This window comes from Priestia filamentosa (assembly GCF_900177535.1).
GTDB classification, from domain to species: Bacteria; Bacillota; Bacilli; order Bacillales; family Bacillaceae_H; genus Bacillus_I; species Bacillus_I filamentosa.
On record NZ_FXAJ01000012.1, the window covers coordinates 1 to 57,671 of the forward strand.

Consider the following 57,671-nt stretch of genomic DNA (forward strand, 5'->3'; position numbering starts at 1 on the left):
TCATAATGCTACTGTGCCGCGTCCCGCATCTTGCCCGGAGTAAAGAACCCACCTAACCTCGTCGTATCTATAAGATGCGAAACTTGGTAAGCCCTATGTCATCTGCGTAAGCAGTAGGATGACTGTAAAGTCAAACGATGTGACAGAGGGTAAAGGATACGAGAGAAAGCGAATGCCGTTATCTCGAAAGAGAACAGGAAAGCAGGAAACTGTATAACTGGATGGATACTATCGTCCTTATGGACAAACCCATGATAGACCCGAAAGGGAGCTGACTTCTCGTTGGTCTCTCGTAGGCACATAAGGTTGTGGCTATCTTTTGACAAAAGAAACGTACTGTTATGTATACCTCCATTTGGAGCGTCGGCGTACGTTTTACTTACCATTAGGGTGTGTGATGAAGATACAACAGCAAATGGACCTGCAATGGGAGGCTTGAGCCGTATGAGTTGAAAGGGTGCGTCGTGTCATTCGTTATTAGGATTGTTCGATAATCGAACCAAAGTCCTTGGAAAATACTTTGAGAACAGCTACCTCACCTAAGGTCGAAAAGACTAAGGGGACAAGAGCATAGTAGTAACGCCAAGGATACACGGAAAACTGTTATGGTATTGCTTGGCAAGTTCTGCACAATATGGTTAAGGATAAACTGCTTGAACTCCAATTTCCAGTGATGGAAACTCACATCAGGGATACACAGTTTAAACTTCTCTACCCTAACATACTCATGTAAGCCTTTCGCATGAAGAAATCCAAGGTTAGGAGACACTGAATAATGAATTCAGGTAAGGAAATGAATGGAGAACCTAAGTTGAGCTAAACGTTCTAATAACGGAGAACACGAGATTGCCTACGGGAGGAGACTCCTAGGGTTACGGAATTTTCATAGTACCCAATGTAGAGCTGTAATGGACTCTACACAGACGGACCGTAATGTGTGCCGTTGAATCGACAGTACCACCCAACGGGTGACCAAGTAAGTGGAAGATTAGGGGAAGGAAAATAGGTAGTTACGATAACAAAAACTTGGAGGTATGCGAAATGCAGAACGCCGTAAAAGTTTTAAGTATCATTAGCAAAAAAGGTAAAAATAGAACTCCAATTGAAAGAGTCTATCGACTTTTATTCAAAAAGGAATTCTACCTAATGGCTTATCAAAATCTTTACGCAAATAATGGAGCAATGACAGCAGGTTCCGATGGAGAAACAGTTGATGGGATGTCGCTTAGGAAAATTGATGACATCATTGAGAGTTTGCAATCGGAACGATATCGATGGACGCCCGTTAGAAGAGAATACATCAACAAGAAAAACAGCAATAAAAAACGTCCCTTAGGTATTCCCTCTTGGTCTGATAAGTTATTACAAGAAGTAATTAAGTTGATTTTAGGAGCTTATTATGAGCCACAATTTAGCGATCGGTCGCACGGATTCCGCACGAACCGTGGCTGCCAATCCGCCCTGGAAGAAATCAAATTTAAAGGTGGTTGGAAAAGTGTTAAATGGTTCATCGAAGGAGATATTAAAGGCTGCTTTGACAATATAGACCACGATATTTTAATTAATATCTTGGGTGAAAAGGTCAAAGACAACCGTCTTCTACGGCTTTTAACAAACCTATTGAAAAACGGCTATATGGAAGACTGGAAATACAATCAGACACTAAGTGGTTGCCCTCAAGGTAACGTGCTTAGTCCATTACTAGCAAATATCTATATGGATAGGCTAGACAAATTCGTTGAGAGCAAGCTTATCCCACGGTATACAAAAGGAACTAGACGTAATGCCAGCCCAGAATATAAAAAGTTACAAAAACTAATCAGCAGGCATACATACCGTAAGGAATGGGATGTCGTAGCAAAGTTGAAGAAAGAAGCACATAAAATTCCATCGAAAGATACACACGATGAAAATTTTAGAAGGCTCTACTACATTCGTTATGCTGACGATTGGTTAATGGGGTTTTCAGGGAGTAAAAAAGAAGCTGAAACTATTAAGCAAGAAATCGCAGATTTCTTAACGAATGAACTGAAACTGAATTTAAGTAAAGAAAAGACATTAATTACTCACGGTAAAACACAATACGCTAGATTCCTAGGCTATGATATCCATGTACTACATAGTGATACCAAACTAGATAAGCGAGGACAAAGAAGCATTAACGGAGCTATTGGACTAAGAGTGCCCCAAGAAGTAATGAACCTGAAAGAAAAAGAATATATGAAAAAGGGTAAACCCATTCACAAGCCTGAAAGAACCATCAATTCGGACTATGATATTATCAGTCAATATCAATCAGAGTTTAGGGGTTTTGTTCAATACTATATGATGGCTTATAACGTCCACAGAATGGGCAAAGTAAAAAGAACGATGGAACTCTCCTTGATGAAAACATTCGCTAATAAGTATAAGTCTAAGCTTAACAAGATGTACAAGAAATACAAATCAACTAGGTTTATAAAGGGCAAAGGAAAACAAAAGGCAAAAGAACTTAAGGTCATTCAGATAGTCGTTGAAAGAGAAAAGAAAAAACCACTAATAGCCTACTTTGGTGGATTTGAAATTAAATTTCAAAAGAGTGCAAAGATTGAAGATACACCAACGCAAATTTACAATACAAGAAGTCAGTTGATAGATAGATTATTAAATGACACTTGCGAACTTTGCAGTTCTCACGAAAAAATTCAAATACACCACGTTAAAAAACTAAAAGACCTAAGAAAAACAGGCAGAGAACAAGCCAACTGGGTAAAGAGAATGATAGCTATGAACAGAAAGACATTGGCTGTCTGTGAAAAATGCCATATCAGCATACATTCAGGGACATATGATGGAAAGAAAATTGGCTAACTGTTAACTACTGGGGAGCGAAATGAGTAGGAAACTCTCACGTTTCGTTCCGCGAGAGGGGTTTGGAAAAGCGCCATCCACCGATGGTAGCTCGCTGGGCTCCTACTCGAACCTCACGTACGGTTCTTAGGGGAGTTGGGGGCAGTGATGCCCCCTGCTTACCCGACTTAACTAGAAATACATAGGAGCCTTACCGACAAAACTCAAATATTATACGCTAAGTAATTTTCAACCTGAAAAAGTAGAATTACTTATAAGAAGCCGACTTTTTTAATTTGGATTTTTAAGCTTAAGCGTCACTTTAGGAGTTATTTTGCACATCCAACTTGAGGTAGTGTTAGGAAAATATAGATTTAAAAAGTTAAGAAAATTCTGCTGTTAAAAAGCCTAATTTCTCAGTATTAAAATTGAGAAATTAGGCTTTTTTCGTTACTCCATTAAAGCGCCCTTTTCTTGAATAACTAATATGATTTTAGTAGCCGATATTGTGGAAAAAAAAGACTGTTAAAATCGGTGCACTTATTAAGAATCAGCACCTGATAACTTAATTAAGGTCATATCTCTTTTTTAGTATTTCTTCTGCAATCAATTGATAGGACTGAATTCGGTCTTCCGGAGAGTGTGTTATCGTTACAATCATGATTTCATCTATTTTATATAAAGTTTGTAGCTCGTTCAATTTCTGTTTCACTACATGAGGATTCCCGATTATCATGTTCTGTTTCATCTTATGTAGGGTTGTTTTTTCTATTGGATTTAGCACGTATTGCTTTGCTTCTTGAATAGAAGGGACGCCAAGGTGACCTTCTCCCTTTTCCTTCAACAAGGACCAAATAAGGGGACTTAAGGAAATTTCTTCTGCCTGTTCATTCGTTTCTGCACATATCACTGAAACAGTTAAGATCACCGTAGGGCGGTCCCCCCGTTTTCTTGGTGTAAATGAATCCTTGTATTTTTGAATAATAGATGCTCCATCATTGTCGCTCATAAACTGTCCAAAAGCATAGGATAATCCATTTTCTGCTGCAAATAATGCACTTTTTTTACTGGTACCTAAAATATAAGGTACTGGTGAAATTTCTGGGAGTGGAGAAGCTGTAACTTTTGAGTGCTCGTGATCTTCCGGAAAATCATCATCTAAAAAATGAATAAGATTATTCACTAAATTTGGCATGTTCCACACCTGCTGCAAAAAGTTATCAGATAATGCATTTGTCGCTTCAGCCGACCCACCTGGAGCTCGTCCAATACCCATATCAATTCGATTAGGAAACAATGTAGCTAGCATATTATAAACTTCTGCCACTTTATACGGTTTATAATAAGGCAACAAAACGGCTCCTGAACCAATACGTATTTTATTTGTATTAGCTCCAATATAACTTAACATCACTTCTGGTGCTGAACATGCAAGTCCTGGTAAATCATGGTGTTCGGCGATCCAATAGCGAGAATACCCTAAATTTTCTCCAGCTTGAGCTAATTTCATTGATTCATTTAATGCTTCTTTAGCTGTTTGACCTGAAGAAATTGGTGACTGATCTAAAATACTTAATTTCATCACTCCTACCCTACTTTCTTAATTCTTCACTTCAAGCAAAGTTAATGAATAATCTCCAACTTGCCCTTTTTCGTACAAATTTGTAATTGAAGTAGAATATTGCTTAATGGTTCCTATAAATGATAAGGCTCTTTCAGGTACTTTCACATCAAATGTACCTTGACATAGTAACGTTGCTATATCATGATACGCCTCACTCGTGACTTCAAAACCAACTGAAATCTCAGTGGAATTATTCACTTTTCTTTCTTCAAAACTGTGCACTTTAATTAAAGTATTATTCAATATTATTTCTTTTACCATAGAATCGTCTCCATTGTTTTCTTTTATAACAGGCTCTTTTCTCAAACTTTGTTGCTTATGAAGAGAAAAAAGGTGATTGATCTTGTTTACACTAGTGAAACAGGCTTTTATTAAATTTAATATTAACGAAAAAATAACTATTTCTACGTTCAAATCGGCCTCAGGATTTTAATAACAATCTTTACGAAAGAAGCCTTATAAAAAAGATAGCACTTGGATGATAGGGTAGCAAATATCAGGAGAGGAAATCAACGTTTCCTCATGAAAAATCACAAATATATAAATGGAAAATTTATCAAAATGAATAAAAGGTTTTCGACTTTAACCATAAATCAAAAAGAGTTAATCCAACGAGATTTAAAAGAGAGATATATAAGCAGGATGATATATCCTGGATTAAAACTTCCTGCGAAAAAACGCGATCAACTATTAGACGAAACATATGACATCATTGAGAATAAGGACGTATGGATTTTTTTGGAAAACAGAAACGATATTATTACAGCAAGATTTCTTCTTTTATTCGTAGTCATCGAAAACAGCATGAGAGCCTCAGCCGATAACCTCAATTTTTTATTTTTCCTATAGCCTTGAACCTTTTTTGAAATCATAAATATACCCATACCAAAGACCGCGCAGTATGCATTAGTGTATAAGGCGGTCTTAAGTATATTTATGATATATAACTATTCGCTTTTTCACGACTTTATTGAATATATATAATGTAATATAGCTAGAAGAAATTTAGAAGAATTTAGAAAAGAGATGAATTATGGATACAAGGAAACTCTTTTATGATATTTACAAAAATAACGTAACAGTAGAACAATATTATTTATCTTGTCCCTTTTGCATGCTAGAGAAGGATTATGAATCTTCATCCCTTTACATCTTAGCTTCGCTTCAAAAACCATATAATATATTTGAAGTTGAAGAGTACTTTAGACGAACGGTAGAAGAATTAAAAATAATTGTCCCCCCTGAACAAGAATGTATAGATTATATGGCCTATACACAATTTCAAAACATTGTAAAAGATGAAGATATGGAATCGATGGAGAATTATGGGTTGTATAATATGATGTAAAAACATCAAACATATAATCTTTTAATGAATTAACCTTTTTTATAAAAATCAAGCCCTCATCTGCTGAAAAAGAATCTGTTTTAAAATGAAAAGAAAAAGCTCAAACTTGTTGGCATTCAACAGGTTTGAGCTTTTATTACTATTTTATGTTAACTAGCACTTAGACACCTTATACAATATAAAAACAAAAAAGAATATAGAATGGGGATGGTCCATGGAAGCAAATTACTCCATACCTATCTCATCTTACTAGGAGATATAATTTAACTTAAATGTTTATATTTTATTTAAAAGGAAATATGTACATTAAAGGAGTTATAGATAATAAAAATAGGAGGTACTCAAATGACGGGATTACAAAAAGGAGCTCTTGTCTTGAGCATTATCGGTGCCATTAACTGGGGATTAGTAGGGTTATTCCAATTTGATTTAGTAGCTACACTTTTTGGTGGGAGTGACGCAATCTTAGCTCGAATTGTTTATGTTTTAGTCGCCATTGCTGGTTTAATAAATATCGGTTTGCTCTTCAAGTCAAACGAAAGGGTTACAAAGAGTTCACAACAACCAAACACTTCTTATTAGACACTTAATAAATAGACCTAATAATTAATTTTTAGGTCTATTTTTATTTTAGAATGATAATTGCTTCTATCCCAGTCTGCAAAAATATAACTATGTGAAAAGAAAGAGCATAAACTAGTTGGCAATCAACAGGTTTGTGCTTTTTTACTACCTTAAACATGATTTATATAAACTAAATTTGCATAATTTATCTTTTGATTCATGGACACTTCCCATTCAATACAAAATTTGAGTCCTACAATGAGTCTTATATCAACTGAATTTGTATCTATCAATCTTAAAACATAGTTTTGCTTTACAACTTCTTTTAAACACCGTTCTATACAATATTTGGTTTCTGAATTTGAAAGTAAAAACTGAACATTAATTACTATACAAAATAAAAAAAGCGTGAAGCCAAGCCTCACGCTTTTTCATTATTTATGAGACTCTTTTTGCAATGGCGATTTCTCAATCGAACGTGTAAAACGATAGACATCAAGTTCTTGTCCTATTTCAGTAGGCAGATACCCGAACGTCGTAAAACTGTCTACTGATTCAGGCTCAAGCGATAGAGATAATAAATTGTTTTGAGGCTGTGACGTTAAAAAGACGTAGCTTTCCTTTGGAAACGAAACTGTTTTTTGGTTTAGGCTTGTTTGTACTTTTATATTTGGTCTGTTTTCATATGCTTCATTTTCAATACGACTGCTGACGTTATAAGCCTCTACTGAAAGAGCTGTTTCTTTGGATAACTTGAATCCTTTTACTCCTTGCCCTTTCAGTTTTGCAGCTAGACCCTCATAACCTGGTTTTAAAATATAAGCAGTCGGACGTTCCCGGACAAGGGACGGCGTAGCTTCTTTTGCACTGTAATATGTCACAGGAATATTTTTGACAGAAGCACTTTCAACATCCACCATTTCAAGAGTGGAGTTTGGTATTTTCTTATTTTCACTATTCACCACAATTAGATCGTGGTCATTGGCATTCTTTCCTTTTCGAACAAGGGCTGCTTTTTCTTTGGCGACAATCGATTTGATTTGTTTGGCGTGCAAAGCTGTTTGTTTAATCAGCTTTTCCTGCGTCGCAACTTGCGCCCCTACTCGTCGACCAAAATCTTCACGGCCAATGCCAATTCCACGGCTTTCTACTAAAAATGAAAACGATGGATACAATCCTAATGAATTTCGGCCGATCCTCGATTCAACCGAGCCTTCCTCAATCTCAAGCTGTCCTTGCTTGTTGACTTGGGACGTATAGTATACCTCGCCCGAGTATCCTTGCTTTTTAATATCATGAAGTGTACTGTTCACAAATAACTCATCAGATACTTCTCTAATGCTTTTCGGAATATTTAAGTTTCGGCCGGATTGAAGTAAAATATCATGATACTTCCAGACGCCTTCTTTCCCGATATTTTTAAAACTGCTGCTGTAAGGAGTATATTCATGGGCGTCAATGACGACTTCTGGTGAAAAACGATTAAATTCATTTCGCAAGCTTTGTACTTCTGGACTTTCAAGTTTTATGTAGTCGCGGTTTCCATCTAAATTATTCGCAAGCTGACGTTTGAACGCATATGATCCGTCTGGATTAATGCGCGGGACAACAACGATGTTAACCTTACTCAGTACATCTTTTCCAAGGTCTTCCGTTAAACGAGTTGCTACAGCTAACACAGATTCGCCACTTGCCGGTTCATTTCCGTGAATTTGACTTTGAAGCCAAACGGTTGGCTTTTTTGATGCTTTTCCATCCGCAAACTTTTTATCTTTTGAAAAATAGAGCACTGGAATTTCTCTTTCTTCTTGTGACTTACCAATAGTTTTAAGTTTTACATATGGACTTTTTTTAGCGAGCTTTTGTACATAAGCCATCATTTCTTCTTGCGTCGTAAATGCTTCTTGGCCTTTCGTAAATGCAGGTGTCGCTTCTGCTGGCACTACTTCTGGATAAAGTCCTATAATTTTTTCGGGCTGACTGTAGATCTTTCTGTAGTAAGGCGTATCAGCTTGTACCGCAAATGGCGATAGCAATAATCCGAGTGATAAAATAGCCGGCAAGGTTGTCAGTTTTACACTTTTTTTCATAACTTTCATCCCCTTCATTATATTTTTTGAAAATTTTAAATATTGTATAAATTATTATACCGTTTAAGAAAATAACTTCAAGGTAGGGAACCTGAACCTTTTTACTGGCAGTCACAATTAAATCATATACTATTTTTAGAAGAAAAATTATATCGAGTTGAATTCACAAAAACATGCCTAATTTATGCAAGTCATTCCCTATTAAGATTCAGAAATTCAAGTATTTCAGATATAAATAACTTAAGTTCCAAACAACATGGTGTTATTCCAGAAGGGATTAAGGGGTGTGTAATTAAAAAGTGGAGTAAACTTTACTTTTCTCTCGATGAGAACTAGAAAGGGTTGGAAGTTTTCATTCCTTTCGAACAACCTCATATTCTTATTTCTTTGAAAAAGATTAAAGATCATTTTTATAAGAAATTAAAGGTTAAGAAATAAAAGCTATTGAAATTAGGGTTTTCAACGGCTTTTCACGTACGATAATCAACATTATGTTAACTTTGCAAAATCTTAATTCTATTATGTGTATTGTACTATTTAAGGATGTAATCTTACTTAAAGATGAATTCCCGCACTCCCTGATAGCCAAAAAGTAAAACAAAAATTATAATTGTTTTATAAGTAAGACAATTATCAAATTTTACGAAAAAGGATGCGTATTATGCCAATTAATTCTTTTGAAAACTATCCGATGAGCTGGAAGCCATCTATTGATAAAACGAAAAAGCCTATTTATCAAGCAATCGCAGGTCAGCTGGAACAAGATATTATAAACAGAGCTTTATTACCTGGAACAAAACTTCCTCCACAGCGAGAACTGGCTGATTATTTAGATTTAAATTTGAGTACCATCTCAAAAGCATTTAAGGTGTGTGAGTTAAAGGGCTTATTAAGTGCAACTGTTGGAAGTGGTACATTTGTATCTTATGATGCGTTATCGAATGCATATTTACTTGAAGATATAAAGCCTAAGCATTTAATTGAAATGGGCGCAACACTGCCAGATAATGCTTCATACGAGCCACTCCTACTTCAACTAAAAAATATGCTGCAGGAGACAGATTATGAAAAATGGTTTGGTTATGGTCGACCGGGTGATAGCCTTTGGCAAAAAGATGCAGCTGTAAAGCTAATTCGAAGAGGTGGATTTGAAACAACAGTTGATCACATTTTATTTGCAAATGGGGGGCAAAATGCCATTGCTGCCACACTGGCGAGTCTTTGTCAGCCAGGAGATCGTATGGGCGTTAATCAGCATACCTACCCGGGTTTAAAAACTGCTGCAGCGATGCTTAGTGTACAATTAGTACCTATAAAATCAGAGAATTATGAAATGAGTCCAACTGCCTTTGAATATGCATGTAAAAATGAGAATATTAAAGGTATTTACTTGATCCCTGATTATCATAATCCAACTGCTTGTTGTATGTCTGTTGAGAACCGAAAAGCAATTGCAGCAATTGCCCAAAAGTATAATCAGTTCATTATTGAAGATGCGACGTATCATCTACATAACGATAAATCACTTCCAGCAGTGGCATCCTATGCACCAGAACAGGTTATCTATATTGCGAGTTTATCGAAATCAATAGCACCAGGGTTACGACTAGCCTATGTATCAGTGCCGAGTCGATTGAAGGAGACAATCTCAAAGGCACTTTATAATTTAAATATATCAGTTTCCCCGTTATTAGCAGAACTGACAGCACGTATTATTGTATCGAATCAATTTGAAGTTATAATTGAGAGACATCGGGAACAAACCATTCGCAGAAATCAAGTTGTAAATCAGCATTTGGCGGACTATACGTGTTTAGGTACTGATACAGGCATTTTTCATTGGTTGCTATTACCAGGAAAGATTACAGGTGCTGAATTTGAAATATTAGCTGCACAGCAAGGGGTGCAAGTGTATGCAGCTGAACGTTTTGTAGTAGGAAATAGTTGTCCAGAGAGGGCTGTAAGGGTTGCTGTCTGTGCACCAAAAACACTTGAAGAGCTTGAACAAGGATTGATGATCCTAACACGTTTATTAAACGATTGTACATAATATTGTTCGCCATACAATTATAACATTGTATGGCATTTTTGTACGTGTTATGATAACTCAAATCTAGTTGGAGGGTTATAAAAAGTAGAAATAGTTTTCTGAAAGGTAGGTTAGATTATGGTAAAAAAAGATCGTGTAAAAGCGTTAGAGGTCCAATCAACTTGGTTACAAGACTACGTTAATTCATCAGAAAAACAAAAAACGTTATACAAACGGACATTACTTATAGTAGGCCTTTCACAAATCTTTGGAGGTGCAGGACTCGCTGCTGGAATCACTGTAGGAGCAATTCTTGCTCAACAAATGCTTGGAACGGATTCCTATGCAGGAGTACCAACGGCTTTATTCACATTAGGATCTGCGGGAGCTGCATGGTTTGTAGGAAGACTTTCTCAACGAAAAGGGCGTCGTGCAGGGCTTGCCACAGGCTTTATTCTAGGGGGGATAGGAGCGATTGGTGTTATCCTCGCAACCATTCTTAATAGTGTTTTTCTTTTGTTTCTTTCTCTCCTCATTTATGGAGCAGGAACAGCCACTAATTTACAAGCTCGTTATGCAGGGACCGATTTAGCAAATACGAAGCAACGAGCCACTGCAGTAAGTATGTCCATGGTGTTCACCACATTTGGAGCAGTAGCAGGGCCTAACTTAACAGAAGTAATGGGAAAACTAGCATTATCTATCCATGTGCCGGCACTTGCAGGGCCATTCATTTTATCAGCCGTTGCCTATATCTTAGCTGGGCTTGTCTTTTATATCCTGCTTCGCCCAGATCCATTGCTCATAGCCAGAGCGATAGAAGAAAAGAAACAAGAAGCTGACAAGCAAAAGAGTACAAAGACCTCTATACCAATCAATAATCACAGAGGAGTGACGGTAGGGGCAACAGTTATGTTCCTCACTCAGATTGTAATGGTTGCGATCATGACCATGACACCTGTCCATATGAAGCATCATGGGCATGGTTTAGGTGAAGTAGGCATTGTCATTGGATTTCATATTGGTTCTATGTATCTTCCCTCCTTATTTACAGGAATCTTAATTGATAAAATTGGGCGAACAGCGATGACAATTGCGTCAGGCGTTACCCTTCTTTTAGCTGGTCTAGTAGCAGCTATGGCACCGAGTGATTCGATGGTTCTCTTAGTTGTAGCTCTTTCTTTACTTGGATTGGGGTGGAACTTAGGGTTGATTAGTGGAACAGCTCAAATTGTGGATGCCACAGAACCATCAACACGCGCGAAAACGCAAGGTACTATAGATGTTTTGATTGCTTTAGCAGGGGCTTTAGGTGGGGCTTTATCTGGAATGGTGGTAGCTCATTCAAGTTATGCCATTTTATCGTTAAGTGGAGGTATTTTATCTTTACTATTAATTCCCGTTATTATATGGGCTCGTGGGGGTACCAAGGAAAATAAAATCAAAGTCGATCAAGGATTTTAATATGAAATAATTCATGTAGTTCCCCTTTAACTAATTTTATATGTGATATACCTTTTAAATTTCTTTAATACAGGAATCTATAATTTTAAGAAAATAGAGAATCGAATGAAGACAAAGAGGCTGAATGAAAGCGTAAGCTCCCATTTAGCCTCTTTGTCTTTTTCAAAAAGAACAACTATTTATTTTGTTTCATTTGTTCTAAAATATAAAAGATGTTTTCAGCTTGTTCCGTATTATCCATTAATCCTGAAAACATCTCTTTTCCAGGGCCATATCCGTAAACATCTACTTCCTCACCAGTATGTCCTGACGTAGTCCATCCTGTGTAGGAACGCTTATTAAAAATATCCTCAATAGCATTATCAATCTTTGTTTCGTCATTTGTTTGGGCAGCTTGCTTAACAGATTCAATTTCTTCTGGTTTTAACTTTAGTTTAATATTTTGTTTTAAAGTCTTTTCTACATCTGCACCGTTTATAATCTGCTTAGCCATAAAGTCAGGAGTTTTCTTAGCTGCTTTAATTGGGGCTGTTGACCAATTATAGATTCCCTCGCCACTCTCATCATTGGTTCCTAATGACAATCCACCCGTTGAATGGTCAGCTGTGGCAATCACTAGTGTATGCTTGTCCTTTTTCGCAAAGTCAATCGCTGCCTTAAATGCTTTCTCAAAATCATCCATTTCACTCATAGCAGCGACCACATCATTATCATGCCCTGCCCAATCAATCTGACTTCCTTCCACCATCAAAAAGAATCCATTCTCATTTTGATTTAAACGTTTGATAGCCGATTTCGTCATTTCTTCGGCTGAAGGAGTGTTAGCACTGCGGTCGATTGCTTTATCTAGACCACCATCAGCAAACAGACCTAGAACTTGTTCATCTTTATTTTTTACTAACTCTTTTTTGTTTGTTACGTATCCATAGCCGTCTTTCTCAAATTCTTGTGTTAGGTCGCGATCATCCCGAATAAAGTTTTTCTTTCCTCCACCAAGCAAAACATCTATTTTATGTTCACCATTAATCATTTCGTCATAATAATCATTTGCAATCTCATTCATGTTATCGCGATGGTGATCGTGTGCACCGAACGATGCTGGAGTTGCATGGGTGATTTCTGATGTAGCCACTAGACCTGTTGACATGCCATTCTCTTTAGCTTGCTCTAAGACTGTTTTAATTTCAGATTTATCATTATCTACTGCAATCGCATTATTATACGTTTTTTCCCCACCTGACATAGCTGTTGCAGCAGCTGCAGAGTCTGTAATATTTTCTTTATCATCTTCTGGATAAGTCGTTTGTACTCCAATAAAATGTTCATCAAATGTTGTGAGTTCACGTTCTGGTGTTTTAGGGTTATCTGTCATGTATCGATGAGCTGTCATATAAGAAGGGCCCATTCCATCTCCAATCAAAAAGATAACATTTTTGATATCTGGGTTTTCTTTCTTAATCTGTTCTACAGCTTCAGCATGCATGGCATTTTGAGTTTGTTTTGCTGTTTGTACTTGAGGCTGTTGTTCTGCTTCTACTTTATCATAGACTGTTACTCCAATTAAACTCCCAAGTGCAATCGTAGTCACAGTAGCAAATGGTACAACTTTTTTAGTGAAAACTTTCTTAAACACAACAAATCTCTCCCTTTTCTTCTAAGATGTATATCACCAATAATTCAAAGGTAAAGGAGAAGTATAAAGTTAGTATAAATATAATGTTAAGATATTGTTAAGTAAGACTATTATTTCAATTCACAAAGATTTACTCAAGGTAATAAACTTTTTAAAGAATAAAGATCAAAAAAGGTTGTCTAAAGTAAAAGAAAAAGCGAAAACTTATTGTGACTGAATAGGTATAAGCCTTTTTACTTCCATGACCATGTTTTATATAAACTAGGACTATATTCTCGTTCTGAACTTATAGCTACAAATGGATCCACATAACTCAATATAGCGAAATGAATTATTCTATAATCACTCACCCCATTTTTACTTAATCATTAAAATAGTGTAAGCTGTTTTTACTTAATAGTTAGTGTAAAATTGAAATAAGAAATATAGACCGAGGTATAGAGGTGAAATTAAATGTTTGAACAAATAGATAGGAAAAAGGTGAAGCTAGATACCTTACGTCCTTTGCCTAAATATACATTAAAAAGTTTGCGTGAAAAGCTATTGCTTGAATGGACATATAATACCAATGCTATTGAAGGTAACACATTAACAATAAATGAAACAAAGGTTGTGTTAGAAGGGATTACTGTCGGCGGTAAAACGATGCGAGAACATTTGGAAGTCATCAATCATCGAGATGCGATTGCATACGTTGAAGAAATTGTGCAAAAAGGAGAGCCATTAACAGAATGGCAAATAAAAAATCTCCATCGACTAGTTTTAAAAGGAATTGATGATGAATACGCAGGTGTATATCGTGATCAACAAGTGTTTATTGCTGGCGCAAGACATACACCACCAGCGCCTTATTTAATCAAGGAACAAATGGAACAGTTAATCAATTGGTATGAGAATGAAGCACAAAAGTTACATCCAGTGGAGCGAGGAGCTATGCTACATGCAATATTCGTTGGAATCCATCCGTTCATTGATGGCAATGGACGTACATCTCGCCTTCTCTTAAATTTAGAATTGATGAAAGCTGGTTTTCCTGCAGTGGTTATTAAAGTAGAAAATCGATTAGCTTATTATGAAGCATTAGATAAATCTCATACAACAAAAAATTATCATGATTTCATTCAGTTAATTGTAAAAGAAGTAGAAGATTCATTAAATCTTTATTTAAGTGCTCTGTCTTAAGATCATTAAGGTCTTTTTTCTTTTTATAACTGTATAATCCTGTTCACTAATGTTGATTATAGGACTCGAATTTTGTATTTAGTGTCGTAAACACATCAAAAGATAAATGCAAAATTTGAGTCTATATTTGTTTATTTTCTTTGCAACAACTATTATATGCTTGTGGAAATGCACTCTACATCTTCCAGCAATCCCCTTGTTGCTAATTTATTTCTCTTTCACACAAAAAGAAAGCTTTTTATTTGGTGTGGTACTTGCTTTCCGAAAGGAAAACATCCCCGCACCTACCATAAGGCTCCTTGTCGTACTTTTACCTAAACCCGGTTAATAAACTTTATATGTATAGTAATCCTAAAAACTGGTTAAACTGATAAAGTATTCTCCCCTTTTCGTATATATAAAAAACCCTTTGCTATTACTGAGCAAAGGCTTCTTTTTTATTAAAAGGAATTTAGAATTAAATTAGTTTACATAAAATATGTGAGAGATAGTAAAAAGCGCAAATTTGTTGATTGCCAACGAGTTTGTGCTTTTTCTTTTTACATAGTAATATTTTCACGGTCGTTTTTTGCACCAGAACTGTAAATTTCGTCTTTGAAGTATTAACACTACTTTAACTAAATTAAAATATAAAATTTATAATCTATACATAGAGTTTTGTTACATTTAACTTGCTGTCTGAAGAGATGGTAATCATACATATATGAGGAGGAAAAGTACGTGAAAAAAGGTGCAAGAAAATTGATTTCAGTTGCCTTAACTCTAAGCATTGTGGGTGGGTTTGGCAATACGGTTTCTTTTGCAGCAGGTGATTCAAATTCTACTAATATTAGTAAGGTAACTGTAACATTTCATGGCGACTCTACCCATTCTAAAGGCTTCACTTGGTACACTTCACTTGATTCCAAGAACAGTGATTTACAGGTTGTGAAAAAGACAGGTGCAAAGAGGCCTGATTTCAAGAAGAAATCTTTACTTTTTTCAGGCAGCTCAACCCTATCTACAAATTCTCAAGAAGAGTATGTACATAAAGCAGTAGCAACTGGACTTAAGGAAGATACTGAATACTATTACCGTGTTGGAGATGCATCCTTAAATAAATGGAGTGAAGTAGGTTCTTTTACCACAGCTCCTAAAAAAGGTGCTTTTACATTTATTGATTTGGCCGATACTCAAGCTAAAACAGAAGATGAAGCGTTCCTTTCGTCTCAAACCATTTCAAAGGCTTTAGATACTGTCCCTAACGCTGAATTCATGATGCACAATGGCGACGTAGTTGACGATGGAGTCAAAGAGGAACAATGGGATTGGCTTCTAGGTCACTCTCAGGAAAGCTTACTAAATATAACGGTTGCTCCTTCTGCAGGGAATCACGAGGATGAAAATTATGCTTTTATCGACCACTTTAATCTGGATGTGCCTGAAAACTCCGCTACCGAAACAGGTGCTTATTATTCTTACGATTACAGTAACGCTCACTTTGTTGTCCTTAATAGCAACGAGGATTCTGAGCAACATGCTAACTTTTCAGAAGAACAAATTGAATGGTTGAAGGAAGATGTAAAAGCAGCCAAAGCTAATGGCGCTAAGTGGGTTATTGTTAACATTCATAAAGGCCCATATACGACTTCGAACCATGCAACAGATGATGATATCATGGGTCCGAACGGGGTTAGAAATCAGGTAGCACCCCTCATGGCGGAGCTTGACATTGACTTTGTCCTTCAAGGGCATGATCATATCTATGCACGTACGAAACCAATAAAGAGTGATGGTGTAGCTTCAGTAACAGAAAAAATTACAGAAACTAAAAAAGGACAAACTGTTGAATATACCGTTAATCCGGATGGCACGATTTATTTAATCCCTGCGACAGCTGGACCAAAAGTATATTATAAAAATCAAGATCCTGTACTTGGAAAAGCTTACTATAATCTTTTTGAAGTAGCCGATGAAAATCATGCAGCGATTTATGGACCAGATCCAAGCGATAATAGACGTCCAGTACGCGGCCAAATTCAAAACTTTGTCGGTATTACCATTAATAAAGATAAACTGACCGCCGTAACTTACGAGATTGATCAAAACAAGAATAATGCAGAACCTTATATTATTGATAAGTTTGGTATAATTAAGAAATAACATCTTTTTAAAAGTATACAAATTCAGTTACCGTAATGTTGATTATAGGAAATATAAGCGTAATTTTATAAAAAAGTTTGATTAAAATCCTGTGATTACAGGATTTTTTTCTTTAACTAAAAGGACAAGTTAGTGAAATAAATAAGCTACATAATAGAGCAGTTCCTAGCCTTTTTTTATAAATAACTAATAAGGTAACTTATATTGTCTCTATTTTTTCATCTTACTTCATCTTTAAATGCTTCATCTTGCCATTTTTGATAAAGGTAGATAAGGATAGCTATAGAAATCATTAAAAAGAAAAGTCCAATTGAATTAATGTGGTTTACTTTATAAATTTCAGTCTATTCAAAGATAGGATGAACAACAAATGCTTGAAATAAATCGAATAGTAGATTAAGGACCATATAAAAGATAAAACTTGGATAAGAAAGATAGAAAATAATTACTGTTCCTACAAGAAAAGCACCATACACGAAAGGTGTTATATTGGTTAGGAAAAAGATATTCTCTTTGATAATCCACCAGTCTAACTTTTCTGCTATTTGAAAAACCACTGTAAGGACAAGCGCAGCAAACAGCCCTACAGGCATAAATCGTTTAATACGTTCTTTATTAAACAAAGGTAATAGAAACCAAGGTCCAACAAGGAGAAGCCACAGGATAATTTGTGCCATTTGTGCACCTCTACATTAGTTAATAGTATACTTATTATGTAACGAAAAATAGTTTCTATGCTTCTAACTTTTAAACATTTAGCGTATAGCAAAATATAAGACAGTTATAAAAATTTCAGATCACATAATGTTCATCATAAGAACTAAATAAGAACTAAAAAAAGCTTGCGCCAGATTGGCTACAAACTTTTAGATTCTAATAAAATCCTTCTAACCTTTATACAGTGTTATTTTGATTCATTAAAAAAATTCTTTCTTGTTTGTAGTTAGTAAAATATACAGCCGGAATTACCTACTTATTTATTTTGTATTTTCTCTAAGTATTTAATGACTTTTGCTACATCTTCTTTCGTAATCTCTGCGTTTTCCCCTGTACGAATTGCCGAAGCCATTTGCGTATAGTACATCAAATAATTTCCTTTTATGATATGTCTTTTCTCCATTGTTCCATCCAACTTATGAAAATCATATAGGGCATTATCTCCGTAATTAGGATCTAGAGGCCTTACTCCTTGTATTAACTGTGCCTCTTGTTCGCCCATCTTATGGAATTGATAAGTTCCATTAGGTGTCTGGATTGTATATCGTGGTTCCTCAACTATAGCTGCAGAGCTATGTTTAATTCTTGCTACATAATCACCGTAATCAAAAAGAACTTCAAACCAATCATTCACATTTGAACCTTCTCTAACTTTTTTTGTTATGGAATATAAATCTTTTGGTTCACCAAATAATTGGATGGCTTGATCAATAAAGTGAGCTCCTAAATCAAAAACAAAGTTTGCTCCTTCGTAGCCTTGTTCACGCCATTTTTCTTTCTGTACTGGATAATTGAAATCCCAGACCATACTCACTTCATATATTTTTTCAAAAGCACCTTGCTTTTTTAATTCAGATAGAGTTAAAAAGTCGCCATCATATCGTCTATTATGGTAAGCCGAAATAAATAAGCCTTTTTCATCTGCGATTCTATTTAGTTCAACAGCTTCTTCATATGTTGCTGTATAAGGTTTTTCAACAAGAACATGTTTATTTTTTTCTAACGCTTGCTTTGCATGATCAAAATGTAAATGACTAGGTGTTGTTATGACTACTAGTTCGATTTCTTCATCCTCTAAAAGCTCTTGATAATCTCTTACAAGATTGATATATGAATAATCTTGTTTTGCTGTATCACCATGACGTTGTACAACTGTTTTTAGTTTAAAATTCTCATGAGCATGTATAAATGGGCAATGAAATATACTTCCTGAAAATCCATATCCTAATACACCAGTAACAATTGGTTTCATATTATCCCCCTTTTTAACTTTAACCTATCAAGCTTTTCTATTTTATAAGGCCTATTTGTTTAAAATAATTCAATGTTTGTTTTGCTATTTTAAAGGGAGCACCAGCAGGAGCTGGATACATATCTTGTTCAACAACAGCTTCTCCAGTATATTGAATACACTCAAGGGTTTTGGTTAGTTGAACAAAATCAACATCCCCAGATTCTGGGTCACACATAACTCCTGATTGGACGCCCTGCGCAAAAGCCCATTCGTTTTCTTCCATTTTTTCTCGAATGCTTTTATTACAGTCCTTTAAATGTAAGTATTTGATACGATCTTTATGTTTTTGAATAAAGGTGTTGGGATTTCCTCCAGAATACAGATGATGTCCTGTATCCAAACAAAGATCGATATCAATATCCCTTAAAAGTCTTTCAATCTCTTCTTCCGTCTCTACATGTGTTTCTGCATGTGGATGAAAAACAATTTGAATATCGGATTTAGCTTTAACATAGTCTACTATTTTTTTTATATTACCAATCATTTGATTCCATTCATCATCATTAAGTTCTTTACTTGCGATACGATCGCCAGTAAAGAGATCTGTATACATTCCATCGATTAAAACTAAATACTTTGCGGACGAAAAGTGACATTGTAATGAGAGAATTTTATCTAAGGTTTCATAAATAGGTTGAAGATCATTAATAAATACGATATCCGTCATTAATGTGGTTGCAATTAGCTCCAAATCTCGTTTAGAGAGCTCTTCTTTTAATCTAATTGGATCCGTAGGCAAATAACCCCATGGTCCTAACTCCAAAGTTTTATAACCTGCTTCTTGCATTTCATCTAAACATTGCTCCCATGATACTTGTTTTGGATCATCGGAAAACCATATTCCCCAAGAGTCAGGGGCAGTTCCTATTCTTATAGACATAGAGATGTATCCTTTTCCTCGACTCTTTCCCATTGGTGTGTCTTAGCAGATTTTAAAATAGCTTGAATGCATGTATCAATTTTGGCCCCAAATTCAAAGTTACACACATACTCTGCATCATTTGTAAATGCATTTAATACCTTAGCCACTTCAATCACCTTCATATCATTAAAGCTAATATTAATACCTGAAGCTGGTTGAAATACACCATAATCTCCATGATCTGGACCCAACAATATATTTCTAAACCCTCTATGCGTACTTTCTTCATTATGGAAGTAAACATTAACCTCATTTAGTCTCTCTAAATTAAAGGTAGCTGTACCTAAAGTGCCTTGAATTTCAAACGCTAAATAATTTTTTCTTCCAGTACCAATACGACTTGTAGATAATTGACCAATGGCCCCGGATTGATATAGAGCTGTAAAAGCCATATAATCTTCTGTTTCAACACTTGCCATTTCTGATGCGCCGGTTTTGGCTGGTCTCTCAGGAATATAGATTTTTGAAACAGCATTAACAGATTCAATATCTCCCATAATATATTGCGAAACACTTAATAGATGAGAGCCTAAATCGCCCAATGCTCCACTACCAGCTTGTTTTACAAGGTGTCTCCACGTAATAGCAATGGAAGGGTCAAGAAGCATGTCTTGATCATAACGTCCATCAAATCGCATGATTTCTCCTAACTTTCCTGACTGTACTAATTGTTTCATATATTCAGTGGCAGGATTCATAACGTTATTAAAGGCTACATAATTTAACACACCTTTTTCCTTCGCAATTTTTGCTAATTCTTTTGATTCCTCTGCACTTAGAGATAATGGTTTTTCACAATATACATTTTTTCCATTTAATAAAGCAGCTTTTGCTATTTCATAATGAAAAACATTTGGAGTGACAATGTCAACAATATCAACCTCATCTGAATTAATGATATCCATCCAATTTGTCGTCCATTTTTCAAAACCAAATTTCTTAGCTTCCCTCTTAGAAACGCCTTCATTTACATCCATAATCATTTTAAAAACGGGCTTACCTATTTTATCTCCATATAAACTAAAGGCAGTTGTATAGGCATTCACATGTGCTTTACACATCCATCCGGCTCCAACCATTCCAATCCTCACTTTTTTACTCATCTATTATCCCTTCCTTATAAGTTATTTGCTATTATGTAGATAGTATAATTTGTTTATGGTTAAGAATCATCGGATAAAATTGCTCAATAAATATCAAAATATTGCTGTGGAGGTTAGGATGAAAGTAAATGAACTTGGAGTTTTGCCCAGCTCGGAACTTTATGTACATACCCCTAATGAATTTTCAAGAAAACATTTATTTACGATTCATTTTGCAGGCCGTTATGACTGTGACATGAATTACATTATTGAAAGAAATTTTCATGACTATTATCTACTTCTTAAAGTAATTCGTGGACAACTTCGATTAGAATTTGAACAACAAACTTTTACTGTAAATGCTGATGAATTACTACTTTTTGATTGTCGTATTCCTCATAAATATTATGCAACAGCACCCCTTTCTTTTGAATTTATTCATTTCAATGGAAATGTCAGTAAAGAATTTTATGATATGATTATCCAATCATATAGCCCAGTTATATCAGTGATAAATGAAATGGAGATTATAAGGACAATAGACAATATTTTTCACATGTTAGAACATAATGAGATAAGTGATTTTAAAGCTTCATACGAAGTCCATAAAATATTAAGCTGTTTATTGGAGGGAAATCATACCTTATCTTCAGAATCCGACTTAAAGGATGTTATGACATTCATTGATGAAAATAGTGAAAAGCCTTTAAATATTAGTGATTTAGCTGATATAGCATCACTTAGTGTCTATCATTTTTCGAGAAAATTTAAAAAGTTTACCGGTTTGTCACCCCATGAATATGTCATTTTTAAAAGATTAACACATGCTAAATCATTACTAAAAAATACGAGCTTCTCCATAAACAAAATATCCGACATGATTGGATTTAGTTCACCTTCACATTTTATTGCTACCTTTAAAAAACATATGAATATGACTCCGAAAGAATTTAGGAATTTCCGTTTTTAGAGATAAATCGATTTATAGTGTCACTTTCCATTTTAATTATCCGGATAGTTATGTAGACAAGTTGTATATATAATGCTTTTTTCCCCTGGATGTTTTATCTATTAACTGTATGATATATATGTTATATTCCGATTTATGGTTAGCTGTTTTGAACAACACAGAGATAACTTTGCAGAAAAAGATAAAGAATTGTGTAAAACACAATTGACAATGATTATCATTACCATTAGTATTAGTTTGATGTAATTATTAAAGTATTGAATAATTACTAATTACATACATTTTGATACAGAGGATGGTTGTTAACCTCCCCTATACATTAAGGAGCAGATTAAACTGAAAAAGCTATTTATACCCTTTCTACTCTTGTGTGTCCTTATTCTCAGCGCTTGTGGAAATGACGAGAAATCGAATACGAAAAACTCATCAGAAACTGAAAAAGGAACGTTTACTTATCAATCAGAAAATGGTCCTGTTAAAGTACCTAAAAACCCGAAAAGAATAGTTGCTCTGACGAATGGACCGAATGTACTGGCTTTAAAAGGAAACCTTGTTGGAATTGACGAATGGAGCAGTACAAATCCTCTCTTTAAAGAAAAGTTAAAAGGAGTAACCGTTGTATCAGAGGATGATTTAGAGAAAATCATTGAACTAGATCCAGATTTAATTATTGCAGGATCTCAAATGAAAAATATTAATAAACTAAATGAGATTGCTCCAACTGTCGTATATACTTGGGGTAAGTTAGACTATTTAACACAGCAAGAGGAAATTGGAAAACTCTTAAATAGAGAAAAAGAAGCAAAAGAATGGGTTAACGATTTCAAAAAACGTGCAAAATCAGCAGGAGAAGCAATACGAGCAAAAATTGGTGAAGATGCCACTGTTTCTGTAATTGAAAATGGAACAAAAGAATTTTATGTATTTGGAAACAACTATGCTCGAGGAACAGAAATACTGTATCAAGCAATGGAACTAAACATGCCAGAAAAAGTAAAAGAAACAGCTCTTAAATCAGGTATTCATACAATCTCAACTGAATTGCTTCCTGAGTTTGCTGGAGATTACATTATTCTTAGTACCACCCCTGATGGTGATAATTCATTTTTAAAAACGGATACATGGAAAAACATACCGGCAGTTCAGAACAATCATGTATTTAAAATTAATACTAAAGCATCTACCTACAGCGATCCAATCACTCTAGAGTATCTTCTGAAATTTTTTGAAGACTCTTTTCTTAAAAACTGATATATAAAGAAGGCATTCTTTCATTAAGAATGCCTTCTTTACTTTCTTTTTATAAAAATAAGTAACAAGTTGACTCTTTTATTAGTATTCGATTTGAAAAAGAAGGAACAATAAAGTATAATTGATTATGATAATCATTATCAATTATGGCGGTGGATAGATGAGTGATCAAGTATATCCTGAAACAGAATTGCAGAAAACACTTGTTATTAATTCTTTATTAGATTTGGGCATTTATAAAAAAGGAAACAAACATCTGTATGAACTCACTCTAATAGAATTAGAAGAATACTACGATGTAAAGAGACATATGTAAACCAAATAACTCTTAGAATTTCATTTTATTCATCTATAGATTACTTTATTCTGTTCTAAAGCTTTCTCCCCATAGTCAAAATTATATCCATTTAAGGGTACATGACATGATTGTAGAAAGGATATAACATGATTCTCTTGAGAGATGTGGCAAGATACGAATACAGTCAACTACCTGTCCCTAGTCGTAGTTATAAGAAACTTCAACATAATGGATGATTCTCTTTTTACTTTATAAAGAAGAATGAATGACAAAGATTAAATAACTATTTACATGATGGAGAGTGATTTAAGTGCAAGCTAGTGCAACTGATATCTTTAAAAAATTAGGTGTTGAAGAACTTAACACTCCTTTGCCTCATACATCTAGGTTGGAAGGAAGATATCCTGGAGAAGAAATCATTGATTATGTTTTAGGGTCAATGATACATATCTATTATAGACAAGAAGTAATGGATGAATTAGAAACATTAGATTCTGTAATTTCTAATAATAAAGGTGAGAAGTGGGTGAATGTTAAAGAACTCTTCTCTGTGATAGGGAAAGACAGTAGAGAAAATCTGGAGTATGGAATTTCAAGGGCTTATGAGTTTGGTTATGTGAATGTAGTATTATTTAATGGAGTAAGATATTTTAATCTAACTGATAAGTGTGAGAACGTAAAATTATATGAGGTTTAACCTTATAAATACAAAAGCTTATACTAGAAAGTTTGAGCTTTTGTTATAACCTTTAGCCTTCTTATAGAAAAGGCCGCCCAATATCCATTCATGGATAAGGCGGTCTTAAGTATATTTATGACTAACTAATAGAAAAGTAAGTCTTAGTAGTATGGATCTGTATAGATTACTTTCTAACTTAAACTCTAGTGAGATAACACTAGAGTTCCGTTCTCTGATCCACTTTAGAATTTTGCTTGAAAGGAAAAACTAGAATTTACACTTTGCTGCCAATAAGGCAACTTTAAAATATTTTCAAAAGAATAATTGTAGTTTATTATAGGATATAGTTGTTATTATTCAGGAGGCATTTATATGAGATTGACATTAATGAAGTCTAAAATCCATCGTGCAACAGTGACAGAAGCTAACTTGAATTACGTAGGGAGCGTCACTATTGATGAAGAAATCCTTGAAAGTGTTGGATTATTACCAAACGAGAAAGTACAGGTTGTTAACATCAATAATGGCGAAAGAATCGAAACTTATGCAATTAAAGGGGAAAAAGGTAGTGGGGTTATTTGTCTAAATGGAGCAGCAGCCCGTTTATTCCAACCCGGTGATTTAGTAATTATTATTGGTTATGCTGATATGGAAGAAGAAGAAGCCAAAGTCCATAAACCCAAAGTAGCTATTATGGGCGAGAATAATGTAATAGAAGAAATGATAACAGATGAGAATCATGGTGAGAAAAAGGGGACATTAGCCCTCTGATAAAATAAAAAGTATGTAAAAGGATAAAGCTTTTTATTTGTTGCGGAATCTAATGTATATTAATCTATAAAACTGGTCAAACTAATAACACATTCCCCATTCGTATAAATTTGAGAATCCTTTGCTGCTGATCAGCAAAGGATTCTTTTTAATTACAGTTAGTTCATTATAAGTTAGGTAACGTAAAATAGATTATTAAAAGAGAAAAAGAGCAAATTCGTTCAACAACACCGAATTTGCTCTTTTGTGTCCAAGCTTTCTGATCCTCTAGCTGCTTTATTTGGTATGGAACGTTGGAACGACAATACAATCATCAAATTTTTGCTTTTGAACGAACTAATAACGAGTTTTATAAGTTCTGAGGCAGGGCATTTTTCCAATACAATTCCCTTTTTGGATAGAGGAAATAGCTGAATTTCGAATCAATCTAAAAATCGCGCCACAACTAGGGAGAGATGTTTACATCATTTTATTTACCCTTAGCCATATTGAAAAAATTATCTTGCTTCGGAAATCCTCTCCGTCCACTCTCCAACAAATTCAGCTTCATTATAAGAATAGAAGTTTTTTAGAATCTCCTCACGATTATCAGAGAATAACTGGTCTGCCACAGCTGACACTAGTCTAGGTATTCCATATCTCATTCCTGAAAGCGCAGAGGCTGTGATGCCACAGCTAACTAATGCTGAATAGTTAAAAGCAAAAAGTCCGTGAAGATGTTTTGACTCCTTTTTATCTCGGCATGTGAAAGTAAATCCAGGGCCAAGATAAGGATGCGCATCAAGCATATGATTGGCGATCTCATCAGGTGCATTATAATAGTCATCCCAACGTGCAATATGGCGTTCGAAAAGCTTTAGCTCTGGACGTAGGGAAGGATTAGTAACAAGACCGGTAGCAATGATTAGAAAATCAAAAGTAAATTTACCTTGTGGGGTAGTGACAACAGCCTTCTCAGCTTCATACTGTACGTCAAGCCATGGAGCACCTAAATATAATTGAAAGCCAGGATGCGAAGCTGCACGTTCAAATGTTTCATTTGTAGGGGGTTGATTATGCTTAAAGAAATGAGCCATAACGGCATATTTATCAGCATCGGATAGAACATTAAAACGTTCAATTAGACCTGACCCCTCCATTTGTCGAATGGGATTAATGCGTGGCATCTCCGTGCGGCGAACAAACACATGAGCTGAACTTACTCCTTCGGATAATGCAAAATAGGCATTATCAAAAGCTGAGGCCCCACCGCCTAAAACTGCTACCTTCTTACCTTTAAGCGCCTCAAAGTCAATGTTTTCTGAGGTATGTGCATAGAGGTGACGAGGTAATGATTTAGAAATCATAGGTGGTACGTGCCATTCCCCACCGCCTTGAATACCAGTAGCTAAGATAACCTTACGGGCCAGTAATGTATTAGAAGGTGCGCCTGCTCCCTCAATATGCAGTCGATAAACATTTTCTTCTGCAGGCTCAATCAGCTTTAGCTTTACCTCATTAACAACAGGTAGATTAAGAACTTTCCGATACCAACGTAGATAGTTCATCCAATCGCCCCGTGGAATCTTATCGACGTCCTCCCAACTTTTTGATCCAAATTGCGCTTCCCACCAGGAGCGAAAAGTCAGAGAAGGAACTCCAAGATCAATAGAGGTCAAATGTTTAGGTGTCCGCAATGTCATCATACGAGCGTAAGTTACCCATGGTCCTTCATATCCTTCAACGTTTTCATCGAGGATCAGGATATTAGATATTCGTTCACGCAAAAGCCCAAAGGCTGCACCTAAGCCACATTGGCCGCCTCCTATAATCACCGTATCGTAGACATGACCCTCAGCATGGCTGGTTGGATATACCCAGTCAGCTCCCCCATATGCAAGATAAGAAAGGTCCCTTTTTACTCTTTCATTTAAAGCTTCTAAGCTCATTATTTTTCATTCCTTTCAATATATGACTTACTATCTTGTGCACTAATTGTTAAGTTAGCTGCCTCTATAGATTTGGTAACCCCATGGAGAAACAAGCAAGGGAACATGATAATGTGATGATGAGTTATCAATGCCAATTCGTACTGACACCTTATCAAGAAAGGCTGGATTAGATAGTTGTACCTCTTTTTTTCTAAAATAATCTCCAATATAAATTAATAATTCATACTCTCCCGATTGCATCTTATCCAACGTAAGAAGTGGATCATCTAATCGACCATCTAAATTAGTTGTTGCGGTGTTTAACAAACATCTATTTGATCCTTCCCAACGATAAAGCTCAATATCCACCTCCCCAGCAGGGTGACCGTGTGTTAAATCTAAAATATGGGTTGTAAGTCCTTTCATCTCATCCACATCCTTATTTAAATTATTTGATCTTCTATTCTAAATTGAACAATCTGATAGATTTCTGTTAAAGCTTGATTAAATTCCTGCTCCTTTGAATTCTTTAATCTGCTCTTCATCGCTTGCAGAATTTCATCTTTATTTTTTCCACGAACAGCTAAAATAAAGGGAAAAGAAAATCGGTGAACATACTCTTGATTCATCTCTAACAAGAACTCATATTCAGCTTCTGATAGTTGACTTAAACCAGCATTTTTTTGTTCATTTGTGGAAAATGAACTCATAGTTTTTCGTGTTCCTAAATGGGGGTGAGCCTGAATTAAGTCCAATTTCTCCCTCTCATTCGCTGTTTTGACAACGGTAATCATCTGTTTATAAAGATCATTACGGGAACTAAAAGGACGAAACTCTTCTACCCTTTGAATCACCCATGGAGAGTGTTCGAATATGTCCTTTAATTTTTCCACAAACTCGGACAATGGCATTTCATTTAAATCATTAATAGTCATCATGTTCTATAACCCCTTTATTCTTTTTTCTTCAAACATATCTCTCTCATCCTCTTCACGCTGAATGGAGGATGAAGGTAAAATGGTACGAAAGTTAAAAAATAGGTTCATTAATATCGCTGTTAGACTTCCTGTAATCACTCCATCGCTAAAGAGCATGCGTAGCGATGGCGGCAATTGACTAAATAACTCAGGTACAATTGTTGCACCAAGCCCTAATGAAATTGAGCAAGCAATGATAAGTGCATTGTTTTGATTGGTGTAATCAACTAAACTTAGCATTTTAATTCCTGAAGTTACGACCATACCAAACAACACTACTGTTGCACTGCCAAGTACGGGAGCAGGAATTATGGTAACAAGAGCAGCAATTTTAGGAACTAAGCCAAGGAAAACTAGGATACTCCCTGCTGCAACGACAACATTTGTTGATTTATTTTGAGATAGTTGAACTAATCCTATATTTTGTGCACAGGTATTATAGGGAAAAGCATTAAAAATACCTCCTAAGGTAATCGCTAGACCTTCTGCACGATAACCACGAATGAGATCATCTTGGGTGACAGGACGATTACAGATTTGCCCTAAATTTAAGAAAACTCCTGTTGATTCAACAACGATAACTAATCCTACAATTAACATTGTGAGGATAGGCCCGATCTCAAAAGATGGGGCACCGAAATAAAACGGTTGAGGAATTTGGAACCAGGAGGCTTCTAAAACCTCCTGAAAATCTACTTTTCCCATCATTGCTGATAGCACTGTACCCGTAATAATTCCTAAAAGTACGGCGAGAGAACGAACGGACCCTTTAAAGAAACGATTAATAACAAGAATAAAAGCTATAACACTTATGGATATAAGGAGGTTATCTAAGCTCCCAAATTCTTGATTCCCTGTTCCGCCAGCCATATTTTTGACTCCCGATGGAATTAGTGATAGGCCAATGACCACCACAACAGTTCCTGTAACAACAGGGGGAAAGAACCTTACAAGTTTTCCTAGATAGCGAGCAAATAAAAAAAGGAAAAGTCCTGCTACTATAATGGAGCCATAGATAGAAGGAATACCATATCGAGTACCAATAGCAATCATCGGCGACAAGGCCACAAATGAAGCCCCTAATACAACAGGTAGACCAATTCCAAAATACTTGTTTTTCCACGCTTGTAGTAAGGTAGCAATACCGCAAGTTAATAAGTCAATAGCGACTAAGTAAACCAACTGCTTCGAAGTTAAATTTAATGCTCTTCCAACAAGCAATGGAACAAGGATTGCCCCAGCATACATAGCCATGACATGCTGGGCTCCTAATGAAAATACTTTTAAATTCATCTTTTATCACCCTCAATTTTCTGTATAAAAAAAGCCGTAGAAATAGAAGGGAAATCCTCCTATATCTACGGCTCCTAAACTACGTATAACGAAATTTAAGCTCCTGAATTTTTAAAATAACAAGTCTGTGAAGAAAAAATGATAAATCAAAATTTCTCCAACACTTGTATTAATAGTTGTTAGATATTAAGCGATTGTTCTAAGTAAATGACTGTACAAGCGTGCTCGCTTGTGGAATCATAATCCTTAAATATGGTATTGACTTTCATACCAAATTTCTTCTCGAAGTTTTCTTTTAAGCGAAGTTTATATTCCATGGCTAAAGCCCCGTCAACGGATATCGTTAACTCAGGATATCTCTCACTTAATACTGAAATTAAAGGAGAACGCTTTGTCTGCGCAAAAATGATAATACAGTTATCCTGAATGTCAATTTTCTGCTTACTAACGCCTGTACTATAAATTTCTTGGTTGAGGTCATTATAGAGCTGCGACAGCTGCCTTTTGAAAGAAGAATTCACCATACTCACCTGCTGCTTTTCATTCTTTTACTTAGAATATAGGTATTATAATTCTTTGTCACTTCTAATGTCAGAAAAACTAACACAAAATTTTATATATTCTTACTATTTTATAACTTTATAATAAGAGCAAATTAAAAAAGTTTAATCATGCTGTTTCTTGAAATTTGGTAAATAAAGAGTCATCACTTAATCTTAAGATTGAAAAAAGCTTCATGAGCTTTTTGAGGCTCTTCAAACCATTCTGCAACTTTATCTGCAATCTTTTGATCTTCTACGCCTGCTAACAAGAGTTGAACAATATGCTGAGGCAGCATTTGAGTCATGGCATTTGTCCATTCTGTTACTTCCCTTACAAATGTTTTTGTTCGATCCCAATATGCTTCTCCAAGTTGGGTACCCCAGTTTGCATCTCTATATTGAATCAACGTTTCGTACAATCGTTCAGCGCAATAAGAAGAAAGATTACAACCTTGACCAGTAATAGGGTCATTAAGAAAAACACTATCTCCACAACCAATTACTAATTTATTTTTAAAGGTTGCATAAGGTTTTCTAATTACAGGCTTAATAGCAATTTGAAGAAAGGCTTTTTCATCGGAAAGGGTAAAAATATCTTGTTCAATACGTTCGTGGATGTCTTGGAAATATTTTTGAGTTACATTTTTCATCTGATTTGTAAATTCTTTTGCATGTTTAATTTCTTTAAATGCATCTAATTCCCTGTTTGGAACTGCCATAATGAACAATATTGTAACAGGTCCGTGCTCTGTCATGGCGGGAATTTCAAACATTTCACCCACTTCAGGCAGAACCGTTACACTTATACCTAGAGGATTGTTAGGCTTTACACCTAAAAAATAACCAACGATACACTTTCGTTGGGGCACTTGGAAAGGAGAAAATTCCTTTTCAATAGGAAATGGAAAGAGAGGTCCAGATTTTCCGGTACAATCAATGATTAAATCAAACTCATCTACCAAACTTTCGATATCATTTTTATTGACTCTCATAAGTCGAAAAGAGACGCCTTTGTTTTCAAGATCCTTTAAACACTGTGAAAAATAGAAACGCTGATCAACAGATAATGCTGGCTCTTTTAACTTTCCGACGAATAGTTTTTGATTACCAACCGTCATATGGATACTCTTAAGAAGGGTCTTATCTTCCCATTTTGGCATTTTAAAGCGATTTTCTCGGTTTCTTGTTGAGCCAAAGTGCACTTGCGTAGACATAACTCGTCCATTTCGGATTTTATCGGAAGAGTTTGAATGAATAACCGTCACATCAAATTCTTCTTTAAGAGAATAAGCCAGCTGCAAACCGGCTGTGCCACTGCCTATAATACATATTTTCTTACTCAAAATTCTCTCCCCTTTGTTATGTAAGTGCTATAAAAAATAAAAGTTAAAGGTCTAAATTTTCTGACTTTAATAGTCTAAATAAAATACAAGGGGATGTAAATGCGACGATTTATTTAATTTTTATATCGTTGATACCAAATTGAACAAGAGAAAATCCTACCTTACCCCAATCGAATGTTTAATACATCCATCAAAATATGAAAGTCTAATAGAGAAAGAAACGAACGAAATAAAGGATCATTAAAATGCTCGAATTTTGCATTTAGTGAGGAATTACTTACAAAGTAGAAGATAAATGCAAATTTCAAGCTTGTATTTTGCTTAGTCAAAATTTCTAAAATGATACTTACGCTTTTTACATATTTTCTTTGGCACAACAACTAATAGTTGTGGAAGTATTCCCCACACCTTCCACAACCCTCCTTGTCGTTACTTTGTTCTTATATGGTCTTATATAAAAGTTTTTTACTTATTCCTTTTGGTGATTTCCTAGATGGAAATACTCCCCACACCTTCCACAAACGCCCTTGTCGTACTTTTAGTTATCTATAAGATAAAGACGTTATCATATAAGTCCTACTTAGCTTTCTTTAAACAATATTCATATCCATAGCAAAGACCGCCCAATATTCATCAGTATATAAGGCGGTCTTATGTATATGTATGACTTATGATTATTCGCTTTTTCACGACAATATTCCATCCTATGATTCTAGATATCAAAAAAGTCTTCAGCTTTTGCATTCTTATTGACTTTCTTAATAGCTGTCATAACTTTTTTAATTGTAGCTGCACTTGGGTTGCGCTTTCCTGTACAGATTTCGCTTATAGCATTTCTAGACACCTTTGAATTTTTGACTAACCATTCTTGAGATCTACCTTCATTCATCAACCACTTTTTTAACTTAGTTTTCCGTTCTGGCATTATCCTAACACCTCTATAATACGTTTTTATATCTTCATTTATGCCCTCTTTTTAACGATTTCATACAAAACTTTCACATCTACCATGTAAATCTTTTTCTTGGACAAGGTAAGTTGAACAAGCTATGCAACATACAATCGACTATACCAAACCAAAAGGAGGTTCATATGGTTACAGTCTTGGGAACAAGCATGGTGTTGTTTACGGTGATTTATGCAGAGAAAAAAGGATGGGTCGATAGAGAAAAAGTAAGGGTCATCATGCAAGTTGGAATGAATGTTGGTATTTTGGGAAGCTTGCTCTACTTTTTGTATATGTTGTCCTTTTTCCTGCCCTCCTTATGACCAGGGTTCCGACTAGGCTAGAAGAGGAAAAGGAATAGGTTAACTATGATACGGACGGGATTTGGAAGCTTCCTTTCTTAAGGAACTATCTAAAGAAGATAAAAAGGAGGAAAAAGAATTATGTGGGAGCTCATGACGATTCCTCTTTTAACGGGTGCTGCTGCTTTGTGGTTGGGTAGGAATACATTTAGCGAGGAACATAGAATCGTCCACCAGCTTTTTGAGCAATACCATATTAGCGTAAAAGACGGAAAAGAACGTCGGTATCCCAAGCTTGTTCGAGAATGCAAAAGTACCAAAAGGGTCAAGCTCATTTATCGCACCCCTTTAGCCTTAGAAGAAAAAACATTGCGAACGTTACAACAGATTTTATCCGTCACCTTAGATCAAGAAGTGAATGTATCGTTCAAGAAATGGCTCATCATTGAGATTTCCAAAGATAAAATGCCTTCGTATGTGTCCTATCAAGACGTTCCACATCGAAAAGGATGGATGATTCCCTTAGGGAAAAACCATCAGGGATGGCATTTTCATCATTTTGACCATACGCCTCATACTACGATCTCTGGAACGACGCGTTTTGGAAAAACGATCATGATGAAAGTCATGATGACGTACCTTATTGAACATCACCCTTTGGATGTTCAATTTATCATTATCGACTTAAAGGGCGGATTAGAGTTTAATCGATATAAGAACCTTCAACAAGTGAAATGGGTTGCCAGTAATCCAAGTGAGGCCTTATATGTCTTAAAAGAAATACAGAAGGATATGGAAGAACGGATGGAACGTTTTAAGCGTCAAGGGTGGTCTAATATTGTAGACACTCCCCTCTCGCAACGTCTGTTTGTGTTAATTGATGAAGCCGCCCAACTCATGCCTGAAAAGTTTATGGAGAAAGAAGAAAAGAAGACGTTAGCGCAGTGTCAATCGATCCTCAGTGAAATTGCACGCCTAGGAGGCGCTCTAGGCGTTCGATTGGTGTATGGCACCCAATACCCTACTTCGAATGTATTGAATGGCTCGATCAAGCAAAATGCGGATTTAAAGGTGAGTTTTCGTCTAGGAAGTGATTATGCGTCCAAGGTAGCCCTTGATGCGTATGGAGCCGAAACCTTACCTTCGGATATCAAAGGGCGTGCCTTGATTAAAACGCATAAAGTGAAAGAAGTGCAAGTCCCCTACCTCAACCATGAGGAGATATGGAAACGGATTGGAGGGTATGAAGTTGCAAAACAAACAATTATGCCAGACAAGACAGGAGCAGATTATGTACGCCTTGGATAGGTTGGAATGTATGAGTCGATCTCAGTTACAGTCCCTTTTTCAGTTGAAAAGTGTCCGCAATGCCAATCGTGTTCTCTATAATATGAGTCCCTTTTTAAACCATAAACGTCTTCATGAAAATGTCTACTATTTATCACAAAAAGGACGTCAACACATTGGTTCAGAGAAAACCAAGCCTTCTTTAACACAGTTAGAACATAAAGTACGACGGAATGATATTTACTTGTATTATGGATGTCCAAAGGATTGGAAAGTGGAACGGCCGAATGAATGGAGGATCCAAGGAGAACAGTATAAGCTCATTTGTGATGCTCGCTTTTCCCTTCACGGTGTCATTTGCTTTGTGGAAGTGGATCTCAAACAGAAGATGCTCGAAAACAAGAAAAAAATTAGGTTATATCGTTCCCTATTTCAAGCTTTAGGAGAACAGCAAGCTTTACTCATCTTCTACACGACTACTCAGGTGAGAAAAGAAAGGCTCCTAACCTGGTGCAAAGAGCATAAAATCAATGCAGAAATTCTAACAATTGAAGATTTTGAAAATTATTTTCTGTAAACTCTACAAAAGACATAGTTCTTAATATGAGCAAAGGAAAGACCATTGAAGCCTTGAAGAGAACAATTTTTCTTTTAGATCTATGTTCTAAAAGAAAATATAAAATAAAAAAATAATAGCTCATTTAAGAGATTTATATAAAAATAGGTCGAATATGTCATTGTGTTCATTGGTAGAGTTTGCTATAATAACAGCAATTAAACAGTTCGGAATTGCAAAAAGGTTCAAGGCAATCGTAGTGATGCTACCAACATCCTACGACGGCTCACCGTGATCACTCCACGGTAAACACTTACCTCAAACCTTGCTGCGTTTTTTATGTTTGTATTGTACGACATATTTAACGTAATTTCAAGGGGTTTGTTGTATTCTCTTTTCAAAAGGGCGTGTTTACCGCATTTTTAAACGGTAAATAGGTCCTTTTTCTTTTTCCGCAAGAAAAAAGGAGAGAAAAGAGATGTTAATTTTTAACGATGATTTTGCCCGGATGCAAGACTATAAATCTTATACGAAAGCAAAAAATGAACAAAAACAAATGAAGTACAAACTATTAGAAATGGTTGAATCAGTTTTTGAAGATTCATTTGCTCGTTTGAAGCCAGAGACACGAAACGCTATTGATATGATTTGCTTCTTAGCAACGGATAAAGGCTTTGTTTATGCAAAAGATACATATTTTGCTAAGGAGCATAACATTTCTGCTCGTACAATTCGTCGTGTGATGAAAACCCTAGAAGACGCTGGAAAGATCGTGAAGGCTCATCGATCTTCGTCTAAACATAATGGTCGTGGTGCAGCCGTTTATTTCTTTGTGGATCATCCTTGTTTTACACACTGGCAACAATATTTCGGTTTTGATGTCCAAGCTGATGTCCAAGCAGAAAGCACTGAAATCCCTTGTGAGAGTAAGGATGAAGGTGCAAAAAAAGTTTCTACCTATTATTTACCTAATAATTATATTAAAGATCATTTTATGTACAAAACGATTCCTTTTATCAAAGGAGTACCAAAATTAATTAATCATACCTTTAAACATATCTTTAAAGAAGCTCTCAAAGATTTCTATTTACGAATACGTATGGCTTCTCAAAAAATATGCCAATCGGGCTCTATAACTCTTTCTAAGAAGGATATTCACTCTGTTGCATATGAATCTATTCATGTTCTTTTTACATACATAAAAACGCGTTCTATGAGCTTTGAAGAGCAATGCAAATTGGTTTATCAAATTGCATTAAATAAGTTTAACGATTTAGTCAAAATAGAAGATAAAAATGATGATAGTGAGTCTATAACATTATCACGTAAAATGGTACGTAAAGAAATGCTTCCAGAATGGTTTCAGGAACAACAAGAAAAGGAAAAAACAACAGACACTGAAGTAGATCTGTGTAGAGAAGAAACTGAAGAAGAAGAAATAGCTAGAATGAAAGCTATTTTAGCCCACTATGCCTAATAAGTACGGACTTAAATTCTTTTAATCAATTAATTTCAAAAGATATCAAACTGTAGAAAAAAGAAGCCAAAAAAAATGGCTCCTTAAAACTTATTTAAAATCATTTTGTAATGTCTCTGTATATAAAGGACACTAGATGTCTAAATTTTTGAGAACATCCCTTTCTCTACAAGGAGATCTTAATAAATTACATGTATATTTTTAATCTTCTATAACGCCAAGGAATTTATTGTATACATTTCTAATGTGGCTTGATGTAATATTACTTTGAATAAGGGGGAATGTTTATATTTTATAATTCACAATGTCCCCTTCTCCCATGGTATATATGAATCCCTCTTTATATTATTTTCATAACTACTCATGTGTTAGTGTAATTATAGTTAGGTATTCCAAACTTAACTCTTGGAAAAGAGACGTTGAAAAAAGCTTTTCTTTTCCTGGGAGACTGCAATTTGTTCTTTAATATTCTCGAGTTCTTTTAGTACATCTTGTAGTTGTTGTTCCCTTTCAACTAATTGTTGCTGTAATTCTTTCTCTCGAACCTCGTTTTGTTGTTGTTGTTCTAGATAAGTATTTTTTAATTCTGTAAGCACCTCTTCTGCTTCTTCATGTGGACTTCTCTCTTTTAACGATACACTCTTCATCTTTTCTATAGTATCGCTTAGACGTTCCTCGTGACGCTCTAAACGTTCCGACACTAATTGTGACACCCGTTCCTCTATATGTTCTTCCCTTTGGTCCAAGAACTTTGTGAAAATATTGTTTAAATGCTTTTCCATCTGTTCCTCAAATTGCTTGCCAATTCGTCCAGCAATACGGACTTCCATATCTTCAAGTTCGCCTTTTAATTCATATATAATGTGTTGAATCATGAGGTTGTTGACTTCTTGCTGGGCTTTATTACGATCATTGTCACGGAGGAACGTAGACAGTTCCATATTATCTCTTTCAGTAGGCGCATAATCTTTAGCAATTATTTCAGCTACTTGAGATTTTGTAATATTCGGCTGCTTTAACACAGACTGAAATTTACGTAAAGCAATTACATCATGTTCTGTAAACGCTCGATTTTCCCGATTTTTTCCGTCTTTTACTTTAAGGAACGTGTATCCGTTCTTCTCTAATTCCAAACACCACTTCCTAAGATAACTATCACTAATTCCTAATGATTCGGCAACCTCTTTTGTCCAATATGCTTTTGGAATTTTGTCACTGTTCCCGTTCCACTGTTCTTCACTCATTATTAGATCCCCTTTATACTTTATATATTGATAATAAAACTTCTTCTTTTAAAGCGCAAAACCTTTGTTAATAAAAAATATTAATATATGCTTAGGAACCGTCCCCGTTCCATCGTTCCTTATTTATAAAGTCGCGATAACTCAGTAAGGTCAATTAATTATTATAATGAAGAATTTCAAATGAATTAGTCCGTTCGTGTGTTCTTGGTTCGTTCTAAATATACATATAATTCGTCTTTGTATCTAGATTTCAATTACCTTGAACTTAATTAACACAATAGGAACTGTTCCCGTTCCAACATTCCTTGTTTAGAAGGTACAATGGTTAAGTAAGGACAATTAATTACTAAGCGAAAGACTACTAAAGGAATTGAGCCGTTCGCATGTTCTTAGTTCGTTCCAAATATACATATAATTCATCTTTTTGTCTAGATAACATTAACCTAAAACTCGATTTATATAAGTGGAACTGTTCCCGTTCCATCGTTCTTTTTTATAGAATTATAAGAAAACAAAGTGTTCTTAGTTCGTTCCGCATATTATATAATAAATTATATATAAAAATTATAATTATTTTATTGATATCATAAGAAGCCAATAAAGAATTTAATATTTTTTAGTGAAAAAACATAAATATAGTATATAATTTATATATATATTATTTATTTTAAAGTATTTTAGGTTAATTAGCTAAAATTATTTAATAAATATATAAAAACATTACCTAAAATAAATAATAAATATAATTAATTGAAGAGAAGTGGGGTTTAGTGTTAAAAATAATCCTTTTGAACATTATTGGGAATAACAAAATGAAGATTTCTGGATCAGAAATGGAGGGAATGGTTAAAATTTCAAATGGTTAGAAATGAATTAACTGCAAATCTTCCATTCATGAAAAACATAGTATTGATTTATCTTTGATTAATCCTTTAGATTATGTGTCGGCAAGAAGTATGCAAAAACAATATGAAGAAGAGAGAACACTTTCAAGCATTAAAAGTAGAAAATGATAAGAGTATTGGTGATTCCAGTTAGCCAACATTAATGATGTTCTTTAGCAATTTTATAAAGTATATAAAAAAAGAGGGTTAATGACTCTAACTTTATGAATTCTAAAATTAGGCATAGTGATCTTGAAAGTGAAACAACAGCGTAGGTTTACAAAATAGAAAGGACCCTTATTTTAAAGTATAAAATAATTCTATTCAAAGATAGACTTACTGATTAAAACCTTGTATCAGATCGAGGTAAGGGCGAAACAATCCTCTTCAGATTGGGAAGCATTAGTTGCTTGCTTTGTATCAAAAACGGATGAAAAAAGAATGGGTGGACGTCAAGGGAAGGAAAGTAAAAATAGAGGAAGGGGGGCGAGAGGCTGAGCTTGTTTAAAACCCGATATGGGGTCTCGAATTGATACAGAAAAGTTGAAACAGCAGTTCAACTTTTATTAAATGAAGATGAAATTTGGATGAAGGAAGAAAGCATTCATCTCTATCAAGACGAGAAGAAAATGTTAAAGGAAAAGCTCAAAAAGTTAAACGGAAAAGAGCAAGATTTAGCTACTAATTGTTAAACCACAGGGGGACGCTGAGGGGACTACGGGTTGATTTGAGGGGACGTTGAGGGGACATCTAGCGCTTTTCCTTGATATCACCGTTTTACTAGGCTTTGCCTAGTCTATCACCCCATGTGATAGCAAAAATCCCTTATGCTCTTCAGGTTTTCAAGATGTCGTGCACTTTATTTAGAGAAAGGATGAATGTAATGGGAATCATCATGCTAAATATTGATTCAGCTGTTATGAAAAAGTTTGATGAATTGTCAAAAGAAAAAGGAATTTTACAACAAGTATTCTTACAATAAATTCTTAATAAAACTTTCTTTAAAGGGGAAAATAACTAAAACCAAAAGGAGGATTTACTATGAATAAAAAGCATGAGAATAGTGCATTTACAGTAGTAGGAACAAACATTGATGAGGTTAAAAAATACAATGAACAATCTGGCATGTCTTACAATGAAGTAAAAGAATGGTTGGCTAAGACAAATGGAGGTCATGGCACAGAGATCTATAGTGATACCAATATTGAGGAAGTAAAAAAGAAGCTTCAACAATCTACAGAAAGTAAAAAGTAGTAACAAAAGATAAGTAATCTTCTTAAGATACATAGGCTTGAATTTTGGAATTAGATTGACAGTCATCTACAAAACAAAGATTCAAGCCGATCCTTTTTATATTAAAGTTCATCTTTTTTTATACTGAAAAGGAAGACTTAATTTTGGTTGACTTAGCACCATTTTTCATTTTCCAATTCCATGTTGTCTGCTGATATTGTTCCTTTGATTCTTTTATTATAGGAAAGGTGAAAATAGAATTATAATATGCTAAATTACTAAAAATGTAGATTAAAATCCTATTTCTATTGCTTTTTTGTTTTTATAGATAAACAATAGTGTATAAGATATATATACTATAATGAGAAAAAAGATAAGGAGGGAGAACGATGGCACATAAAATCAGTGTAACAGGCCGTCCGACAAGCTCAATTCAAGATTACGGAAAGTATCTGACTTTTGATATGGAGGAAAAAGGGAGCCCAAATGCTCCAAAAGGGATTCCTTTTCGGAGTAAGGCAATTACATATACGGTGGTTCTCAGCTTAAAACAATTTAATAAGCTAAACATAAATCGAGAGGAGTTTTTTCAAAGACGTTTTCTCGTCCAGGGCGAGCCTTGTTTAGATATTCCATTTGAACAATGTACAGGTGAGATAGGTGTTATTTGTATGCAACTACAAGAAATTGAAGACAAAGGGAAAGAGAACAAAGAAACGCCAAAAAAGGGCTCAAGAGCTCAAAAATCAGAAGAAAATAAACAACAAGAAGAACCTAAAAAAGAGGAAGTCAAAAAGCAAATTTTTGTTCCAGAAGGGACAAGAAACTGGATGTCTTTAGAGGATATTAAGGTTCCAGAAGCCTTTCTTCAATTTACACCAGGAATCGCTAAACAAAAGATAGTGGAAGAAAGCATTGAGAAGAATGGAACTGTAGATAAACCAATTATTATTGATCCTGAAACCCATGAACTCGTGGATAGTTATAGTCGTTATTATGTAGCAAAACAGAGAAATTTAGATCGTGTTCCTGTTCATTACTAAACAATTTATTCTGTACTCGCAAATTAATATAAAAAACCCCTATTTATAATAGGGGTTTTTTATATTAATTGAGTCAGCTCATATTTAAGGGAGGAAGTCTTAGAAATATTATGGATAATGTATAAGATAAATATGCAACCTTCAGTTCAGATTAATTGAAAACCTGTAATGGGGGAGAAGGGGCTATGCTATAAAGCATTCAACACCTATAAAATGGCTGCAAGAAGACCTATAGATTCTTTGAATAACAAAAAGTTTACGATTTGATAACTTTTCTGAGGATACATAATAATAATTCATTTACTATGAATTATTATTAATAAAAAGGAATCTTTGGCTTATGCATAGTAATAAATTACCTCATTTGAACTGAAATTAATGTAACATACATCTAAAAACACAATATTTATTTAACCCCTTTACTATGTAATCGCTTTCAACTATACTAAGAAATTGGGATGGTTACTATTTTATTGATATAATAATATAGAAACTAAGAGAGTTTACACTAGGATTTGTGCAGAACTCCTCTTACCTAACAAAATCTAAATTCACACAAGCAGAAAGGGGAAGAGGCTATGAGTGATTTACTGAAGAAGAAATCTATTACGCAATTATTGAAACAAGGGGAAAGTAAGACATTAGAGAAAACGATGGGGGCGTTTGATTTAACATTACTAGGAATTGGCGCGGTTATTGGGACAGGAGTGTTAGTTTTAACAGGTCTAGTAGCAGCAAATGACGCTGGCCCATCCGTTATTATTTCTTTCATTTTGGCGGCTATCGTATGTGGATTTGCGGCTCTTTGCTATGCAGAGTTTGCTTCCACTCTCCCGGTATCAGGAAGTGTATATACGTATACCTACGCAACGATTGGTGAGGCTATTGCCCATCTTATGGGATGGACGCTACTCTCCGTTTATATATTAACAACAGCCACAGTTGCAAGTGGATGGTCTTCGTACTTTAATCAATTTTTAGAGGGATTTAACCTAGGTTTGCCAAAGGAACTTGTAACAATTCCAGCAGATGGAGGGATTGTTAATCTTCCAGCCATTATGATTACTTTACTTATTACATGGCTTCTTTCAAGAGGAACAAAAGAAAGTAAGAAAGTAAATAATTTCATGGTGTTAGTGAAACTTGTTGTCATTGGTCTTTTCGTTATAGTCGGAGCTTTTTATGTAAAACCTGAAAACTGGACCCCATTTGCGCCTTTCGGAATAGAGGGGATTATGGCAGGGTCTGCAGCTGTTTTCTTTGCCTTTTTGGGGTTTGATGCATTATCAACATCAGCAGAGGAAGTAAAAAACCCACAACGGGATCTACCGATTGGAATTATTGCCTCTTTAGTAGTATGTACGATAATTTATGTTTTAGTATGTCTTGTTATGACAGGGGTTGTACCGTACACTGAGCTTAATGTTCCAGAAGCAATGGCTTATGTATTACATGCGGTTGGACAAGACGCAGTTGCTGGAATTGTGACAATCGGAGCAATTATTGGAATTATGGCTGTAATTTTTGCTTATATCTATGCAGCAACTCGAGTACTATTTTCAATGAGCCGCGATGGTTTATTACCAAAGAGCTTTTCAAAAACAAATGAAAAGACTGGTGCTCCTGTATTTTCAACATGGCTAATAGGAATTATCAGTAGTGTAATTGGAGGAGTCATTAATTTAAAAGAACTCTCCAACTTAGCGAATATTGGAGCTTTGTTAACCTTTGGGATGGTAGGCGTTGGAATTATTATCCTACGTAAAACACATCCAAATTTAGAAAGAGGATTCAGAGTACCCCTTGTACCGGTCCTACCACTTGTGTCTTGTTTATGTTGTTTATTCTTAATGGTTAACCTGCCAGGTAGCACATGGTTATATTTTAGTGGTTGGTTAGTTTTAGGTATTGTCGTTTATTTTGGATATTCTCGTCATCATAGTAAGTTGCAAAAAGGCGGGGAAACCGAAGAGATACAGAAGCAGAAGGCAAACTAATTATAATGAGTTAAAAAACAAATTAGGGGAATTTTAATATACTTTTTGAATTGATTCTCGTGCTAAATACTGGGGGAGTATTGCTTGCTATAGAATTAATTTTGTTCGGAATAAGAAAATTAAGACCGCCTTATACAATAATAGTTATTGTGTAAGGCGGTCTTTTCTATATTTATTAATTAAGTTTCTTGTATTCCTCCCTTTCCTGACATCCAAAATACTTTTCATTACTTTGCCTTCTTATAATTTGTTTTATATAGACTAAAAGATGATCCTTACTTCAACGATTAAACCAATGCCATTTAAGTGCCTCTTTTTCTATTGTCTTGACAAATTTATCTTTACCATTACTATAACCATTGATATTATTTGGGAATTTACGAGCTAGTTTAGCTTTTAATTCTCCATATTGCTTTCTTATTTCTGGATTTTGACAAAGATAATTCCTAAAAGATAGGTGCCTTTCAATGTCCTGAATATTATCATATTGAAACGCATGAACCTGATGAGTTCGGTTATTTTCCCCCTTACGATAATACCTTCTTTGTTTAATTCCAAACTCACCCATAATCTCATAACCAAGCTTTTCGAACTGTTGAGAGTAATCATCCAATGCTTTAATATCATTGACTACAAGGAGGATATCAATAATAGGCTTTGCTTTTAAATCAGGAATAGAAGTACTTCCAATATGAAAACTGTTCACTAATTCCTTCTGGAGGATTTCTTCAATTAATTTTACTTCTTTTGAATATTCATATTTCCACTTTGGATTATGTTCTACTACTGTAATATTCATGTTTTCCCTCCTTAAATTTTTAATTCCAGATAAGATAAAATACTTTAAATTACAAAACCATAGAACTTTCTTCAATCTTAACTTTGGGGTGCTGGTAATGCGTATTGTATTATATAAAGTTTATCTACTATGTTTAGTGTATAGGTAAAGTACGATAAGGGGGGGTGTGGTAGGTGTGGGGATGTTTTCCATGATAAAGAGAAGTGTGGAACCAACAAAAAGAGCTTTCCTTTTATGTAAAAGAGCAGTAAATTAACAACAAGGGGAATTATGGAAGATGTAGGGAGCATTTCCACAAGCATATAGTAGTTGTTGTAAGGAAAACAAACAAATACAGGTCTAAATTCTACATTCATTTTGTAATTTGTAAAGTTGGATTTGAGAGGTGAGATTTGTATTTTTTAAAATCTACCTAAATGCAAATCTCACCTTTCATTACGTTAGGAATAAACAAGTTCCCTCTCATAAACTACTTTTGCGAACTGTCTTACCTCTTGTATCGTATTTAGCCGTTGAACTTCACGTGAAAACTCACCCGTTCCACTTATATGATAAGACTTTTTAAAAAAACGAATAGGGGTTGTATAGTACTTATTGTTTGTAAACATAAGAGATTTATAAATGACAACTCCTAAATTATTAGGGAAACGACAGATAATCTTCAAATCATCTTCTTTCTCTAAATCTGTATCAGCCGAACAGATAAAGTCTTCTAAGACAGGCTCTTTCATTTATCATTTCCTCCTTTTCCATTACTACCTAATTATAAAGTAATTATACTCTAAATGTATGTTTATCCTTTTATTAATTTCCACTTTTTCTTAAGTGATAATGATTTGGATAAGTGTATATAGAAAATGAATATAAGTAGTTTTTAATTAAAATAGAAAATATCATCTTGTCTGAATATTATTAACTTTCTCTAGATGGTCATCCTTTCAGAGTATCTTTCGTATTGTATAAAGAATATATTTCTAGTTATATAAAATAATGTATTTCTTCTTTTTAGGGAGTGTATAAGATGGAATTGAACGAATCAGAACAATTAGTAAAACGTTTAACGCAATCAAAAGAGCATATTATGAGATGTATGCTAAATTTTATGAAGGAAACAGAGAGTATTAAAGAAGAAATGAAACAAAGAGGTATAGAGACAACGAACATTACGAGTACATTGACTCTTAATCAAGTTCATAAAGAAAAGTTAGAAGCTTATCTAATTGCTATCCAACTGTTCAAATCTAATCCTACAGAATGTTTTAATCTAACTTTACTACGAAAACATGTACAGGAACGCGTAGATTATCCTCTTCCTTCCAATGCCTATTTCATTGAGAAGATTCAGGAGATTAATCCCTTCATACAAAAAGTAAGGCACGGTTGTTATCAATATATTGATAATTTTTTAGAAAAAGAAAATTATTAAATAAGGATTTTGATAGATTCAGATATGATCACTTTAAATCATGACTATAAAGAGTGCATAAGCCATCTGGTTTTTATGCACTCTTTTTCTATTGGGGGATCAAAGAATCTTACTATGTTAACGATGTATAAAATACTGTATCAGGAGAAGAGATCCTATAAAGTAGCGAATAACCTAGGATTTATAGGTAGCAACTATAGGTTGCGGAGGATAGCAACGATTATTATCTTTACTTTCAACACTAGGATTAACAATAATGGATTATATATTACGAAAAGGTGATTATGTATATGATTTTTAGTCAGAGATTAAAAAAAGAGAGAATAAATAAGGGATGGTCTCAGGAAGAGTTAGCCAAAAAACTTTTTGTCAGTCGTCAATCTGTCTCTAAGTGGGAAAATGGTCAGAACTATCCCAGTATCGAAATTATTATTAAAATAAGTGATCTTTTTAATGTAACGATTGACGAATTATTAAGGAGTGATGAAGAATTGACGGAGAAGGTTATTAAAGATAGCAAGCAACTAGCACATCCGAAGCTAAAATTTATGTTTGACGTATTGTTTTTAATAGGTGCTGTTTTTTGGATAATTAAAATTGGTATTATTGTTCTAAATAAATTTACTACTTTGGATTTCACTTTTTATGGTGGGTGGTTCCTATGGAATTTCGGCGTTTTAATTTTAACGGTTGGTGCAGCGATTGGTTCCAGTATTGTAAAAGAAAAATATAAAGAGGATTAGAACAAGGGATGCCTTTATAAGAAAAATGAGTTATTCGTAAAAGTATATGTAAACGAAAAAAAAGCGCACACTTGCTGTTACTGAGCAGGTTTGCGCTTTTATTACTTCCTTCGTATTATGTGAAATAGGGATATATGTGTTACATATAGTGCTCTTTAGTTTCATTATTATAAATATATAGTTTATTACCTAAGGCTTGTTTACCAGGATTCTTTCTGTTACTATACCGTATGAGACAATGCAAAAAGCAACTTTATTTTTTGTGTGAATAGAGTGAGGCTATCTTATTTCTTTTATTTAGAACGTTTATAGGTATTAATACATCGTATAAAACGATATATAAGAGACAGACAGTATGAATGTTAAGCAAATTAATGCTTGCTTTACACATATTTCTTCATATTTGCACTAGCAAACATGAAGAAAAGTTTAATATAATCTTAAAACGATTTTTAACAGAAGAACAATAGATAATTATGAACGTTCTTTCTGTATTAAGAAAAGAAGTAAACCAAGTATATTCCAATTAAATTGACTATTCCTTTGCTATATAATAAATTATTTTGCTGAAATATATGCTATGAAACATAGTATATACTCCATTAAAAGTAGATAACTTTACAGGATAAGCACTCCCCTTGGATTGACGGTAGTAGGTATTATTCCTTTGGGGTGAAACAGATTCTACTATATGATATTTACGGGACTAAAGGAGAAAAATATTCAAAGTTTTAATTCTATTATTATTTTCATATTTTTAATCCAAAATGAAACGTAAGTATGTAAATGAATAAGAATCATATAGTTGGAAATGTTTTGTAAGAAGGGCATGTATACAGATTTATGGTTTATTCAGGTAGTCTAGTCTCATTTAATTATATATATTCATGTATACAAATACTTCCTACAATTAAATTACAAGGAGACTTGTCCATTGAAAGTTGAAACACGTAGTATTGAATTTGTTCCAGTAGAAGAACGGCATGGTAAGGCTCGGGGTTTATTCCCTATATGGTTTGGTGCAAATATGCATGTTACAACTCTTGTAACAGGTGCATTACCCATTAGTTTAGGTCTTAATTTATTTTGGAGTTTTGCTGCTATTATTATTGGAACCCTATTAGGTGCCATTTTCATGGCTTCCCATTCTGCTCAGGGACCTAAACTTGGTATCCCTCAAATGCTTCAGAGTCGAGCACAGTTTGGAGTGATTGGTGCCATTTTTCCATTATTCCTTGTAATGTTCGTTTATTTAGGCTTTTTTGCGAGTAGTAGTGTGCTTGCAGCTCAAACGTTAAGTAGTTTAATTCCAATCAATCAGAGCTGGAGCATAATAATTTTAAGCATTATTTGTTTCGTTGTTACAATTTACGGTCACGATTTAATTCATAAAATGCAGAAATTGTTATCATGGTCCTCTTTTGTAGTTTACCTAGTGGTAACTATTATTATATTTCAGTTGCCACTCCCGGCGGGAAGCCTGTCATTAGTTAGCTTAGATTGGCCCGTATTTTTGTTGGCAATCAGTGTTGTAGCAACATGGCAATTAGCATACGCCCCATATGTAGCAGACTATTCTCGTTATCTGCCAACGTATACATCAACGTCCCAAACATTTTGGTATAGTTATCTAGGGACATTTGTTGGAACTGTATGGATGATGATTTTAGGAGCCACTTTGACTATTGCTATTCCCAATTTTCTTGATCATGCAGGAGGGAATTTAGCCCACTTATTTGGGAGATTTTCTATCTTTATGTACCTAATTATTATTTTTGGTCAAATCGCTATTAATGTTTTTAATCTATACGGAGCTTTCATGTCTACTATTACAACTATAGAACCGTTTTGGAAGATAAAAGTAACACAAAAAGTTCGGATAGGGATGATATTTTGTGTTACATTAGCAGGTACTATCTTATGCTTTTTAGGGAAAAGCAACTTTCTGTCTTTTTTCTTAAATTTTATCTTTTTTATTAGTTATTTCTTAATTCCTTGGACGTCTATTAACCTTGTGGATTACTATTTATTGCGTCATGGCAAATATAACGTGAAAGATATTTTTGATTTAAACGGTCAATATGGGAAAGTAAATCAAGTTACATGCATAGCGTTTATTATAGCAATTATTGCACAAATGCCTTTTATTAATACATCATTCTATGTGGGTCCTATAGCGAAGGCCTTTGAAGGAGCAGACATTGCTTGGCTAGTCGGATTAATTGTCCCGGCGATTTTATATTACTTTCCAATGAAGCGAAAGTTAAATGAAAATTAATCTTCATTACAGCAATGAGAAACTTCTTTATAAGGTCAAAAGAATAATCTTACAATCAAAAGAATTAAGTTCAACTATTGTTTAAACAATAGTTAATATAAATAAAGTAATTCTGTTTGAATAATAATTAATAAAACAACCATAGAGTCATTCACTCTATGGTTGTTTTATTCTAGGACTGATAATGTGTGTTATGTAACCTGAGAAGTTATATGTTATAAAGTAGAATAGAGCTTGTCTCTAAAGGAAGCTTCTTCATTTATCAGGGCTACTTTGATATAAGAGACCATATGAAACAGAGAATAAACCAGTAAGAGCGATCAACACTGTAACTAATTGTGATTGAGTAACAATGTATAAAAAGATGGAAAAAACAAGTAGTATCCATCCAAACATATGGATAAGGAATGTATTCATTACCTTCACCTCTTCCTTCCACTCTGCGGATAACGTTCACAATTATAGGAAACTGTATTAACTACAACGAGGTATAGCTTTAAAGTTTGATTAAAGATGTTTCTAAATCTTAATTTATCTCCGTTCCATAACCCAAAATCTAAACAACAAAAGAACCAAACCTTCTTAATCTAAGCAGGGCATCGTCTTTTTTGCTGTTTAAAGAAATGCTTCATCTGTTCACCATCAGATGGCGCTTCTTTTCCCTCTAAAACAATAAGAATATTCCGACACTTTAGGGTTAAAATAAAGGAAACAAGTTTTGGTAAATGATTAATTTCGCATGTCCGCCCATTTGCAACTAAATAGATTTTACTTTCAATCGTTTGACATAACTGGTAAAGCTCTAAAGTTTTCCTCAAAGTAAGTGTTGGAAGGTGGATTTTATAAGATATAATATGTTTCATTTTCTCATTTCTCCTTTCGTAAATCGTCCCTATTTTAATAGTCTAATCCAATTATAAAGGTTTTTGTAAGCGCTATCAACAATATAATTCTAATATTAATAATAAAATACATTTTAATTATCTATTAACTTATATCAATACTATCTAAAAAAACTTATAAGAATCACCTTTTTCGATACTTGCAAGGAGATATACATTTTTCTAAACGAATTAAAAAATACAACATTCTTATATATGATGGGATTATAATGAAAATGATTTAACTTAGGTAGAGCTAAAAGAAATAAGTCAGAAGGAGAAAAGAGCTATAGTGAAGGTTGAGCTTATCGTATTTTTATTACTAAGAAGCTATAGTTTATAGGCCTTTTTATTATTAGTGCTGAGATGTGATCATCTCCTATGGTTTTTAAATTTTCTTAAGTAAATTTAAAAGCTGTTTTTTTTCCTTGTAATTTAAGTTAGAAAATTGAGATTCCTGAAAATGTTCTTGTTTTGGAACAACTTCATAAAAACACTCTTTTCCTTCCTCAGTCATGGAGTTAAAAATGATCGCCTAGCCTTTCTTGATGAGTTTACGAGAACATTTTTTTCTGCTGGAGATCGAACGGACTTAGTTAGTGAATCATTCCGACTTTATAATAAGGATATTGCAGCAGGTGCATCCCCTAAAGGGGCTCTAGATTGTATTGGTGCTTTCAGTAAAACCGATTTTAGAGGAGATTTAGCCAAAATTAATATACCTACCCTTGTGATACATGGTGATCCAGATGCAACTGTTCCATTTGAGTATAGTGGGAAGCGAACTCATGAAGCCATTCCTGATGCTAAATTAGCTTTAATAAAGGGAGGACCGCATGGGCTTAATGCAACACATCCCAAAGAATTTAATGAAGCATTGTTATCATTTTTGAATGACTAATTCTAAATGAATCTTTTTAATGGATAAAAGAGGGGATTATATAATATCAAGTTCTTTTTTCATTCTATGAAGAGCGAGAGTAAAGGAGGTACTAAATGTAGTACCTCCCTTATTTTTGTATCAAAACAGATTTTAAAATCTATATCATAAAAATATTTTTGATATTAAAAATGCTTCTTCCAATTTATAAATTACTCCACTCTCATTAATATACTTTTCAAGGAAGAATTGCTGACTTAAGTTTGAATCTAGCCTTTATGATAGGAAAATGAACAGGTTTTACATTCTATTAAATTGGATAATAGAAACTAAAGGATTATTCAATGATAGGAAGAGGTGTTAAATTTGAATTATCCTCTTAGTAAAAATGGAGAATGGTTAGAATTTGATTTCCAAGATAAAAAGGAGATAGCGAAAGTGGCTAGGAATATACCGGAAGGTGAAGATTGGCTAAAAGAAATAAATGAATCTAATAAGAATAATTTAAAAATAGCTATTACTCCAGATTATCTTCATGTGAGAGGTTCATTAATTTACCATCAAAATTCTCAAAAAGAGAATGAGTACAAAGTGTTTCACTTTTATACTTGTAAAGATTTTTTTATTACAGTTGGCCTCGAGATGAACGACTTGAAACAAAAAAATAAAATGTTACATCGTATGCAGTCATCAAGGAATGGGGTAGAGAATTTTTGTATATTATTGAGTGAGATTACTAATCGTTTTTTAGTAAGAATAGATGATTTTGAAGTACAATTGAAAAACATTGTTGGGAAGTTGCAAAGAAATAATAATAAAAATAAATTGGATCAAATTTTTCGATATCGTCAGAAATTAATTACGTCAAAAAGTTTACTTATACCGATGGAAGAATTAATTAACGCGATTGAAGAAACGTTCCTTAATGAGGTGGTAAAAACTTTAGAATTTAATAGGGTGAGATTACGTATTAAAAGGGCAATGACGTTAGTTCAACATTATCAAGAAGAAATGGAGACATTACTCCATTTAGAAGAAGCGATTTCTTCCTATAGAGGGAACGAAATTATGAAAACACTAACAGTCATTACAACTATTTTTACGCCGGTAATGGCACTGGGAGCCCTTTGGGGAATGAATTTTAAACATATGCCAGAACTTGAATGGAAGTTTGGATATTTAGGTTCTCTTATTTTAATTTTTGTTAGCACTATCGCTATTTACTTTTATTTGAAATTTAGGGGTTGGACTGGTGGTATTTTAAAAGAAAGAAAGAAAAAATCCTTATTTTAATGGATATGGCAGAAGGAAGACAGGTACTATTAAACCTATCTGCCTTTTGTTTATCTCAATGCCAATGGTATGAGTTTCATTAGAAAGTTAACATAGCACTATCTTAAAACTCCTTTATCCAAGTCAAGAATAAATTGATGCACAGGATAGTCTCCTGGGAGTCTATATTTTAAATTTCGTAAAAAGATATAAGCAACAAAACCCAACCATTAGATAGTAATACCATGAGAGTTTGGTATTACTATCTAATGGTTGGGTTTTAATTTCAGTACTTAAGTTATTGAACCATTTACTTAAAATTTCTCCCTTTGCTAGATTTGTATGGTCATCATTTTCCCAAATTACATGAGAAGACCCAGCTTCCGTTGCCCATTCAAATTGTAGCTCAGCAAATGCAATCTTAGGGTGTTCAGCTTTCGCAAAATTATCATTTATTAAGGAAGCCACAGTAGATGCCTGTGGTAATAATTCATTTTCGATCTCTTTTTTTATAACCATATCTTCAAGTTGATTCCACATAACTAAACGGCCATCTATTTGATAAAAAGTATCAAAGAAAGGTTGTTTCCCCACATATACCAAGATGAAGGTCCGATTAACAGAGTTGTTAGTTACCTTAACCACATTTATGATAAAATTTTGTGCTATTTCCATCCAGAAATTTATTGCTTCTTCTTCCGGTGATCCTAAATAAAACCCAGATTCAAGTTCAGAAACGGCAGCTTCCTCTTTATACACCTCTAGCCTACTCAAAAACTATGATTATGGACAACCGGGTGGCGTTTCTAGGATAATTTTGATTGAGTACAATTATTGAAAATAGGGAGTGGGATATATTGAAAAAGATTACACCATTTTTAATGTTCCAAGGAAACGCGGAAGAAGCAATGAATTATTATACTTCTTTAATTGAGGATTCAGAAATAACTAGTATTTCTCGTTATGGAGCAAATGGACCAGGTGCAGAGGGAAGTGTTCTACAAGCCACCTTTTTATTAAAGGGTCAAGAATTTATTTGCATTGATAGTAATATTAAGCATGAATTTACGTTTACTCCTTCATTTTCTTTATTTATTACATGTGATTCAGAAGAAGAAATTAATCGAATTTATGAGAATTTAACTGATGGCGGTGGAATCCTAATGCCGTTAGATAATCATGGATTTGGTAAAAAGTTTGGCTGGATAGTTGATAAGTTTGGCGTTTCTTGGCAACTTAATCTACCAAATTAAAATTATGACGATATACGTTTCTTGCTTTTGTTTAGTTTTTTTGTTCATTGATTACTAATTTAGGATGAAGTTACTTTTTTAGTAAAGGGGCGTGTTTATCAAGGAACGTGTCTTTTTTGTATAGCACATTTTCTCGAATGAAATAAAAGGAATTATTTGTAAGTGAGGCGAAGTTAATTTTAGAAGAGGTTATTTCATTTAGCGTTGGGACGTGCTACTCAACATTAAGGAGAAAAAATTATAAAGAAAGTAGGAGATATATTGAATACAAAAGAGATATTAAAGCAATTTGAACAGGTGGTTACATACTATATTGAAGAGTTAAGTAAATATTCGCTAGATGAGTTTACGCGGAAGCCTTCTGAGGATGAATGGTCATTAGGACAAATGTACAATCATTTAATAAATTGCACTCTTAAGCTTCATTTGAAAGCAATTGAGCAATGTGCTAATGGCAATGCTTCCGATGGTGGTAAAAAAACAGAAATAGGCGAATCGATTTTTAAAGAAGGAACGTTTCCTCCAATCAAAGTAAAAGGTCCGGATACACCTGATTTTACACCGCCAAATCCTACGAGAAAAGAAGAAGTAAAGGAAGGACTTCTCCAAACCAATGAGAAAATGAGGGAGGTAGAAAGAAAGCTTTCTGACATCCCGGCAAGCCAGAAAGTTCAGCATCGGGCAATGGGGTATTTAAATGCAGAGGAATATTTTAAGTTAATTGAAATGCATTTCCGACACCACTTACGGCAAAAAGAACGAATCGATCAGTTTCTTTTGAAAGTAAGTAAGTAATTTATTTTAATTGCTGGAGCAATATATTAACCGTTGAAATATCATCAGAGGCCCAGTTGAGGGAGTTTAAAGATCTAAGAATCGAATAAATATAAAAAGGAACATACATATTCATCCTAATAATTTGTATGTTCCTTTTTTCTATTCACGCAAAATAAGTATTAAGAAAAGCCATGTACTCCTCGTGAGACAAAGAGTCTATGGCTTTCTAATTTCCTTAAAAATGGATTATGTTAATTAACCTTGTATATAGTAATCCTACATGAAAATGAACATTTAACTATTTCATTTTGGGCAGAATGAAAAGGATATTCCAAGCCTAAATGTTTAATTGTCGACAAAGAAAGGAAGAATGTTACTAAGTGAACTTATCTATTCGTCTTGATCTGTTAACCGCGATGTACATCCATTGTGATGAGCATCACCAATAAGAGAATAATCCTTATTCTGTTTGATGTTTCAATGAATCCATTATTTGTTAGAAAGGCCTAATTTACTGTCAGCTCGATTATGGAGTGGACACTTAAAAGATTTAAAGGTTTCTTACAACATGCTAGTCTATTAGCGCTAAAATTAATACTCGTATTATTCACGTTGGAGGAGATAATACTCTATGCCAAAATGGCACCCACATCGCGAACAAATGAATTTACCTGAAGAATTTTCTGTTAATCCTTTGTATTCTCGTGAAGGAGAAGAAACCATTCCACGCCTGCGTATTCGCAATCAAGGTATGTTACCAGAAACGGCGTATCAAATCATCCATGACGAAATGACCCTAGATGGGAGTTCTCGCCTCAATTTAGCTACATTTGTTACCACATGGATGGAGCCTGCTGCAGAACGTTTATATGCCAAGTCTTTTGATAAGAATATGATTGATAAAGACGAATATCCACAGACCGCAGCGATTGAGGAGCGTTGTATACGTATTTTAGCTGATCTATGGAATTCACCTCATCCAGATACTACGATGGGGGTTTCAACGACAGGATCGTCTGAAGCGTGTATGCTTGGTGGACTCGCGTTAAAGCGACGTTGGCAAAAAGCCCGAAAGAGCCAAGGGCTATCGACTGAACGACCAAATATCGTGTTTAGTTCGGCTGTACAAGTGGTTTGGGAGAAATTCGCGAATTATTGGGATGTGGAAGCACGTTATGTGAATATTAGCCCGGAGCATCCCTACTTGGACCCCCAAGGAGTTCTGGATGCTGTGGATGAAAATACGATTGGCGTGGTACCAATTCTTGGTGTGACGTATACCGGACTTTATGAACCGATTGCTGAAATCGCGAAAGCTTTAGATGATTTGCAGGAGAAGACAGGGCTAGATATCCCTATTCATGTAGATGCGGCTTCAGGGGGATTTATTGCCCCATTTCTTCAACCAGACCTAGTCTGGGATTTTCAATTACCACGGGTAAAGTCCATCAATGTTTCGGGGCATAAATATGGATTAGTCTATCCTGGGCTGGGTTGGGTAATTTGGAGGGAAAAAGAAGATCTCCCGGAGGACCTCATCTTCAAGGTGTCTTATTTGGGAGGAAACATGCCGACCTTTGCTCTAAATTTTTCCCGGCCTGGTGCACAAGTACTTATGCAATATTATAATTTCTTACGTTTAGGTAGAGAAGGGTATTATGAAGTGCAAAAGTCCTCCCAGGACACAGCATGTTTTCTGAGCAAGGAGATTCAAGACATGGAACCATTTGAAGTGATTTCTGATGGTTCAGCGATTCCGGTATTGGCTTGGCGATTGAAAGATGAATACACATCAAAATGGACGCTTTATGACTTGTCCCGACAATTGCGTACGTATGGATGGCAAGTACCAGCTTACCCGTTACCTGCAGACATGGAAGAGGTAACCATTATGCGAATTGTAGTTCGAAATGGATTTTCAAGGGATCTTGCTCATTTATTCTTGGTAAATCTTAAGCAAGCCCTTGAATATTTGAATTCTTTGGATGGACCTATACGGAGGGATCCAGAAGACGATAAGGGTTTTCACCACTAGAGTGTAATTATTTTTATCTTTATGAGTTTTCCTAAAGATAAAAACTCATAAAGAAATATAGTAACGCGAGCACAGGGAGGGCCTGCATCAAAAGATGCAGGCTTTTTTATATGCTATTGTCTATAACATTTATTATGTTACATAAATTTACTACAATCTATTCGTTAGGTTTTTCCTGTTTTTTAGTTACTTGTTTAACAGGGAATATTTAAAACTTTCTATGTAAAAGGAAGTGCAAGGGTCCGGCAAAGGTTAAATAAGGAGGAAAAATGATTGAAGCTCAAATTGAGTAATACCAAAATGTAGAGACAAGTATAAATTAATATTAAGATTTAACATAACCTTAAAATGATAAACGAACCATCAAAGTATACATAAGCATAAACAAGAGCAAGTTCGTTAGAGATGAACGAACTTGCTCTCTTTACTTTCTGACATTAGTGTTATTTTAAAGTTTTTCTCTTAAATAAATCCTGAAATAGTCTACTTTAATCAACGAATCCACATTTTGATACGTATCTATGCCTCTTTTTCCCTAATGCAGAGCATATACTTTAACAGTAAAGTTGGAGTTTGTTCCTGATGGATTTGCAATATAGAATGAACGATCGGTTTGTACATCGGTAGTGTTCCCACTATAAACATTAGACCAAATTGTTGGGTCAGTTCCTCCTGAAACATCTTTCATAACATTAAAATGCGTACCAGAATTGGCCCCTTCTACTACAAATTTTAATGCGTAAGTGCCTGCTGGTAGATTTTCAACGCTAAAGTTTCCACTAGACCGATTTTTCTGTCCTTCTTGAGGAGTTGATAATGAGGTAACAGCTGCTATCTGGGTTTCAGCTTGTGCCTTAACCGAGCTTTCAGTCCCTACTTTTATTGCTGTTGGTTCTGCTGCTGAAACTTGTCCAGAAACCCCTGCTAATGATAACATTGCGACTGTACCAACGACTATCTTTTTCATTCCTTACCATCCTTTCTTTTACTAAAATTCCCATAAATGTGGATTCACTGGCATGTACCCTATTCATTAAGGAAGTAAACATCTTTTGTTATATTTCAACTTTTTTAATAAAAAATAAATATAACCTTTGTACAACATCATTATGAATCAGCTTCTTCTTTAAGCTAAGTGGAAAGAGAGAGTCTTAAAATAGTTTGATTAAGCTTGAGCTTACACCCTCTATGTCCCTGTTTAATAATCTGCTAATATTTTTACTCCTTTTACTATATTCCAAAAGAAGAAATATACTCCAATAATAATAAAAGCAACATAAGTGACTGCGAACCCAATTCCTATTTGATCCCATCCACTAATTCCTCTCAATCCAGTTCCAGCAAGACCTACGACTAAAATAATATAGGGAAACAGATGTAGACATAATGATTTTTTTGCATGGACTTTTACCTCCTTAGAAGCCATAAAATACACAATTAACGGGAATAAAAATGGCGCGAAAAATATACTGAAATAACATAACGATGATAAAATATTATTTCCTTTCATATGTTTTAAACCTCCTCTTCTTAAGAGATATGATACGCTCTATAATAAAACTTCTTGATAATTTCATCTATTAACCTCTACAAATATGAATATACGATACTAACCTTACATTATTTTAATCTTAATCTTACATAAACCTTAAAATTGGTGATTTCTGTTGTCTCTTCGATTATTACTGAAAGGAAATATCTAAAAGGAATTAATCAATATGTAATCCAATAGCTTGTAGATTTAATTTTTATTTTTCCTACTCTTTATAATTTATTTTGTGAAAAAATAAGTAATTGTGAAGAAAATGGAAGTGCAATTCAAAGTTCGGAAGAACGGTACCATAAACAATGGTTTTCGAGGCAATTAAACTATAGTTACCTTTTTTTAAAAAAATAAAATGCTACGTTTTTATTCATTTCTAATGTCCTCTATAGATATTAAGACGTTTATATATAAACAATGTATAAAAACCTGCACGAATAATTAAAAAGAAAAGCCATGTACTACTTGTGAGATAAAGAGTCTATGGCTTTCTAACTTCCTGAAATATGAATTATTTTAACTTAAAATGGCATAGAGTATTCATTATATATAGGAGAGAATAATTTACTTTATATGGTATTGTATAAACAAAAGGAGAGTGAAAATATTAGAATTGTGATTGGTTTAATTGGTAATATTATATTATGTTTTTATGGAGTAAGAGGATTATTAATAAATGAACCAATACCATTTTCTTCTTACCTCTTTGCGATAAGTGGACTTATCGGAATTATTGCCCTTATTCTGAAATTAAAGAATAAAAATGATACTGAACTTAGGAATTTTAGATGAATATAGATTGCTGCGTTTAGAGTTAATGCTCTAAGCGTTTTTTTGTTATATACCACGAATTAAGTGGAAAACAAGGAAATATTAATCTACTCGGTTCCTAGATATTTACTGTGAAAAGTCTAGAAAAAGTGTCTATATAAGTTTTGAAATACCTCAGAGAATAGATAAGCCATAAAAGGGAATTCTAAGAAAAAATAGCTCAAGGAGATTAGATATGGATACTATTAAACCAACTAAAATAGGGAGAAATTTTAATGACAGACTAACATCTGCAGAGGTAGGGAAACTTTGGGCAACATATATGGGGAATAGTATGTCCACTTGTATTCTCAGTTACTTTCTCCAACATGTTGAAGACTCAGAAATCAAAGGACTGGTGGAACATGCTTTATTTCTAAGTGAAGAATTTCAAAGTATAATAAAAGAAATATTCACCAAAGAACATATTCCTATTCCTCATGGTTTTACAAAAGAAGATGTGAATCTTGAGGCTCCAAGATTATTTGAAGATGAGTTCTATGTCCATTATCTAAAATATGTTGCAAAAGCAGGAATGAGCATCTATAATGTGGCTGTTCCTCTAATGTATAGGGAGGATGTACGGAACTTCTATCTCTACTGTATAGATGCTACGATAAAATTAATGGAGCAAATCAAGAGCATTTTAATGGATAAAGGGCTGATTATTAAACCCCCGATCATCCCTACACCAGAAGATGTAAAAATCGCTCGTCCTGATTATTTAAAAGGTTTAATAGAAAAGGCTCGGCCCTTACATGCTTTAGAAATTACTCATTTATACGATAATATTGAAAGTAATGTAACAAGTAAAGCGTTAATCATGGCCTTTCGTCAAGTTGCCAAATTGGAGAAGGTTCGCGAGGTATTTAAGAAAGGGGAAGATCTCACTACAAGAGCAGTAGAACGTTATATGTCAAAGCTTCATGATGACCACTTACCTGCTCCTTCATTTCTTGATCATTTAGTTACAACTTCTATCATTTCCCCTTTTTCGGATAAATTAATGTTATTCCATAAAGTAGATATGTTTTCCATGAAAATACGGGCT

General features: G+C 34.4%; 50 protein-coding genes and 1 pseudogene (1 of these 51 running past the window's edge). 28 read left to right on the plus strand and 23 right to left on the minus strand.

What is annotated here, in order from left to right; all coding sequences use genetic code 11:
- The first annotated feature begins 1,041 nt into the window (after positions 1 to 1,041).
- Positions 1,042 to 2,850, plus strand: a complete 1,809-nt coding sequence (locus B9N79_RS23445) for a reverse transcriptase/maturase family protein (RefSeq protein WP_048896809.1) — start codon at positions 1,042 to 1,044, stop codon at positions 2,848 to 2,850.
- Between the two features lie 544 nt (positions 2,851 to 3,394).
- On the opposite strand, the gene B9N79_RS23450 is transcribed toward B9N79_RS23445, so the two are convergent.
- Positions 3,395 to 4,411, minus strand: a complete 1,017-nt coding sequence (locus tag B9N79_RS23450) for an LLM class flavin-dependent oxidoreductase (protein WP_085119153.1) — start codon at positions 4,409 to 4,411, stop codon at positions 3,395 to 3,397.
- Positions 4,412 to 4,429: 18 nt separating this feature from the next.
- Positions 4,430 to 4,714, minus strand: coding sequence for a DUF3219 family protein (locus B9N79_RS23455; protein WP_085119155.1), 285 nt, complete (start codon positions 4,712 to 4,714; stop codon positions 4,430 to 4,432).
- A gap of 772 nt (positions 4,715 to 5,486) precedes the next feature.
- Here B9N79_RS23455 and B9N79_RS23465 point away from each other — a divergent pair.
- Together B9N79_RS23465 and B9N79_RS23470 are read left to right on the plus strand one after the other, a co-directional pair.
- Complete coding sequence (locus B9N79_RS23465) at positions 5,487 to 5,801, plus strand: hypothetical protein (RefSeq protein ID WP_205635676.1); 315 nt, start codon at positions 5,487 to 5,489, stop codon at positions 5,799 to 5,801.
- 345 nt (positions 5,802 to 6,146) lie between these two features.
- Positions 6,147 to 6,383, plus strand: a complete 237-nt coding sequence (locus tag B9N79_RS23470) for a DUF378 domain-containing protein (protein ID WP_085119158.1) — start codon at positions 6,147 to 6,149, stop codon at positions 6,381 to 6,383.
- Positions 6,384 to 6,799: 416 nt separating this feature from the next.
- On the opposite strand, the gene B9N79_RS23475 is transcribed toward B9N79_RS23470, so the two are convergent.
- Positions 6,800 to 8,455 carry a M14 family metallopeptidase gene (locus tag B9N79_RS23475; RefSeq protein WP_085119160.1) on the minus strand — a complete coding sequence of 552 codons (1,656 nt, stop codon included), beginning with the start codon at positions 8,453 to 8,455 and terminating at the stop codon, positions 6,800 to 6,802.
- A gap of 661 nt (positions 8,456 to 9,116) precedes the next feature.
- Here B9N79_RS23475 and B9N79_RS23480 point away from each other — a divergent pair.
- Positions 9,117 to 10,505: an aminotransferase-like domain-containing protein gene (locus tag B9N79_RS23480; RefSeq protein WP_085119163.1), complete on the plus strand. Its 1,389-nt coding sequence runs from the start codon at positions 9,117 to 9,119 to the stop codon at positions 10,503 to 10,505.
- Between the two features lie 117 nt (positions 10,506 to 10,622).
- Positions 10,623 to 11,948 carry an MFS transporter gene (locus B9N79_RS23485; RefSeq protein ID WP_040057317.1) on the plus strand — a complete coding sequence of 442 codons (1,326 nt, stop codon included), beginning with the start codon at positions 10,623 to 10,625 and terminating at the stop codon, positions 11,946 to 11,948.
- 175 nt (positions 11,949 to 12,123) lie between these two features.
- Here B9N79_RS23485 and B9N79_RS23490 read toward each other — a convergent pair whose 3' ends face one another.
- A complete protein-coding gene (locus tag B9N79_RS23490) occupies positions 12,124 to 13,581 on the minus strand; it encodes an alkaline phosphatase (RefSeq protein ID WP_085119166.1) in 1,458 nt (485 codons plus the stop codon).
- Between the two features lie 453 nt (positions 13,582 to 14,034).
- On the opposite strand from B9N79_RS23490, the gene B9N79_RS23495 reads away from it, so the two are divergent.
- Positions 14,035 to 14,763, plus strand: a complete 729-nt coding sequence (locus B9N79_RS23495; RefSeq protein WP_040057315.1) for a Fic family protein — start codon at positions 14,035 to 14,037, stop codon at positions 14,761 to 14,763.
- A gap of 720 nt (positions 14,764 to 15,483) precedes the next feature.
- Positions 15,484 to 16,905: a purple acid phosphatase family protein gene (locus tag B9N79_RS23500; RefSeq protein WP_085119169.1), complete on the plus strand. Its 1,422-nt coding sequence runs from the start codon at positions 15,484 to 15,486 to the stop codon at positions 16,903 to 16,905.
- Between the two features lie 344 nt (positions 16,906 to 17,249).
- Here B9N79_RS23500 and B9N79_RS23505 read toward each other — a convergent pair whose 3' ends face one another.
- The 4 genes from B9N79_RS23505 to B9N79_RS23520 all read right to left on the minus strand — a co-directional run bounded on the left by B9N79_RS23505 (position 17,250) and on the right by B9N79_RS23520 (position 20,941).
- The gene (locus B9N79_RS23505) at positions 17,250 to 17,582 is read right to left on the minus strand and encodes a hypothetical protein (protein ID WP_240516721.1); all 333 of its coding nucleotides are present in this window, start codon (positions 17,580 to 17,582) and stop codon (positions 17,250 to 17,252) included.
- A 296-nt stretch (positions 17,583 to 17,878) separates the two neighbouring features.
- A complete protein-coding gene (locus B9N79_RS23510) occupies positions 17,879 to 18,874 on the minus strand; it encodes a Gfo/Idh/MocA family oxidoreductase (protein ID WP_085119171.1) in 996 nt (331 codons plus the stop codon).
- Between the two features lie 37 nt (positions 18,875 to 18,911).
- Positions 18,912 to 19,796, minus strand: a complete 885-nt coding sequence (locus tag B9N79_RS23515) for a sugar phosphate isomerase/epimerase family protein (protein ID WP_085119173.1) — start codon at positions 19,794 to 19,796, stop codon at positions 18,912 to 18,914.
- Positions 19,787 to 20,941 (minus strand): Gfo/Idh/MocA family protein, encoded by a 1,155-nt coding sequence (locus B9N79_RS23520; RefSeq protein ID WP_085119175.1) that lies wholly within the window; start codon positions 20,939 to 20,941, stop codon positions 19,787 to 19,789. The genes B9N79_RS23515 and B9N79_RS23520 overlap by 10 nt, the downstream gene beginning before the upstream one ends.
- A 118-nt stretch (positions 20,942 to 21,059) precedes the next feature.
- On the opposite strand from B9N79_RS23520, the gene B9N79_RS23525 reads away from it, so the two are divergent.
- From B9N79_RS23525 to panD, 5 genes are all read left to right on the plus strand, one after another.
- The gene (locus B9N79_RS23525; protein ID WP_052264246.1) at positions 21,060 to 21,890 is read left to right on the plus strand and encodes a helix-turn-helix transcriptional regulator; all 831 of its coding nucleotides are present in this window, start codon (positions 21,060 to 21,062) and stop codon (positions 21,888 to 21,890) included.
- A gap of 336 nt (positions 21,891 to 22,226) precedes the next feature.
- Positions 22,227 to 23,141 (plus strand): iron-hydroxamate ABC transporter substrate-binding protein, encoded by a 915-nt coding sequence (locus tag B9N79_RS23530; RefSeq protein WP_085119177.1) that lies wholly within the window; start codon positions 22,227 to 22,229, stop codon positions 23,139 to 23,141.
- Positions 23,142 to 23,301: 160 nt separating this feature from the next.
- On the plus strand, positions 23,302 to 23,457 hold the full coding sequence (locus B9N79_RS23535; RefSeq protein WP_019392763.1) for a Fur-regulated basic protein FbpA: 156 nt from the start codon (positions 23,302 to 23,304) through the stop codon (positions 23,455 to 23,457).
- A 292-nt stretch (positions 23,458 to 23,749) separates the two neighbouring features.
- Positions 23,750 to 24,136, plus strand: coding sequence for a hypothetical protein (locus B9N79_RS23540; RefSeq protein ID WP_085119179.1), 387 nt, complete (start codon positions 23,750 to 23,752; stop codon positions 24,134 to 24,136).
- Between the two features lie 354 nt (positions 24,137 to 24,490).
- Positions 24,491 to 24,889, plus strand: a complete 399-nt coding sequence (panD, locus tag B9N79_RS23545) for an aspartate 1-decarboxylase (protein ID WP_040057307.1) — start codon at positions 24,491 to 24,493, stop codon at positions 24,887 to 24,889.
- 497 nt (positions 24,890 to 25,386) lie between these two features.
- Here panD and B9N79_RS23550 read toward each other — a convergent pair whose 3' ends face one another.
- From B9N79_RS23550 to B9N79_RS23580, 7 genes are all read right to left on the minus strand, one after another.
- Positions 25,387 to 26,817: an NAD(P)-binding domain-containing protein gene (locus tag B9N79_RS23550; RefSeq protein WP_085119181.1), complete on the minus strand. Its 1,431-nt coding sequence runs from the start codon at positions 26,815 to 26,817 to the stop codon at positions 25,387 to 25,389.
- 54 nt (positions 26,818 to 26,871) lie between these two features.
- Positions 26,872 to 27,225 carry a hydroxyisourate hydrolase gene (uraH, locus tag B9N79_RS23555; RefSeq protein WP_019392759.1) on the minus strand — a complete coding sequence of 118 codons (354 nt, stop codon included), beginning with the start codon at positions 27,223 to 27,225 and terminating at the stop codon, positions 26,872 to 26,874.
- Between the two features lie 17 nt (positions 27,226 to 27,242).
- Positions 27,243 to 27,737 carry a 2-oxo-4-hydroxy-4-carboxy-5-ureidoimidazoline decarboxylase gene (uraD, locus tag B9N79_RS23560; protein WP_085119183.1) on the minus strand — a complete coding sequence of 165 codons (495 nt, stop codon included), beginning with the start codon at positions 27,735 to 27,737 and terminating at the stop codon, positions 27,243 to 27,245.
- Positions 27,738 to 27,740: 3 nt separating this feature from the next.
- A complete protein-coding gene (locus B9N79_RS23565) occupies positions 27,741 to 29,069 on the minus strand; it encodes a nucleobase:cation symporter-2 family protein (RefSeq protein WP_085119186.1) in 1,329 nt (442 codons plus the stop codon).
- 179 nt (positions 29,070 to 29,248) lie between these two features.
- Positions 29,249 to 29,590 (minus strand): Na-translocating system protein MpsC family protein, encoded by a 342-nt coding sequence (locus B9N79_RS23570; RefSeq protein WP_019392756.1) that lies wholly within the window; start codon positions 29,588 to 29,590, stop codon positions 29,249 to 29,251.
- A 185-nt stretch (positions 29,591 to 29,775) separates the two neighbouring features.
- Complete coding sequence (locus tag B9N79_RS23575; RefSeq protein ID WP_085119188.1) at positions 29,776 to 30,954, minus strand: styrene monooxygenase/indole monooxygenase family protein; 1,179 nt, start codon at positions 30,952 to 30,954, stop codon at positions 29,776 to 29,778.
- Between the two features lie 712 nt (positions 30,955 to 31,666).
- Positions 31,667 to 31,879, minus strand: coding sequence for a helix-turn-helix domain-containing protein (locus B9N79_RS23580; protein ID WP_019392754.1), 213 nt, complete (start codon positions 31,877 to 31,879; stop codon positions 31,667 to 31,669).
- 167 nt (positions 31,880 to 32,046) lie between these two features.
- Between B9N79_RS23580 and B9N79_RS26300 the strand changes: the two genes are divergently transcribed.
- The 4 genes from B9N79_RS26300 (at position 32,047) to B9N79_RS23595 (ending at position 35,522) form a co-directional block, all read left to right on the plus strand.
- The gene (locus B9N79_RS26300; RefSeq protein ID WP_167555147.1) at positions 32,047 to 32,223 is read left to right on the plus strand and encodes a hypothetical protein; all 177 of its coding nucleotides are present in this window, start codon (positions 32,047 to 32,049) and stop codon (positions 32,221 to 32,223) included.
- A 120-nt stretch (positions 32,224 to 32,343) separates the two neighbouring features.
- Positions 32,344 to 33,510, plus strand: a complete 1,167-nt coding sequence (locus B9N79_RS23585; protein ID WP_085119191.1) for an FtsK/SpoIIIE domain-containing protein — start codon at positions 32,344 to 32,346, stop codon at positions 33,508 to 33,510.
- Between the two features lie 10 nt (positions 33,511 to 33,520).
- Complete coding sequence (locus B9N79_RS23590) at positions 33,521 to 34,066, plus strand: replication-relaxation family protein (RefSeq protein WP_240516722.1); 546 nt, start codon at positions 33,521 to 33,523, stop codon at positions 34,064 to 34,066.
- 457 nt (positions 34,067 to 34,523) lie between these two features.
- Positions 34,524 to 35,522, plus strand: coding sequence for a hypothetical protein (locus B9N79_RS23595; RefSeq protein ID WP_085119195.1), 999 nt, complete (start codon positions 34,524 to 34,526; stop codon positions 35,520 to 35,522).
- A gap of 398 nt (positions 35,523 to 35,920) precedes the next feature.
- Here B9N79_RS23595 and B9N79_RS23600 read toward each other — a convergent pair whose 3' ends face one another.
- Complete coding sequence (locus B9N79_RS23600) at positions 35,921 to 36,766, minus strand: hypothetical protein (protein WP_052264243.1); 846 nt, start codon at positions 36,764 to 36,766, stop codon at positions 35,921 to 35,923.
- Between the two features lie 1,925 nt (positions 36,767 to 38,691).
- On the opposite strand from B9N79_RS23600, the gene B9N79_RS23605 reads away from it, so the two are divergent.
- From B9N79_RS23605 to B9N79_RS23615, 3 genes are all read left to right on the plus strand, one after another.
- On the plus strand, positions 38,692 to 38,904 hold the full coding sequence (locus tag B9N79_RS23605; RefSeq protein WP_085119197.1) for a gamma-type small acid-soluble spore protein: 213 nt from the start codon (positions 38,692 to 38,694) through the stop codon (positions 38,902 to 38,904).
- Positions 38,905 to 39,272: 368 nt separating this feature from the next.
- Complete coding sequence (locus tag B9N79_RS23610; protein ID WP_040057297.1) at positions 39,273 to 39,926, plus strand: ParB N-terminal domain-containing protein; 654 nt, start codon at positions 39,273 to 39,275, stop codon at positions 39,924 to 39,926.
- Between the two features lie 578 nt (positions 39,927 to 40,504).
- Entirely contained in the window at positions 40,505 to 41,923 is a 1,419-nt protein-coding gene (locus B9N79_RS23615; protein WP_085119199.1) for an amino acid permease, read from the plus strand.
- 280 nt (positions 41,924 to 42,203) lie between these two features.
- Here B9N79_RS23615 and B9N79_RS23620 read toward each other — a convergent pair whose 3' ends face one another.
- Together B9N79_RS23620 and B9N79_RS23625 are read right to left on the minus strand one after the other, a co-directional pair.
- Positions 42,204 to 42,722 carry a GrpB family protein gene (locus B9N79_RS23620; protein ID WP_085119201.1) on the minus strand — a complete coding sequence of 173 codons (519 nt, stop codon included), beginning with the start codon at positions 42,720 to 42,722 and terminating at the stop codon, positions 42,204 to 42,206.
- Between the two features lie 440 nt (positions 42,723 to 43,162).
- Positions 43,163 to 43,453: a hypothetical protein gene (locus tag B9N79_RS23625; RefSeq protein WP_040057295.1), complete on the minus strand. Its 291-nt coding sequence runs from the start codon at positions 43,451 to 43,453 to the stop codon at positions 43,163 to 43,165.
- Positions 43,454 to 43,743: 290 nt separating this feature from the next.
- Between B9N79_RS23625 and B9N79_RS23630 the strand changes: the two genes are divergently transcribed.
- The 3 genes from B9N79_RS23630 (at position 43,744) to B9N79_RS23640 (ending at position 47,169) form a co-directional block, all read left to right on the plus strand.
- On the plus strand, positions 43,744 to 44,148 hold the full coding sequence (locus tag B9N79_RS23630) for a Rok-like winged helix domain-containing protein (protein WP_019392739.1): 405 nt from the start codon (positions 43,744 to 43,746) through the stop codon (positions 44,146 to 44,148).
- 290 nt (positions 44,149 to 44,438) lie between these two features.
- The gene (locus tag B9N79_RS23635; protein WP_085119204.1) at positions 44,439 to 44,891 is read left to right on the plus strand and encodes a helix-turn-helix domain-containing protein; all 453 of its coding nucleotides are present in this window, start codon (positions 44,439 to 44,441) and stop codon (positions 44,889 to 44,891) included.
- A gap of 934 nt (positions 44,892 to 45,825) precedes the next feature.
- Positions 45,826 to 47,169 carry a purine-cytosine permease family protein gene (locus tag B9N79_RS23640; RefSeq protein WP_085119207.1) on the plus strand — a complete coding sequence of 448 codons (1,344 nt, stop codon included), beginning with the start codon at positions 45,826 to 45,828 and terminating at the stop codon, positions 47,167 to 47,169.
- 255 nt (positions 47,170 to 47,424) lie between these two features.
- On the opposite strand, the gene B9N79_RS26305 is transcribed toward B9N79_RS23640, so the two are convergent.
- Both B9N79_RS26305 and B9N79_RS23645 read right to left on the minus strand, forming a co-directional pair.
- Positions 47,425 to 47,586 carry a hypothetical protein gene (locus tag B9N79_RS26305; RefSeq protein ID WP_019392736.1) on the minus strand — a complete coding sequence of 54 codons (162 nt, stop codon included), beginning with the start codon at positions 47,584 to 47,586 and terminating at the stop codon, positions 47,425 to 47,427.
- A 170-nt stretch (positions 47,587 to 47,756) separates the two neighbouring features.
- A complete protein-coding gene (locus B9N79_RS23645) occupies positions 47,757 to 48,032 on the minus strand; it encodes a hypothetical protein (protein WP_019392735.1) in 276 nt (91 codons plus the stop codon).
- Positions 48,033 to 48,555: 523 nt separating this feature from the next.
- On the opposite strand from B9N79_RS23645, the pseudogene B9N79_RS23655 reads away from it, so the two are divergent.
- A pseudogene (locus B9N79_RS23655) lies at positions 48,556 to 48,951 on the plus strand (alpha/beta fold hydrolase); the annotation flags it as partial.
- Between the two features lie 345 nt (positions 48,952 to 49,296).
- Positions 49,297 to 50,223, plus strand: a complete 927-nt coding sequence (locus B9N79_RS23660) for a magnesium transporter CorA family protein (protein WP_167555148.1) — start codon at positions 49,297 to 49,299, stop codon at positions 50,221 to 50,223.
- Positions 50,224 to 50,385: 162 nt separating this feature from the next.
- Here the strand turns inward: B9N79_RS23660 and B9N79_RS23665 are convergent, their stop codons facing one another.
- Positions 50,386 to 50,961: a hypothetical protein gene (locus B9N79_RS23665; protein ID WP_240516723.1), complete on the minus strand. Its 576-nt coding sequence runs from the start codon at positions 50,959 to 50,961 to the stop codon at positions 50,386 to 50,388.
- A gap of 98 nt (positions 50,962 to 51,059) precedes the next feature.
- Here B9N79_RS23665 and B9N79_RS23670 point away from each other — a divergent pair, with 98 nt between their 5' ends.
- From B9N79_RS23670 to gad, 3 genes are all read left to right on the plus strand, one after another.
- On the plus strand, positions 51,060 to 51,455 hold the full coding sequence (locus tag B9N79_RS23670; protein ID WP_085119215.1) for a VOC family protein: 396 nt from the start codon (positions 51,060 to 51,062) through the stop codon (positions 51,453 to 51,455).
- Positions 51,456 to 51,716: 261 nt separating this feature from the next.
- Positions 51,717 to 52,250: a DinB family protein gene (locus tag B9N79_RS23675; RefSeq protein WP_085119218.1), complete on the plus strand. Its 534-nt coding sequence runs from the start codon at positions 51,717 to 51,719 to the stop codon at positions 52,248 to 52,250.
- 613 nt (positions 52,251 to 52,863) lie between these two features.
- A complete protein-coding gene (gad, locus tag B9N79_RS23680) occupies positions 52,864 to 54,267 on the plus strand; it encodes a glutamate decarboxylase (protein WP_040057285.1) in 1,404 nt (467 codons plus the stop codon).
- A gap of 535 nt (positions 54,268 to 54,802) precedes the next feature.
- On the opposite strand, the gene B9N79_RS23685 is transcribed toward gad, so the two are convergent.
- Both B9N79_RS23685 and B9N79_RS23690 read right to left on the minus strand, forming a co-directional pair.
- Positions 54,803 to 55,234 (minus strand): early set domain-containing protein, encoded by a 432-nt coding sequence (locus tag B9N79_RS23685; protein ID WP_376752413.1) that lies wholly within the window; start codon positions 55,232 to 55,234, stop codon positions 54,803 to 54,805.
- 231 nt (positions 55,235 to 55,465) lie between these two features.
- Positions 55,466 to 55,777: a magnetosome magnetite crystal formation protein family gene (locus tag B9N79_RS23690; protein ID WP_085119220.1), complete on the minus strand. Its 312-nt coding sequence runs from the start codon at positions 55,775 to 55,777 to the stop codon at positions 55,466 to 55,468.
- A 1,039-nt stretch (positions 55,778 to 56,816) separates the two neighbouring features.
- Here B9N79_RS23690 and B9N79_RS23700 point away from each other — a divergent pair.
- On the plus strand, positions 56,817 to 57,671 hold the 5' portion of the coding sequence (locus B9N79_RS23700) for a DUF3231 family protein (protein ID WP_085119224.1). It continues 186 nt past the right edge of the window; 855 of the gene's 1,041 nt are visible here — the first part of the coding sequence; it begins with the start codon at positions 56,817 to 56,819; its stop codon lies beyond the right edge, outside the window.

Excerpts from the sequence above, each read along its gene's own strand:
- B9N79_RS23520 (WP_085119175.1), bottom strand. The coding sequence starts at position 20,941 with ATGAGTAAAAAAGTGAGGATTGGAATGGTTGGAGCCGGATGGATGTGT.
- B9N79_RS26305 (WP_019392736.1), bottom strand. The coding sequence starts at position 47,586 with ATGAATACATTCCTTATCCATATGTTTGGATGGATACTACTTGTTTTT.
- B9N79_RS23590 (WP_240516722.1), top strand. The coding sequence starts at position 33,521 with ATGAGTCGATCTCAGTTACAGTCCCTTTTTCAGTTGAAAAGTGTCCGC.
- B9N79_RS23510 (WP_085119171.1), bottom strand. The coding sequence starts at position 18,874 with ATGAAACCAATTGTTACTGGTGTATTAGGATATGGATTTTCAGGAAGT.
- B9N79_RS23550 (WP_085119181.1), bottom strand. The coding sequence starts at position 26,817 with ATGAGCTTAGAAGCTTTAAATGAAAGAGTAAAAAGGGACCTTTCTTAT.
- B9N79_RS23635 (WP_085119204.1), top strand. The coding sequence starts at position 44,439 with ATGATTTTTAGTCAGAGATTAAAAAAAGAGAGAATAAATAAGGGATGG.
- B9N79_RS23475 (WP_085119160.1), bottom strand. The coding sequence starts at position 8,455 with ATGAAAAAAAGTGTAAAACTGACAACCTTGCCGGCTATTTTATCACTC.
- B9N79_RS23465 (WP_205635676.1), top strand. The coding sequence starts at position 5,487 with ATGGATACAAGGAAACTCTTTTATGATATTTACAAAAATAACGTAACA.
- B9N79_RS23565 (WP_085119186.1), bottom strand. The coding sequence starts at position 29,069 with ATGAATTTAAAAGTATTTTCATTAGGAGCCCAGCATGTCATGGCTATG.
- B9N79_RS23600 (WP_052264243.1), bottom strand. The coding sequence starts at position 36,766 with ATGAGTGAAGAACAGTGGAACGGGAACAGTGACAAAATTCCAAAAGCA.
- B9N79_RS23615 (WP_085119199.1), top strand. The coding sequence starts at position 40,505 with ATGAGTGATTTACTGAAGAAGAAATCTATTACGCAATTATTGAAACAA.
- B9N79_RS23505 (WP_240516721.1), bottom strand. The coding sequence starts at position 17,582 with ATGGCACAAATTATCCTGTGGCTTCTCCTTGTTGGACCTTGGTTTCTA.
- B9N79_RS23625 (WP_040057295.1), bottom strand. The coding sequence starts at position 43,453 with ATGAAAGAGCCTGTCTTAGAAGACTTTATCTGTTCGGCTGATACAGAT.
- uraH (WP_019392759.1), bottom strand. The coding sequence starts at position 27,225 with ATGAAAGGACTTACAACCCATATTTTAGATTTAACACACGGTCACCCT.
- gad (WP_040057285.1), top strand. The coding sequence starts at position 52,864 with ATGCCAAAATGGCACCCACATCGCGAACAAATGAATTTACCTGAAGAA.
- B9N79_RS23445 (WP_048896809.1), top strand. The coding sequence starts at position 1,042 with ATGCAGAACGCCGTAAAAGTTTTAAGTATCATTAGCAAAAAAGGTAAA.
- B9N79_RS23595 (WP_085119195.1), top strand. The coding sequence starts at position 34,524 with ATGTTAATTTTTAACGATGATTTTGCCCGGATGCAAGACTATAAATCT.
- B9N79_RS23580 (WP_019392754.1), bottom strand. The coding sequence starts at position 31,879 with ATGCCAGAACGGAAAACTAAGTTAAAAAAGTGGTTGATGAATGAAGGT.
- B9N79_RS23485 (WP_040057317.1), top strand. The coding sequence starts at position 10,623 with ATGGTAAAAAAAGATCGTGTAAAAGCGTTAGAGGTCCAATCAACTTGG.
- B9N79_RS23690 (WP_085119220.1), bottom strand. The coding sequence starts at position 55,777 with ATGAAAGGAAATAATATTTTATCATCGTTATGTTATTTCAGTATATTT.
- B9N79_RS23605 (WP_085119197.1), top strand. The coding sequence starts at position 38,692 with ATGAATAAAAAGCATGAGAATAGTGCATTTACAGTAGTAGGAACAAAC.
- B9N79_RS23480 (WP_085119163.1), top strand. The coding sequence starts at position 9,117 with ATGCCAATTAATTCTTTTGAAAACTATCCGATGAGCTGGAAGCCATCT.
- B9N79_RS23630 (WP_019392739.1), top strand. The coding sequence starts at position 43,744 with ATGGAATTGAACGAATCAGAACAATTAGTAAAACGTTTAACGCAATCA.
- B9N79_RS23535 (WP_019392763.1), top strand. The coding sequence starts at position 23,302 with ATGAGTGATCAAGTATATCCTGAAACAGAATTGCAGAAAACACTTGTT.
- B9N79_RS23450 (WP_085119153.1), bottom strand. The coding sequence starts at position 4,411 with ATGAAATTAAGTATTTTAGATCAGTCACCAATTTCTTCAGGTCAAACA.
- B9N79_RS23620 (WP_085119201.1), bottom strand. The coding sequence starts at position 42,722 with ATGAATATTACAGTAGTAGAACATAATCCAAAGTGGAAATATGAATAT.
- B9N79_RS23685 (WP_376752413.1), bottom strand. The coding sequence starts at position 55,234 with ATGAAAAAGATAGTCGTTGGTACAGTCGCAATGTTATCATTAGCAGGG.
- B9N79_RS23495 (WP_040057315.1), top strand. The coding sequence starts at position 14,035 with ATGTTTGAACAAATAGATAGGAAAAAGGTGAAGCTAGATACCTTACGT.
- B9N79_RS23525 (WP_052264246.1), top strand. The coding sequence starts at position 21,060 with ATGAAAGTAAATGAACTTGGAGTTTTGCCCAGCTCGGAACTTTATGTA.
- B9N79_RS23470 (WP_085119158.1), top strand. The coding sequence starts at position 6,147 with ATGACGGGATTACAAAAAGGAGCTCTTGTCTTGAGCATTATCGGTGCC.
- B9N79_RS23515 (WP_085119173.1), bottom strand. The coding sequence starts at position 19,796 with ATGTCTATAAGAATAGGAACTGCCCCTGACTCTTGGGGAATATGGTTT.
- B9N79_RS23610 (WP_040057297.1), top strand. The coding sequence starts at position 39,273 with ATGGCACATAAAATCAGTGTAACAGGCCGTCCGACAAGCTCAATTCAA.
- B9N79_RS23585 (WP_085119191.1), top strand. The coding sequence starts at position 32,344 with ATGTGGGAGCTCATGACGATTCCTCTTTTAACGGGTGCTGCTGCTTTG.
- uraD (WP_085119183.1), bottom strand. The coding sequence starts at position 27,737 with ATGATGACTATTAATGATTTAAATGAAATGCCATTGTCCGAGTTTGTG.
- B9N79_RS23645 (WP_019392735.1), bottom strand. The coding sequence starts at position 48,032 with ATGAAACATATTATATCTTATAAAATCCACCTTCCAACACTTACTTTG.
- panD (WP_040057307.1), top strand. The coding sequence starts at position 24,491 with ATGAGATTGACATTAATGAAGTCTAAAATCCATCGTGCAACAGTGACA.
- B9N79_RS26300 (WP_167555147.1), top strand. The coding sequence starts at position 32,047 with ATGGTTACAGTCTTGGGAACAAGCATGGTGTTGTTTACGGTGATTTAT.
- B9N79_RS23455 (WP_085119155.1), bottom strand. The coding sequence starts at position 4,714 with ATGGTAAAAGAAATAATATTGAATAATACTTTAATTAAAGTGCACAGT.